Origin of the sequence: Stenotrophomonas sp. CASM110 (genome assembly GCF_049384345.1) — a bacterium.
Lineage (GTDB): Bacteria > Pseudomonadota > Gammaproteobacteria > Xanthomonadales > Xanthomonadaceae > Stenotrophomonas > Stenotrophomonas muris.
In genome coordinates this window covers 1-55,326 of sequence record NZ_JBMRGI010000019.1, presented here as the reverse complement: position 1 = coordinate 55,326, position 55,326 = coordinate 1, and the positions used below count along the sequence as shown (strand labels likewise).

General features: G+C 68.1%; 55 protein-coding genes (1 of these 55 only partly in view). 23 read left to right on the top strand and 32 right to left on the bottom strand.

The features are described 5' to 3' along the window. The 3 genes from metG to rnfB all read left to right on the top strand — a co-directional run. Positions 1-1,189, top strand: partial view of a methionine--tRNA ligase gene (gene metG / locus VG561_RS16180; protein ID WP_142235312.1) — the 3' portion only. It extends 893 nt beyond the left edge of the window; 1,189 of the gene's 2,082 nt are visible here — the last part of the coding sequence; its start codon lies beyond the left edge, outside the window; its stop codon occupies positions 1,187-1,189. 78 nt (positions 1,190-1,267) lie between these two features. After that, positions 1,268-1,858, top strand: a complete 591-nt coding sequence (locus tag VG561_RS16175) for an HAD family hydrolase (RefSeq protein ID WP_032958670.1) — start codon at positions 1,268-1,270, stop codon at positions 1,856-1,858. A gap of 31 nt (positions 1,859-1,889) precedes the next feature. Further along, on the top strand, positions 1,890-2,303 hold the full coding sequence (rnfB, locus tag VG561_RS16170; protein ID WP_142235311.1) for an Rnf electron transport complex subunit RnfB: 414 nt from the start codon (positions 1,890-1,892) through the stop codon (positions 2,301-2,303). A gap of 48 nt (positions 2,304-2,351) precedes the next feature. Here the strand turns inward: rnfB and VG561_RS16165 are convergent, their stop codons facing one another. Beyond that, positions 2,352-2,699: a RidA family protein gene (locus VG561_RS16165; protein ID WP_005418155.1), complete on the bottom strand. Its 348-nt coding sequence runs from the start codon at positions 2,697-2,699 to the stop codon at positions 2,352-2,354. Positions 2,700-2,891: 192 nt separating this feature from the next. Here VG561_RS16165 and mprF point away from each other — a divergent pair, with 192 nt between their 5' ends. Then, a complete protein-coding gene (mprF, locus tag VG561_RS16160) occupies positions 2,892-5,456 on the top strand; it encodes a bifunctional lysylphosphatidylglycerol flippase/synthetase MprF (protein WP_142235310.1) in 2,565 nt (854 codons plus the stop codon). A 124-nt stretch (positions 5,457-5,580) separates the two neighbouring features. Here mprF and VG561_RS16155 read toward each other — a convergent pair whose 3' ends face one another. The 4 genes from VG561_RS16155 to VG561_RS16140 form a co-directional block, all read right to left on the bottom strand. Beyond that, on the bottom strand, positions 5,581-6,927 hold the full coding sequence (locus VG561_RS16155; RefSeq protein ID WP_032958666.1) for a virulence factor family protein: 1,347 nt from the start codon (positions 6,925-6,927) through the stop codon (positions 5,581-5,583). Between the two features lie 78 nt (positions 6,928-7,005). After that, the gene (locus VG561_RS16150; protein WP_014647965.1) at positions 7,006-7,623 is read right to left on the bottom strand and encodes a DUF998 domain-containing protein; all 618 of its coding nucleotides are present in this window, start codon (positions 7,621-7,623) and stop codon (positions 7,006-7,008) included. Further along, positions 7,620-7,793, bottom strand: a complete 174-nt coding sequence (locus tag VG561_RS16145) for an oxidoreductase-like domain-containing protein (RefSeq protein ID WP_032958663.1) — start codon at positions 7,791-7,793, stop codon at positions 7,620-7,622. Before VG561_RS16145 ends, VG561_RS16150 begins: the two co-directional genes overlap by 4 nt. A gap of 49 nt (positions 7,794-7,842) precedes the next feature. Beyond that, positions 7,843-8,445: a hypothetical protein gene (locus VG561_RS16140; RefSeq protein WP_423179796.1), complete on the bottom strand. Its 603-nt coding sequence runs from the start codon at positions 8,443-8,445 to the stop codon at positions 7,843-7,845. Positions 8,446-8,674: 229 nt separating this feature from the next. On the opposite strand from VG561_RS16140, the gene VG561_RS16135 reads away from it, so the two are divergent. Beyond that, positions 8,675-9,826, top strand: a complete 1,152-nt coding sequence (locus VG561_RS16135; RefSeq protein ID WP_423179795.1) for a tetratricopeptide repeat protein — start codon at positions 8,675-8,677, stop codon at positions 9,824-9,826. A gap of 7 nt (positions 9,827-9,833) precedes the next feature. Here VG561_RS16135 and VG561_RS16130 read toward each other — a convergent pair whose 3' ends face one another. Continuing rightward, positions 9,834-10,169 carry a zinc ribbon domain-containing protein YjdM gene (locus VG561_RS16130; protein ID WP_010482882.1) on the bottom strand — a complete coding sequence of 112 codons (336 nt, stop codon included), beginning with the start codon at positions 10,167-10,169 and terminating at the stop codon, positions 9,834-9,836. A gap of 192 nt (positions 10,170-10,361) precedes the next feature. On the opposite strand from VG561_RS16130, the gene VG561_RS16125 reads away from it, so the two are divergent. The 3 genes from VG561_RS16125 to VG561_RS16115 all read left to right on the top strand — a co-directional run bounded on the left by VG561_RS16125 (position 10,362) and on the right by VG561_RS16115 (position 12,440). Beyond that, the gene (locus VG561_RS16125) at positions 10,362-11,723 is read left to right on the top strand and encodes an Hsp70 family protein (RefSeq protein WP_423179794.1); all 1,362 of its coding nucleotides are present in this window, start codon (positions 10,362-10,364) and stop codon (positions 11,721-11,723) included. A 229-nt stretch (positions 11,724-11,952) separates the two neighbouring features. Beyond that, complete coding sequence (locus VG561_RS16120; RefSeq protein ID WP_053462562.1) at positions 11,953-12,246, top strand: YkgJ family cysteine cluster protein; 294 nt, start codon at positions 11,953-11,955, stop codon at positions 12,244-12,246. An 11-nt stretch (positions 12,247-12,257) separates the two neighbouring features. Continuing rightward, a complete protein-coding gene (locus tag VG561_RS16115) occupies positions 12,258-12,440 on the top strand; it encodes a hypothetical protein (protein WP_005410566.1) in 183 nt (60 codons plus the stop codon). A gap of 49 nt (positions 12,441-12,489) precedes the next feature. Here VG561_RS16115 and VG561_RS16110 read toward each other — a convergent pair whose 3' ends face one another. The 3 genes from VG561_RS16110 to VG561_RS16100 are packed head-to-tail and all read right to left on the bottom strand — an operon-like array spanning position 12,490 to position 14,491. Continuing rightward, on the bottom strand, positions 12,490-13,371 hold the full coding sequence (locus VG561_RS16110) for a DUF4097 family beta strand repeat-containing protein (protein WP_032958651.1): 882 nt from the start codon (positions 13,369-13,371) through the stop codon (positions 12,490-12,492). A gap of 11 nt (positions 13,372-13,382) precedes the next feature. Further along, positions 13,383-13,916, bottom strand: a complete 534-nt coding sequence (locus VG561_RS16105; RefSeq protein WP_046431913.1) for a hypothetical protein — start codon at positions 13,914-13,916, stop codon at positions 13,383-13,385. Continuing rightward, positions 13,913-14,491, bottom strand: coding sequence for an RNA polymerase sigma factor (locus VG561_RS16100; RefSeq protein WP_032958649.1), 579 nt, complete (start codon positions 14,489-14,491; stop codon positions 13,913-13,915). Before VG561_RS16100 ends, VG561_RS16105 begins: the two co-directional genes overlap by 4 nt. Positions 14,492-14,617: 126 nt before the next feature. Between VG561_RS16100 and VG561_RS16095 the strand changes: the two genes are divergently transcribed. Then, a complete protein-coding gene (locus VG561_RS16095) occupies positions 14,618-14,797 on the top strand; it encodes a hypothetical protein (RefSeq protein ID WP_014647972.1) in 180 nt (59 codons plus the stop codon). A 35-nt stretch (positions 14,798-14,832) separates the two neighbouring features. Further along, entirely contained in the window at positions 14,833-15,426 is a 594-nt protein-coding gene (locus VG561_RS16090; protein WP_014647973.1) for a mechanosensitive ion channel family protein, read from the top strand. Between the two features lie 539 nt (positions 15,427-15,965). Here VG561_RS16090 and VG561_RS16085 read toward each other — a convergent pair. Both VG561_RS16085 and VG561_RS16080 read right to left on the bottom strand, forming a co-directional pair. Then, entirely contained in the window at positions 15,966-16,232 is a 267-nt protein-coding gene (locus tag VG561_RS16085) for a DksA/TraR family C4-type zinc finger protein (protein WP_014647974.1), read from the bottom strand. Positions 16,233-16,402: 170 nt separating this feature from the next. Beyond that, positions 16,403-16,960 (bottom strand): DUF2058 domain-containing protein, encoded by a 558-nt coding sequence (locus VG561_RS16080; protein WP_014647975.1) that lies wholly within the window; start codon positions 16,958-16,960, stop codon positions 16,403-16,405. A 62-nt stretch (positions 16,961-17,022) separates the two neighbouring features. On the opposite strand from VG561_RS16080, the gene VG561_RS16075 reads away from it, so the two are divergent. From VG561_RS16075 to VG561_RS16065, 3 genes are all read left to right on the top strand, one after another. Further along, entirely contained in the window at positions 17,023-17,523 is a 501-nt protein-coding gene (locus tag VG561_RS16075) for a M48 family metallopeptidase (RefSeq protein WP_014647976.1), read from the top strand. A 47-nt stretch (positions 17,524-17,570) separates the two neighbouring features. Beyond that, positions 17,571-18,269 carry an RNA pseudouridine synthase gene (locus VG561_RS16070; RefSeq protein WP_414612095.1) on the top strand — a complete coding sequence of 233 codons (699 nt, stop codon included), beginning with the start codon at positions 17,571-17,573 and terminating at the stop codon, positions 18,267-18,269. Between the two features lie 108 nt (positions 18,270-18,377). Next, the gene (locus tag VG561_RS16065; RefSeq protein WP_262093027.1) at positions 18,378-19,970 is read left to right on the top strand and encodes a phospholipase D family protein; all 1,593 of its coding nucleotides are present in this window, start codon (positions 18,378-18,380) and stop codon (positions 19,968-19,970) included. 3 nt (positions 19,971-19,973) lie between these two features. Here the strand turns inward: VG561_RS16065 and VG561_RS16060 are convergent, their stop codons facing one another. Next, positions 19,974-21,050 carry an HDOD domain-containing protein gene (locus tag VG561_RS16060; protein ID WP_046431919.1) on the bottom strand — a complete coding sequence of 359 codons (1,077 nt, stop codon included), beginning with the start codon at positions 21,048-21,050 and terminating at the stop codon, positions 19,974-19,976. Between the two features lie 278 nt (positions 21,051-21,328). Here VG561_RS16060 and VG561_RS16055 point away from each other — a divergent pair, with 278 nt between their 5' ends. Next, on the top strand, positions 21,329-22,426 hold the full coding sequence (locus tag VG561_RS16055) for a Glu/Leu/Phe/Val dehydrogenase dimerization domain-containing protein (RefSeq protein ID WP_008264553.1): 1,098 nt from the start codon (positions 21,329-21,331) through the stop codon (positions 22,424-22,426). Between the two features lie 47 nt (positions 22,427-22,473). Here VG561_RS16055 and VG561_RS16050 read toward each other — a convergent pair whose 3' ends face one another. After that, positions 22,474-25,317, bottom strand: coding sequence for an autotransporter serine protease (locus tag VG561_RS16050; protein ID WP_069116196.1), 2,844 nt, complete (start codon positions 25,315-25,317; stop codon positions 22,474-22,476). A gap of 182 nt (positions 25,318-25,499) precedes the next feature. Between VG561_RS16050 and VG561_RS16045 the strand changes: the two genes are divergently transcribed. The 3 genes from VG561_RS16045 to VG561_RS16035 all read left to right on the top strand — a co-directional run bounded on the left by VG561_RS16045 (position 25,500) and on the right by VG561_RS16035 (position 27,708). Continuing rightward, positions 25,500-26,675, top strand: a complete 1,176-nt coding sequence (locus VG561_RS16045) for a thiolase family protein (RefSeq protein WP_014647981.1) — start codon at positions 25,500-25,502, stop codon at positions 26,673-26,675. 124 nt (positions 26,676-26,799) lie between these two features. Then, positions 26,800-27,141 carry a hypothetical protein gene (locus tag VG561_RS16040; RefSeq protein WP_005418203.1) on the top strand — a complete coding sequence of 114 codons (342 nt, stop codon included), beginning with the start codon at positions 26,800-26,802 and terminating at the stop codon, positions 27,139-27,141. Between the two features lie 156 nt (positions 27,142-27,297). Beyond that, the gene (locus VG561_RS16035; RefSeq protein WP_014647982.1) at positions 27,298-27,708 is read left to right on the top strand and encodes a hypothetical protein; all 411 of its coding nucleotides are present in this window, start codon (positions 27,298-27,300) and stop codon (positions 27,706-27,708) included. 112 nt (positions 27,709-27,820) lie between these two features. On the opposite strand, the gene VG561_RS16030 is transcribed toward VG561_RS16035, so the two are convergent. Further along, positions 27,821-29,458 (bottom strand): acyl-CoA dehydrogenase family protein, encoded by a 1,638-nt coding sequence (locus VG561_RS16030; RefSeq protein ID WP_046431928.1) that lies wholly within the window; start codon positions 29,456-29,458, stop codon positions 27,821-27,823. A gap of 113 nt (positions 29,459-29,571) precedes the next feature. Here VG561_RS16030 and VG561_RS16025 point away from each other — a divergent pair, with 113 nt between their 5' ends. From VG561_RS16025 to pdeM, 4 genes are read left to right on the top strand one after another with little or no spacing between them, the layout of a single operon-like run. After that, on the top strand, positions 29,572-30,570 hold the full coding sequence (locus tag VG561_RS16025) for a ligase-associated DNA damage response exonuclease (protein WP_046431930.1): 999 nt from the start codon (positions 29,572-29,574) through the stop codon (positions 30,568-30,570). After that, positions 30,567-32,174, top strand: coding sequence for an ATP-dependent DNA ligase (locus tag VG561_RS16020; RefSeq protein WP_142235304.1), 1,608 nt, complete (start codon positions 30,567-30,569; stop codon positions 32,172-32,174). Before VG561_RS16025 ends, VG561_RS16020 begins: the two co-directional genes overlap by 4 nt. After that, positions 32,171-34,630, top strand: coding sequence for a ligase-associated DNA damage response DEXH box helicase (locus tag VG561_RS16015; RefSeq protein WP_075077045.1), 2,460 nt, complete (start codon positions 32,171-32,173; stop codon positions 34,628-34,630). The genes VG561_RS16020 and VG561_RS16015 overlap by 4 nt, the downstream gene beginning before the upstream one ends. After that, complete coding sequence (gene pdeM, locus VG561_RS16010) at positions 34,620-35,261, top strand: ligase-associated DNA damage response endonuclease PdeM (protein WP_069116204.1); 642 nt, start codon at positions 34,620-34,622, stop codon at positions 35,259-35,261. Before VG561_RS16015 ends, pdeM begins: the two co-directional genes overlap by 11 nt. Before the next feature lies 1 nt (position 35,262). Here the strand turns inward: pdeM and VG561_RS16005 are convergent, their stop codons facing one another. The 9 genes from VG561_RS16005 to rlmD form a co-directional block, all read right to left on the bottom strand. Further along, the gene (locus VG561_RS16005; RefSeq protein ID WP_014647988.1) at positions 35,263-35,532 is read right to left on the bottom strand and encodes a hypothetical protein; all 270 of its coding nucleotides are present in this window, start codon (positions 35,530-35,532) and stop codon (positions 35,263-35,265) included. Positions 35,533-35,712: 180 nt separating this feature from the next. Further along, positions 35,713-36,981, bottom strand: coding sequence for an FAD-dependent oxidoreductase (locus tag VG561_RS16000; protein WP_014647989.1), 1,269 nt, complete (start codon positions 36,979-36,981; stop codon positions 35,713-35,715). Between the two features lie 125 nt (positions 36,982-37,106). Next, positions 37,107-37,313 (bottom strand): cold-shock protein, encoded by a 207-nt coding sequence (locus VG561_RS15995; RefSeq protein WP_005410590.1) that lies wholly within the window; start codon positions 37,311-37,313, stop codon positions 37,107-37,109. Between the two features lie 88 nt (positions 37,314-37,401). Further along, a complete protein-coding gene (locus VG561_RS15990; protein WP_006461208.1) occupies positions 37,402-38,148 on the bottom strand; it encodes an S-methyl-5'-thioinosine phosphorylase in 747 nt (248 codons plus the stop codon). A gap of 82 nt (positions 38,149-38,230) precedes the next feature. After that, positions 38,231-38,785, bottom strand: a complete 555-nt coding sequence (locus tag VG561_RS15985) for a hypoxanthine-guanine phosphoribosyltransferase (protein ID WP_014038078.1) — start codon at positions 38,783-38,785, stop codon at positions 38,231-38,233. Further along, positions 38,785-39,792, bottom strand: coding sequence for a beta-N-acetylhexosaminidase (nagZ, locus tag VG561_RS15980; protein ID WP_075077049.1), 1,008 nt, complete (start codon positions 39,790-39,792; stop codon positions 38,785-38,787). Before nagZ ends, VG561_RS15985 begins: the two co-directional genes overlap by 1 nt. 95 nt (positions 39,793-39,887) lie before the next feature. Further along, complete coding sequence (locus VG561_RS15975) at positions 39,888-40,583, bottom strand: DsbA family oxidoreductase (protein WP_014647991.1); 696 nt, start codon at positions 40,581-40,583, stop codon at positions 39,888-39,890. A gap of 114 nt (positions 40,584-40,697) precedes the next feature. Beyond that, entirely contained in the window at positions 40,698-41,183 is a 486-nt protein-coding gene (locus tag VG561_RS15970; protein ID WP_042359274.1) for a CYTH domain-containing protein, read from the bottom strand. 34 nt (positions 41,184-41,217) lie between these two features. Then, positions 41,218-42,552, bottom strand: coding sequence for a 23S rRNA (uracil(1939)-C(5))-methyltransferase RlmD (gene rlmD, locus VG561_RS15965; RefSeq protein WP_032959001.1), 1,335 nt, complete (start codon positions 42,550-42,552; stop codon positions 41,218-41,220). Between the two features lie 127 nt (positions 42,553-42,679). Here rlmD and VG561_RS15960 point away from each other — a divergent pair, with 127 nt between their 5' ends. Next, on the top strand, positions 42,680-43,408 hold the full coding sequence (locus VG561_RS15960) for a response regulator (RefSeq protein WP_014647994.1): 729 nt from the start codon (positions 42,680-42,682) through the stop codon (positions 43,406-43,408). 529 nt (positions 43,409-43,937) lie between these two features. Here VG561_RS15960 and recO read toward each other — a convergent pair. The 9 genes from recO to rpoE all read right to left on the bottom strand — a co-directional run bounded on the left by recO (position 43,938) and on the right by rpoE (position 52,598). Continuing rightward, on the bottom strand, positions 43,938-44,657 hold the full coding sequence (recO, locus tag VG561_RS15955; protein ID WP_197575409.1) for a DNA repair protein RecO: 720 nt from the start codon (positions 44,655-44,657) through the stop codon (positions 43,938-43,940). 18 nt (positions 44,658-44,675) lie between these two features. Next, positions 44,676-45,572 (bottom strand): GTPase Era, encoded by an 897-nt coding sequence (gene era, locus VG561_RS15950; protein ID WP_005410599.1) that lies wholly within the window; start codon positions 45,570-45,572, stop codon positions 44,676-44,678. Continuing rightward, positions 45,569-46,249 (bottom strand): ribonuclease III, encoded by a 681-nt coding sequence (gene rnc, locus VG561_RS15945; RefSeq protein ID WP_046431951.1) that lies wholly within the window; start codon positions 46,247-46,249, stop codon positions 45,569-45,571. The genes era and rnc overlap by 4 nt, the downstream gene beginning before the upstream one ends. After that, entirely contained in the window at positions 46,239-46,622 is a 384-nt protein-coding gene (locus tag VG561_RS15940; RefSeq protein WP_014647998.1) for a DUF4845 domain-containing protein, read from the bottom strand. The genes rnc and VG561_RS15940 overlap by 11 nt, the downstream gene beginning before the upstream one ends. A gap of 52 nt (positions 46,623-46,674) precedes the next feature. Further along, a complete protein-coding gene (gene lepB, locus VG561_RS15935; protein ID WP_014038087.1) occupies positions 46,675-47,469 on the bottom strand; it encodes a signal peptidase I in 795 nt (264 codons plus the stop codon). Between the two features lie 55 nt (positions 47,470-47,524). Further along, positions 47,525-49,318, bottom strand: a complete 1,794-nt coding sequence (gene lepA / locus VG561_RS15930) for a translation elongation factor 4 (protein WP_032958997.1) — start codon at positions 49,316-49,318, stop codon at positions 47,525-47,527. A gap of 180 nt (positions 49,319-49,498) precedes the next feature. Further along, entirely contained in the window at positions 49,499-51,031 is a 1,533-nt protein-coding gene (locus VG561_RS15925; protein WP_414612207.1) for a DegQ family serine endoprotease, read from the bottom strand. 74 nt (positions 51,032-51,105) lie between these two features. Next, positions 51,106-51,981 carry a sigma-E factor negative regulatory protein gene (locus VG561_RS15920; RefSeq protein ID WP_423179793.1) on the bottom strand — a complete coding sequence of 292 codons (876 nt, stop codon included), beginning with the start codon at positions 51,979-51,981 and terminating at the stop codon, positions 51,106-51,108. Further along, positions 51,978-52,598 carry an RNA polymerase sigma factor RpoE gene (gene rpoE / locus VG561_RS15915; protein ID WP_014038091.1) on the bottom strand — a complete coding sequence of 207 codons (621 nt, stop codon included), beginning with the start codon at positions 52,596-52,598 and terminating at the stop codon, positions 51,978-51,980. The genes VG561_RS15920 and rpoE overlap by 4 nt, the downstream gene beginning before the upstream one ends. Before the next feature lie 235 nt (positions 52,599-52,833). Here rpoE and VG561_RS15910 point away from each other — a divergent pair, with 235 nt between their 5' ends. Next, positions 52,834-54,897: a 3-hydroxyacyl-CoA dehydrogenase NAD-binding domain-containing protein gene (locus VG561_RS15910; protein WP_423179792.1), complete on the top strand. Its 2,064-nt coding sequence runs from the start codon at positions 52,834-52,836 to the stop codon at positions 54,895-54,897. Positions 54,898-55,326 lie beyond the last annotated feature (429 nt).

Here is a 55,326-nt window from a genome sequence, read left to right as displayed (position 1 = left end):
CCACGGCCTGTTCTGGCCGGCGGTGCTGCACGGTACCGGCCACCGCGCGCCGACCCGCCTGCACGTCAACGGCTACCTGACCGTGGACGGTGCCAAGATGAGCAAGTCGCGCGGCACCTTCGTAATGGCGCGTACCTTCCTCGATGCCGGCCTGGAGCCGGAAGCGCTGCGCTACTACTACGCCGCCAAGTCCGGCGGTGGCGTCGACGATCTTGACCTGAACCTGGGTGATTTCATCGCCCGCGTCAACGCCGACCTGGTCGGCAAGTTCGTCAACCTGGCCAGCCGCTGCGCCGGCTTCATCAGCAAGCGCTTCGACGGCCAGCTGGCCGCGCAGCTGCCCGACGCGGCGCAGTACCAGCGCTTCGTCGACGGCCTGGCGCCGATCCGTGAAGCCTACGAGCGCAACGACCCGGCTGCGGCGATCCGCCTGACCATGACCCTGGCCGACGAAGCCAACCGCTACATCGACGACGTCAAGCCGTGGGTCATCGCCAAGCAGGAAGGCGCCGACGTGCAGCTGCAGGCCGTGTGCAGCCAGGGCCTGAACCTGTTCCGCGTGCTGGTCACCGCACTGAAGCCGGTGCTGCCGGCCACCGCCGCGCAGGCCGAGGCCTTCCTGGCCGCGCCGGTCAATGACTGGACCGAACTGGCACAGCCGCTGCTGGGCCACCGCATCACCGACTACACCCCGCTGTTCACCCGTATCGACCCGAAGAAGATTGACGCCATGATCGACGCCTCCAAGGACACCCTGCAGCCGGCCGCCACTGCCGCCCCCGCCGCCAGGACCGACGCCGCCAAGCCGGCCACACCGGCCCCGGCCAAGGACGGCGTGAAGAGCGCCGATGCTCCGGCCTATATCGGCATCGACGATTTCGCCAAGCTCGACCTGCGCATCGGCAAGGTGCTGGTGTGCGAGTTCGTGGAAGGTTCGGACAAGCTGCTGCGCTTCGAACTGGATGCCGGCGAACTGGGCAAGCGCCAGATCTTCTCCGGCATCCGTGGCAGCTACGGCGAGCCGGAAGCCCTGGTCGGTCGCAGCGTGGTGTTCATCGCCAACCTGGCCCCGCGCAAGATGCGCTTCGGCCTGAGCGAAGGCATGATCCTGTCGGCCGGTTTCGACGGCGGCGCGCTGGCGCTGCTGGACGCCGACAGCGGCGCGCAGCCGGGCATGCCGGTCCGCTGATGCCTGCAGCGGGCGCGGCCATCGCCGCGCCTGCTGGCAGCATCGGCCAGCGGAGGCAACGCGATGGGAAGCAATGGAATGGAACTGGCGCTGTTCGACTTCGACCACACCGTGACCACCTGCGATACCTATGGCCGTTTCCTGCGCCGCGTGGCCACCGCCGAACAGCTGGCGCAGGCGTGGTGGAAGGTCGGACCGTGGCTGGCCGCATACAAGCTGAAACTGATCTCGGCCGAACGCATCCGTGCACGCGTCACCCGCCTGACCTTCAGCAACCGCCACAGCGATGACATCGCCACGCTGGCCGCAGGCTTCTCGCGTGAGTTCCTGCCCGAGGTGGTGCGCCCGGAAATGCTGGAGCAGATCCGCTGGCACAGGGAACAGCAGCATACCGTGGTGATTGTGTCCGGCTCGCTGGACCTGTACCTGCGGCCATGGTGCGAGCAGCTGGGCCTTCAGCTGATCTGCAACCGGCTGGAAAGCCAGGACGGCCGCCTGACCGGTCGCTATGCCGGTGGCGACTGCGGCCCGCGCAAGGTCGAGCACATCCGTCGCCAGTTCGATCTGTCCCGCTACGTGCGTATCCATGCCTACGGTGACAGTTCCGAAGACAAGCCGATGCTGGCGCTGGCCCACGAGCGCTGGTTCCGTGGCAAACCCCTGAAGTAACCCCGACGCGCAGCCTTCGCCACGCATGAGCATGAGCCTGATCCCGCCCCTGACCGAACGCCTCGACCGCCTGCTGCCGCAGACCCAATGCGGGCAGTGCGGCTACGACGGCTGCCGCCCGTATGCGCAGGCGATGGCGCGCGGCGAGGTGGGCGTGGACCGCTGCCCGCCGGGCGGCGATGCCGGCGCGCGCGCGCTGGCGCAGGTACTGGGCGTGCCTGTCATTCCGTTTGATCGTTCGCGTGGCGAACACAAGGTGCCGCAGGTGGCGCTGATCGTGGAAGCCGACTGCATCGGCTGCACCAAGTGCATCCAGGCCTGCCCGGTGGACGCCATCGTCGGCGGCGCCAAGTACATGCACACGGTCATTGCCGATCTGTGCACCGGTTGCGAACTGTGCATTCCGCCGTGCCCGGTGGACTGCATCGAGTTGCTGCCCCTGTAACAGGGCGGATCCCTTTCCGCGGGAAAGGGATCCGGCCCCATCCCGCAGTTACGGCACGGCCGCCGTCACCACGATCTCGACCTTCCACTCGGCGTGGGCCAGCTTGGCTTCGAAGGTTGCGCGGGCCGGGGTCGCGCCCTCGACCACCCACTCGTCCCACGCCTTGTTCATGCCGTCGAAGTCGGCGATATCGGCCAGGAACACTTCCGCGCGCAGCACGTGCTGGCGATCACTGGCGACCAGTGCCAGCAGCTTGTCGATCTCCGCCAGCACCTGCCGGGTCTGTCCGGTGATGTCCTGGCTGGTGTCTTCCGGAATCTGGCCGGAGAGGTAGGCGACCTTGTTGTACACGGTCATTTCGGACATGCGCGGTCCGACGTCGTAACGCTCCATCATGGGCGTGGCTCCTGCGGGTGATCAGGCCTGCATTGTCCTCCAATCCGGTCGACGGTGGGTGCACGGGCACCTTCCGCGACACGTCACTACCGGGCTCCGACGGTCCCACTGGTCAAATGACGATGACAGGCGCACGATGCGCCACGCCCGCGTTGACACCGCCCTCGCCCCTCCTGCCGCACCCTTGCGCCGATGACCGTCCCCATCGATTCCACCACTGCCCCTTCCACGCCAGCCTGGAAGCGGGTTGCCACCATCGTCATCCCGCTGCTGATCCTCGCCCTGGCCCTGCACGGCCTGGCCAATGAGTTCGACGAGCACGGCTACCGGGCCATCCGCCAGGCGTTCCGCCAGCTCAGTGGCATGCAGATCGCGCTCACCGTGGTACTCGGCCTGGCCAGTTACGCCTGCCTGATCGGCTTCGATGCCATCGGCCTGCGTCGCAGCGGCATCCGCGTGCACCCTGCGCGAGTCGGCATCACTGCGTTCCTTGCGCACACGCTGGGCCAGACCGTGGGCTTTGCCGCGTTGACCGGCGGCGCGGTGCGCCTGCGTGGCTACCGCAGCGCCGGCCTGGACCTGGCGCAGATCGGCCAGGTGGTGCTGATGAGCACGCTCGGCTTCGTGTTCGGGGCGTGGCTGCTGATCAGCGTGGCACTGTGCATGGAACCTGCAGCGGCAGCGTTGGCATTGCCATTGAATCCCGATGCCGTGCGCATCGTCGGCATCGTCGCCCTGCTCGCATATCTCTGCACCGTACTGCTGGTCGGCCGCGATGGACGGCAGTTCAGCGTGTTCGGCCATGCGTTGTGGCTGCCCGACCGCCGCACCATGATCGGCGTCACCGTGCTGAGCGTGATCGAACTGGTGCTGGCCAGTGCCGCGTTCTACGTGCTGCTGCCGGACTCCACGCCGACCGGACTGCCCGGCTTCGTCGGCCTGTACCTGGTGGCCGTGCTGGCCGGCCTGGTCTCGACCGTGCCCGCCGGCCTTGGCGTGTTCGAGTGGAGCCTGCTGAAGCTGTTGCCGCAGGTGGCACCGGCGGCGGTGCTGGCAGCGGCGCTGATCTACCGCGTCACCTACTACGTGCTGCCGCTGGTGCTGGCCACCCTGCTCGCGCTCGCGCCCGCCCTGCGCCAACCGCTGCAGGCCAGCGCCGGGGCAACCCGTGCGGGCTGGAACGCGCTGCGCCCGTGGCTGCCGCAGATCATCGCGCTGGCGGTGTTCAGCATCGGCGCCGCACTGGTCATCGACGGCACGCTGCCGACGCCACGCCGTCACCTGGTCAATGCCTCGCTGCCGATCCTGGAGACCTCGCACCTGATCGGCAGCCTCAGCGGCGTCGCACTGCTGCTGATCGGCCAGGGCCTGGCCCGGCGCAGCCACGCCGCGTGGGTGCTGGCGATGGCGGTGTGCGTGATCACCCCGCTGCCGCTGTGGCTGCGGGGTGGCCAACTGTTGATCGCCGTCTCGGCAGTGCTGGTGGCGATGGCACTGTGGGCCGCACGTCGCGAGTTCTACCGCCAGGGCGCGCTGCTGGACGAAGCCTGGTCATGGCCGTGGCTGCGCAACCTCGGCCTGGTGCTGGTCGCGGTCACCTGGCTGCTGTTCTTCACCTACAGCCATGTCGAGTACCAGAACGAGCTGTGGTGGCAGTTTGCGATATCGGGCAACGCACCACGCGCGCTGCGCGCGTTGCTGGTCGTGGCGATCGCGCTGGTGATGTTCGGCCTGGCGCGGCTGCTGCACAGCACGCGCAGCCCGCTGCCAGCCGCCGACGAGGCCACGCTGCAATCACTGGCGCCGGTACTGGCCGGTGCCACCGATACCCAGGCCTGCCTGGTACTGACCGCCGACAAGGCGGTGCTGCGCGACGAGGCGAAACAGGGCTTCGTGATGATGCAACGCTACGGCGGTTCGCTGATCGCGATGGGCGATCCCGTCGGCCCGCCGGAGGTCGCCCGCGCATTGATCTGGCGCTTCCGCGAGGAAGCCGACCGGCTCGGCCTGCGCCCGGTGTTCTACCAGGTCGGCGAGTCCTACTGGCAGACCTACCTCGACCTGGGCCTGGGCCTGGTCAAGCTGGGCGAAGAAGCGATGGTGCCGCTGCACGATTTCGGCCTGGAAGGCCGCGAACGTGCGGACCTGCGCCAGGCCTGGAACCGCGGCAAGCGCGGCGGCCTGTCCTTCCGTGTGGCACCGGTGGAGGAAATTCCCAGCCTGCTGCCACGCCTGCACGCGATCTCCAACGCGTGGCTGGAAGACAAGGCCGGCGACGAAAAGGGCTTTTCGCTGGGCAGCTACGACCCGGATTACCTGGTGCGGTTCCCGGTGGCACTGGTCGAGGCCGAAGGCCAGATCGTGGCGTTCGCCAACCTGTGGCAGGCGCCGGCCGGTGCCGAGCTGTCGGTGGACCTGATGCGCCACGTCAACGAGGCGCCGAAGGGGACGATGGACTTCCTCTTCATCGAACTGTTCCTGTGGGGCCGCGCGCAGGGCTATGCACGCTTCTCGCTGGGCATGGCGCCACTGTCCGGGCTGGCACAGCATCGCCTGGCCGGCCGCTGGAACCGCCTGGCCGGCCTGCTGGCGCGGCATGGCGAACGCTTCTACGGCTTCAGTGGCCTGCGCCGCTTCAAGTCGAAGTTCGACCCGCAGTGGCGGCCACGCTATCTCGCTGCGCCGGGCGGCATGCACCTGCCGGCCGCACTGCTGGATGCCACGCGCCTGATCTCGCTGGACCCGCGGCGCAACTGAAGCCCCGCACCACCAGGCATACCCGGCGCCACCTGTCGCCCGGTAGGTGTCGACCTTGGTCGACACGCTCATCCCCAAGGCGCCCTCAGCCCCAGCGCCGACCAAGGTCGGCGTCTACCAAGCGCTACATACCGCCCTTGAGGATCACCTCGGCCAGCCGATCATAGTCACCACCGAAATGGTGGTCACCCGGCAGCTTCACCTTCTTCACACCGTCATTGGCCGGCAGGTCCGGGCACAGTGCGTCCTCATCCTTGTCGCCGTACACGCACAGCGTTTTCTCCGCCGGCAGTCTGGCCACTTCCGGCGCGATCGGCAGTCCGTCGCCGCCGCCGCCCAGCCAGTTGCTGACGTGGAACTCGAAGTCGGCCTTCTTGCCTACCGACAGCAGCACGATGCGGTCCAGCGCTGCACGGGTATCGGCATCGAGCTGGTTGATGGTCGCCGGCAGCACGTCGGCCCCCTGCGAGAAACCGATCAGCATCACCTTGTCGCGGTGCCACTGCTGGCGGTAGTGATCGATGATCTTCTGCAGGTCAGCAGCGAAACCCTTCGGCGTGCGCTCGCTCCAGAAGTAGCGCAGCGAGTCGATGCCGACCACGGCCACGCCGTGCTCGTTGAGCGACGACGCCACATCCTTGTCCAGGCCGGCCCAGCCACCATCACCGGAGACGAACACGGCCAGCGTGTCGCCGTTGCCGGTCGACGGTACTTCCACCACCGGCAGGCCCTTCAGCGCGGCCGGCGGCGGTGCCAGGCTGACGCCTGCCTGCGCACCCATCACCCGCGCTGCAGCCACCAGGCCCGGTGAGGCATCACCACGCGCCGTGCGCTTGAACTCGCGCGCCATCGCCACCTGCTGCACGAAACCGCTGGCCTCGCCCGCCTTGCAGCCGTGATCACCGGCTGCACTCAACCACGGGAAGTTCAGTTCGGCGGGTTGCAGCGTGTTGCGCTTCACGCCATCGCCGCAGACCATGCGCTCGTGGTTGTGGTCCGGGCAGAAACCAGTGGTGAGCAGGCCGGCGAACACCTGCGTATCGGCCTGCGCAGCCAGCGCATAGGCCATTTCAGCGCCTTCGCCATCGCCGCCGACCAGCGGCAGGTGGTACCCGGGCAGATGCAGCGAGGCCTGCAGCCAGCGCGAGAAATTCTCGACATCGCCGGAACCGAACGAACAGGTCGGGTTGCCTTCGCGCTTGAGCACGCCGCGCAGGTGCGCGATGTCCACGGCGGCGACCATCGCACCGTCGGCACGCAGGGCCTCGATCGGCAGACGGCTGGTATCGCCACCGGGAGTCGGTTCGTGGAACCAGATCACCACCCGCTGCGGGGTACCGGCCGGCATATGCACCGGAATCTGTTCGAACCGCCCGTGGCTGAACTGCTGCACGGTCGCTGCCGCGGTTGCCGGCAGTGCGGCCAGCGCCAGCACCACGCCCATTACCCTGCCCAGCCCTGCACGCTTCATATCGCAGCCCCGATGGAATGCGCACACGATACGCTGCCTCCACGTGCACGGCACGTACCGGTGCAGGCCGTTGGGGTTTCAGCAGGCTGCGGCGCGACGACTGCGCCGGTACAGCGCCAGCGCCAGATACAGCAGCCAGCCCACGATCACCACGATCACCACTTTCTGCCCCAGCCCGCGCGGCGGCCCGCCACGCCACAGCACGTGCAGCCACAGCAGCACGAAGGCCAGCCAGGCCCAGCCCCAGAGCAGGCCGGCGGCAGACTGCCAGCCCGGTTCGCGGCGCAGGTACCAGGCCTGCAGCAGCATGCCGACGCTGGCACACAGGAACGCAGTGTTGGCCGCCAACCCGTGGATGAACGGTGCCAGCAGCGGGGTTGCTTCGGGCAGCCAGCTGTCACCGATGGCGACCGTGGCCAGGCCCAGCGCCGAGACCGTGAACAGCAGCGGCGCCGCCGCGCTGCGCCGCGGGCCGATGCTGCCGCGATAAAGGGCGATGCCGAGCAGGGTGATCGCCAGTGCCAGCAGGCAGTACGCCGCACGCAACGCCAGCCCCCACGGCCCGTGCAGGTAGAGGCTGAGCGTGGCCCGCACCCAGTCCAGGTCGGTGCGTGCGAACTGGGTCCACAGCGCGGTAACCAGGAACAGAACCAGGGCTGCCAGCGCCAGCAGCGCCGCCGGACGCGCGCGGCTCATGCGGAGGCTTCCGGGTGCCGCGCCTGCCATTCGGCCAACGCCTTGCGATAGCGCTGCAGCTCGTCGGCATACAGGTCCAGCACGCACAGCGGGCAACCGCTGCCACAGCATTCGTTGGGACCGGGCTCTTCCGGCGGCAGCGGACGGGGATCGGGATCAGGGACGGACACGGTTGGAAGCGGCAATCGGTGGAAACGGGCCCCAGTGTAGCGGGCTGGCTCAGCGACCCAGCTGCCGCCGCAGGTTGTCGCGCGCGGCCGCGTCGAGGCGCTGGTGGAAGAACTCGCTGAGGAAGATGCGCGGTGCGCGCAGCAGGCCCTGCAGGAAACGGCGGCGGCCAGCGCGATACAGGAAGCCCGGCACCACGCCCTTGTACTCTTCGGCCACGCCCCGGTCATAGGCGGTGAACACCGGTTCCGGCGCGGCCAGGATCGCCATGTCGCAGTCCAGGAACAGCGCGGCCTCGGCATCGACATCGTCCGGGCCGAGCGCGCCATGGCGGGCGGTCAGCAGGATCAGCTGCTCGACCCGGGCGGCATCGACAGCGGCGAGTTCCGGCGCCTGCGTGATCGCCTGCAGGGCCATCTGCGCCGAACGTGCTTCGTTGTCCTTTCGCCCCGCCACGTAGATCGCATCGTGGTAGAGCACGGCCAGGTAGACCTCGGCCGGCTGCTGCCAGCCGGGGCCGTCGGCAACCTCCTGGCAGTGCTGCAGCACCGCGCGCACGTGGCCGAAGTGATGGTAGGCGCGTGGTGGCGTTGCATAGCTGTCCTGCAGCGCCTGCCACTGCGCCAGAGCGAGCGTCAGCGGGGAAAAGTCCATGCCCGGATCATCCCGCCTGCGCGGTTGACGGGCAAGCTGTCGCTTTTTTCACCACGTCCTCACAACGCCCTTCGCACTAGGCCGCAACGCGGTTGTCCACAGCTTTCCCGAGCGCTGGTCCACACCGGTTGTGGATGAACGTGCGGACCGACCAACGGTCGCTGCAGCGGTGCGCGCACAGGTCTACACTCGCCTCAGGCGGGAGCGCCCGCCGCTGCCGGGAGCCGTCATGTACCGTCCTGCCGCCCGATTCGTTCTGCTCGCACTGGCCGCATTGGCAGCACCGTCCGCGATCGCACAGGATCATCCGGGAACGGCCGCGCCGCTGGCCGTTGCCAGCACCGCCACTCCGGCGATGCCGACGCCGCAGCAGGTGTTCGCGATTCCACAGGCGATGCGCGACATGCTGCGCACGCAGGTGATCAATCACGGTTACTCCCGCGAGCAGCGCCTGCAGGCGCTGGTGGAGATGATCTTCGACCGCCACGGCCTGGACCTGCAGTACGACGCCGATGCGACCTTCACCGTCAGCGAGATCTGGCAGCAGCGGCGCGCCAACTGCCTGGCCTTTACCCTGATGTTCGTCGCGCTGGCACGCGAAGCCGGCATCCAGGCACGCGTGCAGGAAGTCGGCCAGGTCGTGTCGTGGTACCAGGACCAGGCCCAGGGCCTGGTCTACAGCGTCGGCCACGTCAATGCCGGGGTCGGCTTCGCCGGCCGCTTCGCCACCGTCGATCTGGATCGCAACGTGCTGTACGACCGCCGCGGGCCGCTGCCGATCAGCCAGGCACGGGCATTGGCACACTTCTACAACAACCGCGGCGCCGAACGCATGGCCAGCGGCGATCTGGTGGGTGCACGCACCTTCTTCAATGCCGCGCTGGCACAGGACAACAGCTTCGCCGCCACCTGGAACAACCTGGGCGTGCTGGAAAACCGTACGGGCGATACCGCCGCCGCGCGCCGGGCATTGGAAACGGCGCTGCGACTGGACGGCCGCCAGGACGCTGCACTGACCAACGCCAGCGCGCTGTACCGGAAGCTGGGCATGGTCATGCAGGCGCAGGCGCTGGAGCAGCGCCTGCAGTCGGTGCAGCGCGAGGATCCGTTCGCGCAGTACATGCTCGGCGCCGAGGCCGAACGCGCCGGCCGACTGGATCAGGCGATCCGCTATTACCGGCAGGCCGTGCGCCTGTACGACACCGCACACCAGTTCCACTTCGGGCTGGCGCGGGCCTATTTCCTGGCCGGCCAGCTCAGGCGCGCCGATCGTGAACTGCTGCGCGCGCAGGCGCTGGGCGGTGCCCCGCAGCAGGCGCGCTACCAGGCCAAGCTGGACAGCCTGGCCCGCTGGCGCGCACAGCAGCAGGCCAGGCGCTGAAGGCCGGTCAGGCCTTCTTGAGGAAGCAGGTCTTCAGGACCAGGCCCTTGATCTTGTCCGAGTTGCCTTCGATGTGCTCGGCATCGTCCTCGACCAGGCGGATGTTGCGGATCACGGTGCCCTGCTTGAGCGGGATCGAGGAACCCTTCACCTTCAGGTCCTTGATCACGGTGACGGTGTCACCGGCCTGCAGGGTATTGCCGTTGCTGTCACGCACGACCAAGGTCGAACCGGCACTTTCCTCGGCGGTCCATTCGAAGCCGCAGTCGGCGCAGATCCACAGCGCGCCATCGGCATAGGTGTTTTCCAGGGTGCACTGCGGGCAGGCGGGGGCAGAAGACATCAGCAAGTACCTCAAAGTGAATCAACAGCCGCCATTGTAACCGCCCGGCTCGCCTGCCCTTTTCCGGGCGGCGCCCGGCTCCCGGCTTGACCCGATCCGGCCTCCCGATACGGAATGGGAGGCCGCAGGAACTTGCAGTCGGCGGCGAACTGCAGCAGAGTGCGCGGCCCCTGATCGCCCCCGGAACACCCCATGCGCCTCGGCATCGACTTCGGTACCAGCAACTCCGCCGCCGCCATCGTGCATGAGGGAACACTGCTGCCGATCCGCTTCGGCGACGCCGAGCAGTTCCGCACCAGTGTGTACTTCCCCGGCGTGGTGCCCGACCCGGACGACTTCCAGCTCGACGACGGCCAAGAACACCAGCTGCAGCAGATGATCGACAGCGCCGCGCGCGCGGCGCGTGCCGCCGGCCAGGAACGCGCGCCGCAGGCGCTGCGCCGCGAAGCCCTGCGCGCGCTGCGCCGGGAATGGATGGAAGCCCGCGCCGGCAAGGAACGCAGCGCCAACGACCTGCTGCAGAACGCGGTCTACGGCGACGAAGCGCTGGAAGCCTATTTCGAGGAACACGAAGGCAACCTGGTGCAGAGCCCGAAGTCGATGCTCGGCTACAACCTGCACCCGCGCGCGAAGCAGACCATCACCGGCATCGCCGCGCACATCCTCGAACACATCCGCCTGACCGCCAGTGCCCAGCTCGGCCGGCCGCTGCGCGCCGCCCTGCTCGGGCGCCCGGTGCAGTTCCGCAGTTCGATCGGCGCAGCCGGCAACGACCAGGCGCTGGACATCCTGCGTGAAGCGGCCACCCAGGCCGGCTTCGACCAGGTTGATTTCCTCGAGGAGCCAGCCGCGGCGGCCATGCATTACCACGCCGAAAGCCGCGAGCGGCACCAGGCGGTAATCGTCGATATCGGCGGCGGCACCACCGACATCGCCCATGCCGAAGTCGGCGGCGACGACGCCCCGCGCATCCACCGCGCCTGGGGTATCGCCCGCGGCGGTACCGACATCGACCTGGCGCTGAGCCTGTCCAGCTACATGCCGCTGTTCGGCCGCGGCATCACCCGCGTGCCGGCCCACCACTACGTGGAAGCGGCCACCGTGCAGGACATGACCCGCCAGCGCGAATTCCGCCTGCACAAGTACGACCATGTCGACGCGCCCTGGGGCGAGCGCCTGCAGGCCCTGCAGGACACCGGCAACACCGCCCGCCTGTACCGTGACGTCGAACGCGCCAAGATCGCCCTCAGCGCTGCCAGCGAGCACCGCAGCACGCTGGACTACATCGCCCGCGACCTGCATGCCGACAGCAGCGCCGACGGCCTGGCCGCCGCCGCCCATGGCTACCTGGAGCAGATCCGCGAGCTGCTGGCCCAGGTCCGCAGCGACATCGGCCGCGACCCGGATGCCGTGTTCCTGACCGGGGGCATGTCCCGCGCCGGCTACCTGCGCCAGGCGGTGGCGGCCGCCTTCCCGGGCGCCCGCATGGTCCACGGCGAGCCCTCGCTGGGCGTGGTCCAGGGCCTTGCGCTGGCGGCAGCCAGCCAGGATTAACAAAACGTTACGCGGTCTAAGTTACTCTTGGTCGGCTAGAACCCTGCTGCCCCTTCCACCGGCCATGCCGGTGTGTGTCCACGGTGCAGCCTGGCCCGCCCAGCGGGCCTAGCGGCCATGCCTTCCTGGCTCGTTCATGGTCCGCGCAGCACCTGAGCCGCCATTGAGACCCGCTTTGGGCACCCGCCAGGCCCCTGAGGCCTTACAACCTGACGCAGCACCTGCACCCATCGACTGCCGCCGTTGTGACGCGGTCTGTTGCCGGTTGCCCGTGCTGCTGCAGCCCGGCGACCACGTGCCCGGCCAGTTCCTGTCACGCGACACCCACGGCCGTGCCGTGATGGCGCGCAACGAGGAAGGCTGGTGCGCGGCGATCGATCCCTATCACCTGCGCTGCACGATCTATTCGCAGCGCCCGGCGATCTGCCGCCAGTTCTCGATGGGCGGCGATGACTGCCGCCGCGAGCGGCAGGACTACCTGCGCCAGGCCGATGCCTGGGCGCTTTCCTCCCCTTCCACCTGACAGGAGCAACCATGCCCCGCAAGGCAAAGACCCCCGCGAAGGCCAGCAACAGCATCCGCAGCGAACGCAAGGGCGCGGCCGCCAGCACCGTGGTCAGCAGCGATTCGATCGCTTCGGACCTGGCAGCGTTCCGCAAGGCCGGTGGCAAGATCGAAGTCCTCGGCACTACCTGGGCGCTGAAGAAAGCCAGCTGACCCAGCTCCGACCGCGGCGGCGCTGCCGCCGCGGCCTGCCGGACCGCGCTCAGCGATCCAGGCGTACCCGCACACTGCCCGAATGCGACTGGATGCGGATGTCACCGTCGCCATTGCCGAGCCGAGTATCGAGATGGCTGCCCGGGCCGTAGCGCGGCCGTTCCACCTGGCCGGCGTCGCTGTTGATCGACCCGCTGAAGCTGTTCACCGACAGCTGCGCCGAAACCGTGCGTGGCAGGCGCAGGTTGACCGACGCGCTCACCGATTCGACATTGATACGGCCCCCCGGCGCCAGCCCGGCCGCCGACAGGTCGATGCTGCCCGACACGGTTTCCACCGCCAGCCGCTGCACCCGCCCGGCATCGACCTCGACCCGGCCGGATACCGTCTGTGCACCGATGTCACCGGACACGCCGCCGCCGGCTTCGATGCGGCCACTGACCGTGTTCACGTCCAGCTTCGGCGTCTGCAGGCGCGCGATGACACCGCCGCTGACCGTATTGAGCTTGCTGTCGCCGCTGCGACCGGAGGCGCTCAGGCTGCCGCTGACCGTGTCGGCCTGCAGGCGGCGCACATCGATGCCGCTGATGTCCTGGCTGGCACTGACCGTACTCAGCAGCAGTTCCACCGAGCGCGGCACGTTCAGCACCAGCGTCGCGCCGCCGTTGTTGTTGCGACGCGGATACTCGATCTCCCAGCGCACGCGGTTGGCACTCTTCTCCTGGCGCAGCTGCAGGCCATCGCTTAGCGTACCGGTGAGCTGCACGTCGTTGCGGTCCCAGCCACGCACGCTCACTTTGCCGGCCACGTTGCTCAGTTCGATGCGGCCGCCGGCGGCCAGGTTGTGGCGCTCGTCGATCCGGGTGTCAGCCAGGGCCACCGCGGGCAGCAGCAACAGCGCGGCGCAGCAGGTCATCAGGGTTCGTGTCATCGGGGGTCTCCTCAGGTCGTCAGGCCGGACTCGGCGGCATAGGCCGCCTGCCGGGTCAATTCCAGCCGCAGCGCATAGGTGCGCTTGAGCTGGCCAAGCAGATGCGGCGCGCGTGGATCCTGCGCCAGCGCGGCCCGGATCTGTGCCGCGCTTTCATCGAGTTCGTGCAGCGCCGGCTGCCATTCCGGCGCCCGGCCTGCGGGCAACGAGGCCACTGCCTGCTGGTACTGCTCGGTCATCGCCGCGGCCTGCAGTTGCAGGGTAGACGGCACCGGCGCGTCCGGTTGCGCATGGCGCCACGGCGCCACCGCGTAGAGCGCCAGGCTTGCGGCCAGTGCGGCCCCCACCGGCAACCACCAGCGCCGGCGCGAACGCCCCGGCAGCACCACCACGTTGCCGGTCGGCGCAGGCGCCGCCTGTGGTTCACGCGGCGGCAGCTGCGCCGACAACCGCGCCCAGCCATCGGCGGGCAGGCCGCGTTCGGAAGGCAGCGCGCGCAGTCGGGCCACCAGATCGTGGTCGGAATCGTGTTCGTGTGTACTCATGTCATGTCTCCCAGCCGTGCGCGCAACAGGCCGCGCGCACGATGCAACTGTGCCTTGGAGCTGCCGACGGCCATCTGCAGCTGCGCGGCGATCTCCTGGTGTTTCCAGCCCTCGATGTCATGCAGCACCAGTACCGCGCGCGCCCTCGGCGGCAGCGTCGCCAGCGCGCGCTCCAGGTCGCGCTCGGTACCGGCGCAGCGGTCGTGTACGGCCAGCTCCTGCAGTCCTCCGTCCACATCATCAAGACTGTCGTGGTCCTGCCCGGCGGCGCGCCCACGCAGTTCCATCAGCGCAGCGTTGACGCCCAGGCGATGCAGCCAGGTCGACAGGCTGCTCTCGAAACGGAACCCCGGCAGCGCCTTCCACGCCTGCAGGAAGGCTTCCTGCAAGGCGTCTTCGGCACGCGCCTGCTGGCCCCCGCACAGCCGCCACAGCACGGCGAACACGCGCGGTGCATGCCGCCGGTACAGCAGTTCATAGGCCGAGGTATCGCCGGCGGCGGCCGCCCGCACCAGGGCGGGTTCATCGACGGCGTCGTGGGCGGCAGGCGGCGCGGGCATGGTGGTGTCGAGCATATCGCTTGGATGCGGCGGCCCGGGAAAAGGTTTAGAGCCGGACGACGATCACTGCCGTGCAACCTTTTCGACACCTGCTGCATCCATGGAAGGTCCTTCGCGAAATTGCCGTCCAGGAGTCCTGCCATGTCCAGCCCAACCTGCGCCGCCCTGCTGGTGATCGCCGCCTGCGTCGTGCTGCAGGCACTGGGCCTGTCGCTGCAGCTGCACCCCGGTAACGGCCGTGCCTGCCTGCAACAGCACCGCCAGGCGCTGGTGTGCCTGGCCTGGGCCCCGGCGGTCGAATCCCCGGCACGCGCCGGGTAACATCGAAGGTCGTTATTGCCACCTGTTGTCGCCCCATGATGTTGTCGCTGAAGGATCACCTGCCGCCCTGGACCCACCCGTGGTTGAACTACGCCGGCGTCGCCCTGCAGATCGTAGGGGTGCTTCTGGTCGCGTGGCTCCTGCGCGTGCTCGCCCGGCGCCTGATCCGCCGCTTCGCCGAGCACTACACGTTGCCGCCCGAGATGGTGATGGGCGCGCGCCGGATCACCAGTTTCGTGGTCTATTTCAGTGCCCTGCTGTACATCCTCAGCCTGCTCGGCGCGAAGCCCTCGGTGCTGTGGACCGCGTTCACCGGCTTCGCGGCCGTGGGCGCGGTGGCCTTCTTCGCGGCCTGGAGCGTGCTGTCCAACATCTTCTGCACGCTGCTGATCTTCACCACCCGCCCGTTCCGCCTGCACGACTACATCGAGGTGCTGGAGAACGGCGAGAAGCCGGGCCTGAAGGGCCGGGTGATCGACGTGAACCTGATCTACACCACGCTGCAGGAGACCGGCGAGGGCCACGAGGGCACGGTGCTGCAGCTGCCGAACAACCTGTTCTTCCAGCGCACGGTACGGCGCTGGCGTGACCCGGCGCAGGCCCCCGGCGGCATCCAGGGCGACGGTTGAGGGTGGAGTTTTCGGCAGGGCTGCGCCCTGCACCTGCAGAGGCCGAAGCCGAAGCCGAAGCAAGATCAAGAGCGGCATTCCGTGGGATGGCGGGGCGGTGTGGGTGGTCAGGACACGCCGTAAACCCCCCTCCGGGGTCCGGCCCAGCCGCTGGCGGCTGTGCGTTCGGGCGCTTGCGAAGCAGTGCTTCGCAAGCAAAGCGCCCTCACCCCTGGGGGCTCGATGGCGCCATCCATGGCGCCAACGGTCCTGCCCACCCACACCGCCCCACCTCTGACAGATTCCGCGCGCTGTCGGTGGGTGCCGACCGTTGGTCGGCACATCTGTCAGATATCGATAGTCAAAATTGGATCCGACCCCGTGCCGACCAACGGTCGGCACCCACCATCAGCAGCAGGTTCCAACAGATCGCGGAAATCTGTCGAAGGCGGGGTGGGTCCGGTTGAGGGGGGCCAGATCAGTGAGCGCCATGGATGGCGCCTTTGATGTTGACGTTGCTTCTGCAGGTGCAGGGCGCAGCCCTGCAATAAAACACCCCTTTACCTCAGCTGGCTGTCCTTGCTGCCACGCCGGTTGTACCCGGCATGCGCCTGGTCTTCGTCGTCCCGCGCCTGCTGGCACGCAACGCACAACCGCACACCAGGCACAGCCTGGCGCCGCGCCAACGGGATCGGCGCGTCGCATTCCTCACAGTGTTCCAGACCGGGTCCCTCGCGCAGCTGGCGCCGCGCGCGGGCGATCGCGTCGTCGACGGTGGCGTCGATCTGGTCCTGGACCGCGCCGTCTCCTGCCCAACCGGTGGCCATGGCTATCCTCCGCAGGTGTGTCGCCCGATATGGGGACGATACACCCCGGCAGAAAGGAAGGCCTTCATGTAGAGCCGAGCCATGCTCGGCTGCTCTTCAGGATGCCAAACAGAATGCCGACGGATCCGATCAGGCCGATTGCGGCTTAATCCCCTCCGTCCCCTTTTTGCTTACCAGACCAGGTCGTCGGGCACCTGGAACTGCGCGTAATAGGCGTCGTCTTCTGCGTTGCCGGTGGATATCTCGGCGGTCGAGCCCGGCTGGCCGTGGTCGACGATGATTGCTTCGGGTGCGCGTTCACGCACCTTTTCGGCGGCGGCGCGGGGCAGCAACGCATAGCCCTCGCCGTGGGCGACGATGACCAGCACGCCCACCGACAGCGCCTTGCGCAGCTTGGGGTCGATCAGCAGGGTACGGATCGCCGCGCCATCGCTGAAGCGGTACTCGTCGTCGCCCTTGTGGGGTACGGCATGGGCCGTGATGATCTGCCTGGCCTGGGCCTTCTGTTCAGCCTGCCTGGCCTGGGCATTGCGTTCGGCGGCCAGTGCGCGGTCGCGCTCGACCTTCTCGGCGCGGGCACGTTCAGCCTCGCGCTGGACCTCGGCCGAGGTCGATTCGGCCTTGCCCTGGCGGGCCTTGGCCTGCTCGCGTGCGGCGGCGCTGGCCTGCGACTTCTTGGCCAGGCCGGCCTTGAGCAATTGTTCCTGCAGCGCGTTGGGCTTTGCCATGGTCGGTGCGTACCGCGTGTAATCTTGGATGCCCCATTCTACCGACGCCCCGCCGGCCCTGCATGGCAGTCCTGAAGTACCTCACCGGTTATCCCGAACCCCTGGTTGCCCAGGTCAGCGAGCTGCTGGCGCAGGGCAGGCTCGGCCCCTGGCTGCAGCAGCGCTACCCCGACCCGCACGAGGTGCGCAGCGACCGCCAGCTGTACGACTACACCCAGGAGCTGAAGGACCGTTACCTGCGCAAGTCGGTGCCGCTCAACAAGGTCTGCTACGACAATACGCTGGAAGTGATCAAGCACGCGCTGGGCACCCACACCGCCATCTCCCGCGTGCACGGCGGCCGCCTCAAGGCCAGCCGCGAGATCCGCATCGCGACCGTGTTCCGCCAGGCACCCGCGGCGTTCCTGCGCATGATCGTGGTGCATGAGCTGGCCCACCTGAAGGAAGCCGACCACAACAAGGCCTTCTACCAGCTGTGCCAGCACATGGAGCCGGACTACCTGCAGCTGGAGTTCGATACCCGCCTGTACCTGACCGAGCTGGCCAACCGCGGCCAGCGCTGACCGGCCGCAGCAGCTACACTGCGCGCCCCCTGCCCGACCTGCCTGCCATGGAACCGATCCGTCTCGACAAACGCCTGTCCGCCCTGCTCGGCATCCCGCGCGGCGAAGCGCGGCGCTACATCGAGGGCGGCTGGGTCACGGTCAACGGCGACGTGGTGGAACAGCCGCAGCGCCCGGTCGATGGCAGCGCGGTGATCGTGGTGGCCGAACAGGCCAGCGATGAAAAGGCCGAGCGGGTCAGCATTCTGCTGCACAAGCCGGCCGGTGTCGCCGCCGAAACCCTGTGTGCCCTGGTCAGCAGTGACAGCCGCAGCGAACTTGATGCCAGCGACATCCGCCCGTTGCAGCGTCACTTCCACGGCCTGCAGCTGGCCGCCTCGCTGCCGGCCAGCGACAGCGGGCTGGTGGTGGTCAGCCAGGATCCGGCCACGCTGGCCCACCTGCAGCGCAACCTGGGCCGTACCGAGCAGGAATACCTGATCGAAGTGGCCGAAGGCGGTCCCGAGCGCGGGCCGTGGCTGATGGCGCGGCTGCAGCAGGAATCGGGCGGCGCCAAGGTCAGCTGGCAGAGCGAGCAGCGCCTGCGCTTCGCCGGCAAGGGCCTGACGGCCAAGGGGCTGCGTGTGGCGGTCAGCGCCGCCGGCCTGCAGGTCACGGCCGTGCGCCGCCTGCGTATCGGACGCGTGGCGCTGGGGCCGCTGCCGCCGGGGCAGTGGCGCTACCTGGGCAGCGACGAGCGGTTCTGAGGTGTGCGGGTCAGGGCCCTTTCCCGTGGAGAGGGATCCGGGGGTCGGATCCCGTGCCGAAGGCAGGGGCTCTGACCCCCTGTCGATCCTGCAGGCATTCCTTCACGCATGGCGTGGCTCTACCATCGGGGCATGAGCCTGCCCAAGCCGCTGTGGCGACGCCTGCTGCGTGTTGCCGCGATCATCCTCGCCGTGCTGGTGCTGCTGGTCCTGTCCGGGCTGCTGCTGGCCGACCATCTCACGCCGCAGGCGCATGGCGCGCCTTCGCACGTGCTGCCGCTGCAGCCGGCACAGACCCGCATCGACCAGCAGATCGTGCCGCTGCAGGCGGCCCATCCCGGCCAGTCGGGCGTGGCCTTCCTCAGCGATGGCATGGATGCCTTCGCCGCCCGCGCGATGATCACCACCCAGGCCGGCCGCAGCCTGGACCTGCAGTACTACATCTGGCAAGACGACCTGATCGGCCACCTGATGGCCAAGGCGCTGTACGACGCCGCCGAGCGCGGCGTGCGCGTGCGCATCCTGCTCGATGACATGAATGCCAAGGACAAGGACGCGCTGATGATGGCGCTCGATGCCCATCCGAACATCGAGATCCGCCTGTACAACCCGTTCCGCAACCGGACCGGCATCCTGCGCATGGTGGAGATGGTGCAGCGCTTCTTCAGCGTGAACCACCGCATGCACAACAAGAGCTGGATCGCCGATGGCCGCGTCGCAATCGTCGGTGGCCGCAACATCGGCGAGGAGTACTTCAGCGCGCGCACCGACGTGAACTTCCAGGATCTGGACCTGCTGGTCGCCGGCCCCGCCGTGGAGCAGGCCAACCGGATCTTCGACGACTACTGGAACAGCGAAACCGCCATCCCGGTATCCGCGCTTGCCTTCCATACCGACGCACAACTGCGCCTGCTGGTGCGCGAATCGGACCACGAGGCGCAGCGGGACGTGGCCCGCCCCTACCTTGCGCGCGTGGCCGAATCACGCCAGCGGCAGCGCCCGAGCCCCGAGCCGTTGCACTGGAGCGGTGCCGTGCGCATCGTGTCGGACCCGCCGATGAAGCACCGCAGGGATGATCGCGCCACCTGGCTGGTGTCGACCCTGATCAGCGAGCTGCAGGCCGCCCGGCACAAGGCCCTGTTGATCTCGCCCTACTTCGTGCCCGGCAACGAGGGCCTCGATGGCTTTTCGGCAATGGCCGGGCGGGGCGTGCAGGTGGGCGTGGTCACCAACTCGCTGGCCGCCAACGACGTCGCCGCCGTGCACGGGGGCTACATGGGCTACCGCGTGCCACTGCTGGAAGCCGGCGTCCACCTGTACGAGCTGAAGGCACAGGGTCAGTCGGGCGATGCCGGCGTGTTCGGCAGCAGCGGCGCGAGCCTGCACACCAAGGCATTCCTGATCGATGACCGCCGCGGTTTCGTCGGCTCCTTCAACCTGGACCCGCGCTCGGCCTACCTGAACACTGAAATGGGTGTGCTGTTCGACGATCCGGTGCTGGGTACACAGCTGCGGGACGAATACCTGCGCCTGGCTGACCCCAGGCACAGCTGGTGGCTGGCACTGGACGACCGCCGCCGGTTGCGCTGGCTGGAGCGCGAACCGCCACCGCACTGGGTGGAGGCCGAGCCAGGGGCAACGGCGCGCAAGCGCTGGTTGTCGCGGGTGATCAGCTGGCTGCCGGTGGAATCGCAGCTGTAGCGCTCAGGACGCCGGAGTGGCCTCATCCTGTCCGGCCTCGTCCAGCGTTTCCACGTTGCGCCCATGCAGGCGCCGCCAGATCCAGCGCAATGCATGCGGCGGTGCCGAGGGCAGCTGCTCCAGCAGGGCCAGCATGCGGCTCTGGCTGGCATGCCCATGGCGGCACAACAGGCTGGCCGCTGCGGCCGCGCTCGCCAGGCGCAGGCTGTCGGCCAACGATCCTTCCGCATCCACCGCCAAGGCCTGGTGAACCGGCTCAGGCAACTCCCATGCGGCAGCGACCCGCTGCGCCAGCGGCAACGACCACTGCTGCAACAGCTGCAGGGCCAACGCCGGCTCCACGGGCTCGCCACGGGCCTGTGCCTCCTGCAGCAGCTGGCGCATCACCAGCGCCGCACCCAGCCCCTGCACCAGGCCCAGCCACTGCGCGGCGAAGGCATCGCCGAAGGTGACCGTGCGTGCGTGGTCGGCCGCTGCACGCGATGCCAGCAGTGCGTGCTCCCAGATGATCGCGCTGAACTGCGGGAACACCTCGCATTGCACCTGCATCACCGGCTGCACCAGTACCGCACTGATGATCTGGCGCACGCCCTCGGTGCCGACCAGGGTCACCGCCCGCTGCAGGCTCTCTACCGGGCGCTCGTGGACCTTGTAGGCCGGGCTGTTGGCGATGCGCAGCAGGTTGCCGGTCAGCACCGGGTCCTGGCCGATGATCGCGGCCATCACCCGGGCCGAGGCGGCATCGTCGTTGACGGTCTGGATCAGCTGCGGCAGCAGCTGCGGCCGGCGGGGCAGCTGCCTGGCCGCCCAGTCGCGGTCCTGCAGCGCGCGCGCCACCGCCTCGCCCAGGCCTGGGTCCTGCACCGGCGTTGGCTCGCCGGCCAGCCGTGGGTACAACGCAAGCGCATGCAGCCCGCGTTGCAGGTGAGCGGCGATCTCCGGCGACGGCAGCGCCTCGCCCTGCAGGCTTGCGGCTGCGGCGGCCACCGCCTGGCGGGATGCGGCAACCAGCCGCGCCGGTGCCGTCCCGGTCGAACGTGTCAGCCAGCCGCGCAGCGATCGCCACCATGCCGCTGTCATCGCCGCCCGCCCTGTCGTTGTGATGCCCTTGCCGTCACTGACCGCCCTGCCTCTTCACGCCCATCCGGCCACCCGCCGTCGTCGCAGCATCGGCCGCACTTTCATCTTCTTTAACCTGACGGCCGCCGACGTCGACGGCAACGGCCGGGCGAATGGACTAGAATGGCGCCGCGCGACCCGTCCCCCAGCCATGACGACGTCGCTTTTTTTGTTTTGGGACCCTACCGTTCACTGGCCGTTCGCTGCAGTTCGCGGCTGTTCGCGCCATCGGAGACGCCATGCTATTCGAAACCCTCGCCACCACCGGCCACGAACAAGTGGTGTTCTGCCACAACCACGATGCCGGCCTGAAGGCGATCATCGCCATTCACAACACCACCCTGGGCCCGGCCCTGGGCGGCGTGCGCATGCGCCCCTACGCCAGCACCGACGAGGCACTGGCCGACGTGCTGCGGCTGAGCCGGACGATGACCTACAAGAATGCGCTGGCCGGCCTCAACGTCGGTGGCGGCAAGGCGGTGATCATCGGCGACCCGAAGGTGGACAAGACCGAGGTGCTGTTCCGCGCCTTCGGCCGTTACGTCGACTCGCTGGGCGGCCGCTACATCACCGCCGAAGACGTCGGCACCGACGTCAACGACATGGAGAACATCTACCTGGAGAGCCAGTTCGTGACCGGCGTGCACCAGGTCCATGGCGGCTCCGGCGATCCGGCCCCGTTCACCGCCTACGGTGCGCTGCAGGCGCTGATGGCGGCGATGCGCTTCAAGTTCGGCCACGAGGAAGTGGGCAAGACCAGCATCGCGGTGCAGGGCCTGGGCCACATCGGCATGGAGCTGGTGAAACTGCTGCGCGACCGCGGTGCCAAGCTGTATGTCACCGACTTGGACAGCGCACTGGTTGATCGCGCGGTCAGCGATTTCGGCGCCGAAGCGGTCAAGCCCGACGAGATCCACGAAGTGAACGCCGACGTGTTCGCACCGTGCGCGCTGGAAGGCGCCATCAACGCCGACACCCTGCCGCGGATCAAGGCCAAGATCATCTGCGGTACCGCCAACAACCAGCTGTCGAGCCTGGAAATCGGCGATGAACTGCACGCGCGCGGCATCCTGTATGCGCCGGACTATGCGGTCAACGCTGGCGGCGTGATGAACGTGTCGCTGGAGATCGATGGCTACAACCGCGAACGCGCGATGCGCCTGATCCGCAGCATCTATCACAACCTCACCCGCATCTTCGAACTGTCGCAGCGCGAGAACATCGCGCCGCAGCGTGCGGCCGACCGCATCGCCGAAAGCCGCATCCTGTCGATCGGCAAGCTGAAGATGCCGCTGGGCCGCAGCACCCCGCGCCTGGGCAACCTGCGCGGCGGCTGAGCCTGCCGATGTCGCGCCGGAGCTGACGTCCCGGCGCGACCTCCCGCTCAGAACCCGGTGCTGTAGCGCAGCGCCGCCTGGCGCGCGCCCTCGCCACCGACGCGCTGGTCGAAGCCCAGGCTCAGGCGGCCATTGCGGCCCCACCACGACTCCAGCGCCACGCCGAACAGCGCACTGCCACGCGGTGCGTCCCATCCCGCCAGGGGTGCCCAGGCATCGACACCAACGAAGCTGGCCTGCCAGTCCGCATCGGCACCGTCGAGCCGTTGCTGCCACTCGGCGTGCCCGCGCAGCGTCCAGCGCCCCCAGCCGCGCTCGCCGCGGATACCGGCCAGCATCTGGCTGCGCTGCACGCGGTTGGCGTCGCCACGCAGGCCGAAGCCGAAACCACCCAGCTCATTGAAGGCATCGGTATCCACGCGCGTGGTGCTGGCACCCAGATACGGTGTCAACGACGCGCCCGCGCGGCCAAAACGATAGCCGCCTTCGACGCTGGCACTGCTGAAGCGTCCGCCGTAACGTGCGGAAACACCATAGGCACCGGCGCCCAGCAGCAACTGGCGATCCAGCGCACGGGTGAACTGGCCGCTGCCGACCTGCGCCAGCGCATAGCCCCGGCCCAGGTTCCAACCGGCGTACAACTGTGCCTGCGCCTGGCGATCACGCCCACGATCGCCGCCGAAGCTGCTGCCACCATTGCTGCGGGTCTCGCCAAAGGCCACGCCCATCAGCCCATTGCTGCCCAGCGGCAGGTCCTGGCCGGCCATCCAGCCACGGCTGTCGGCGGCATTGCCGGCAAAACTGCCCTGCCCGGCCTCACCGAGCGCGCTCTGCCAGGCCCCGCGCAGGCGCGGCGCCGCCTGCACGCGATCGAAGCGCTCGGCGATCGCACGGCGCGACATGTCGATGCTGTCGAAGGTGGCCGACTCGGCCCGCGCATGCGCCTGCCCGGACAGGCTCTGCAGGCTGGCTGCCAGGCCCTCGCTGCCACCGCCGGTCCACTGCAGCGCACCGGCCGCCGTGCCGAAGGCCGAGCCCTGCAGCGCAGGACTGCCATCGAGTGCGCTGAACGCACCTTCCAGTCGTTGCGCCGCGGACTGCGCCGAGGCCGCGAGCCCGGTCGCCGCCGCCGTCACGCTCACCTGGGTCAGGTTCAACCAGGCAGTGTTGCTGTCATAGCCATAGCTGCTCTGCAGCAGCGACAGGCCCTGCAGGCCGCTGGAGGAGGCCGGGCTGCTGAAGGTGCCGCTCAGGCCACCGGCCGCATGGACCAGGTCCTGGCGGCTGCCGTTCTGCGGCACGTAGCCGGAGACGAAGCCATGCACGCGCACGCCACCATTGATCGAGGCCGTGCCGGTCACCTGCAGCGCATTGGCACCGAGCGCGATCATCAACTGGCCACCCGCCTGCTGCGTGTAGTTGCCCTCGATGGTGCCGGTGGTGCTGCCGGTGGTCAGGAACACGCTGCTGCCGTTGACCACGTTGCCGATCACGCGCGGCGTGCCGCCATTGAACTGCAGGCCGGTCGAATCCGGGTCGGGCTGGCCGAGGATGGTCACGTTGGAACGGATGACACCGCCGTTCTGCAGCGACAGGATGCCGCGTTCGATGCGGGTGGCGCCGCTGTAGCTGTTGTTGCCTGCGAGCACCAGGGTGCCCCCGCCCTGCTTGACCAGGCCGCCGCTGCCGACGATGTCGTTGCTCCACAGCGAGCCGCTCGATGGCGCATCGACATTGGCCACCACATCACCCCAGTCGAAGCGGCCCGGGCCCTTGATCGCCCGCGAGATGTCGAGCAGGCCGTAGCCGAACACCGCATCCACGCCGGGCGCGCCGATGTCCTTGGCCGTGCCCAGCAGGGTCTGCCGCACCAGGTTGTTGTCGAAGTACGGGTAGCGCTGCCAGACCAGCGCGGCGGCGCCGGAGATCAACGGGGCGGCGAAGGACGTCCCGTAGTTCCAGTAGTAGGTGCTGCCATTGGCATCGGGATAGACCGCGCTGCCCGGCGCCGCCAGGCAATAGCGCGCCGCCTGCCCGCAGGCATTGGCGTAGCTGGCCAGCGTGCCCGGTGCATAGGGATCCACTGCGGTCGCCACCAGCCAACCGCGCTCCAGGTCGGCCGCCGGCAGCGAGCCGGCAACGCCCAGCTGGCTGGGCAGGGCGGCCAGGCTGCTCGGTTCGGTGCGCGCATCGTTGCCGGCCGCGAACACCACCAGGCCGCCATGGTTGATGACGAACGGACGGTACTCGGCCGCCACCTGCGCGGTGGTCGGCAGGTCGGTCCAGTACAGGCCGCCCCACGAGTTGTTCATCACCTTCACGTTGTAGCTGATCAGGTCCTGGTGGACCTGCGCCACGCCCAGCGGACCGCTGAAGGAATTGCCCTTGCCGCTGCCGTCATCGACCGGCGGCTTGTCGGCGATGATCCGCGCCGAAACGATCTGCGCACCGGGGGCGATGCCGCCCGGCCAGGTTCCCACCGGCGCGCCGGCGGCCAGGCTGGCTACCGCCGTGCCGTGGCCCACCACGTCGTCCACCAGCAGGTTGTTGCGCGCCGGATCGATGTAGTTGAGGTTGCCCACCACCCGCCCGTTCAATGCCGCTGCGTTGCGCTGCACGCCCGAGTCGACGATGCCGATGCGCACGCCCTGCCCGGTCAGGCCGGCGGCCTGTGCGGCACGCGCATTGGTCACTGACAGGTGCGCGTCGAAGGCCGGTTCCTGCGGCTTGGCCGGAGGCGGTGCCGTCGGAGGGGGCGTCGTTGGGGGTGTGGGGGTGGTCGGAGGGGGATCGATGCGGACATTGCCGCCGCCTCCGCCGCCGCCACATGCCGTCATTGCCATCGCCAGCGCCGTTGCCAGCGCGGACCTAACCATCGTCGTGCGTTCCATCGATTCCTTCCCATGAACGTTGACCTGCCTACATCCCGGCAGGCGTGCGGTGCCGCCCAGCGGCGGCCCTCCCCGACCCTCTATACTTGGGCCGACCCCCACGCAGTCTGCCGGGAAACCGGGGCGCTTCCAACGTCCGCGGTCTCCTTTCCGAACATTGCTTACGCATCAACGAGATTGCCATGTCCAACATCGTCATCGCCGCCGCCAAGCGCACCGCCATCGGCTCCTTCCTCGGCCAGTTCAACGGCGTGCCGACCCCCACCCTCGGCGCGGCCGCCATCGCTGCCGCCCTGGAACAGTCGGGCGTACCGGCCAGCGACGTCTCCGAGGTCCTCATGGGCTGCGTGCTGCCGGCCAACCTCGGCCAGGCGCCCGCCCGCCAGGCGGCGATCGCCGCCGGCATTCCGCTGTCGACCGGCGCCACCACCCTCAACAAGGTGTGCGGCTCGGGCATGAAGACCATCATGCTCGGCCATGACCTGATCAAGGCCGGTTCGGCCAGCATCGTGGTCGCCGGTGGCATGGAATCGATGTCCAACGCCCCGCACCTGCTGCCGAACTCCCGTACCGGCAACCGCTTCGGCAACTTCCAGGCGGTCGACCACATGGCCCACGACGGCCTGGTCAACGCCTATGACGGCAAGGCCATGGGCGAATTCGCCGAATGCGCCGTGGACAAGTACCAGTTCAGCCGCGAGGAGCAGGACGCCTACGCGATCGAATCGGTCAAGCGCGCGCAGGCCGCACAGGCCAACGGTGCGTTCGCCGACGAGATCGTCGCGGTGAAGGTAGCCACCCGCAAGGGTGACGTCGAGGTCGCCACCGACGAGCAGCCGGGGCGCTCGGATATCGCCAAGATCCCGACCCTGCGTCCGGCCTTCAAGAAGGACGGCAGCGTCACCGCCGCCAGTTCCTCCAGCATCTCCGACGGCGCCGCCGCGGTGGTCCTGCTGACCGAGGAAGACGCGGCCGCCCGTGGCATCACTCCGCTGGCCCGCATCGTCGGCCACGCCACCCATTCGCAGGAACCGGAGTGGTTCACCACCGCCCCGATCGGCGCGATCCACACGCTGCTGGCCAAGACCGGCTGGTCGCTGGACCAGATCGACCTGTTCGAGATCAACGAGGCCTTTGCCGTGGTGGCAATGGCGCCGATGCGTGAGCTGGGCATCCCGCACGACAAGCTGAACGTGAATGGCGGTGCCTGCGCGCTGGGTCATCCCATCGGTGCCTCCGGTGCACGCCTGGTGGTGACCCTGGTCAACGCCCTGCGCACGCGCGGTGGCAAGCGCGGCATTGCCACCCTGTGCATCGGTGGCGGCGAAGCAACGGCAATCGCCATCGAATTGATTTAAAAAGATTTAACGATGATTTCGCAAAAATGAATGCGGGATCGCTTGACACCCAATCTTGGCTTGTCATCATGTTGTCGGCGCGCAGCATGCGCGTTGCCTAATTCTAACGACGAGGATTTACACAATGAGCATCAACAAGCTGCTGGTCGCGATGTCCCTGGCTCTGGCCCTGGCCGCCTGCTCGAAGCAGGAAGCTGCCCAGGACGCCGCTGCTTCGGCCAACGAAGCCGCCACCGAAGCCCAGGCTGCTGCCGACCAGGCCGCCGCTGCCGGCGCCCAGACCGCCGACGCTGCCCAGCAGGCTGCCAACACCGCCGCCACCGCTGCTGACGCTGCGACCGACGCTGCTGCCAACACCGCTGCTGCCGCGACCGACGCTGCTGCTGGCGAAGCCAAGGACGCTGCCAAGGCTGCCGAAGCTACCGCTGAGCAGGCCAAGGACGCTGCTGAAGAAGCCAAGAAGTAATAACTTCTTTCTTCACGCTGTTCCGGAAAAGCCGCTGGTTCGCCAGCGGCTTTTTCTTTGCGCCACTGCAACCTCGCGGCGCGGGCATCGCGACCCCGCCTTCACAACGGCATGAATAGGCTGGCGTCCCCATCCATTGCAGTACCGGAGACCGCCATGAAGATTCGCCCGATCACCACCACCCTGCTGGCCGCCTCCCTGCTGCTGGCCCTGGCCGCCTGCAAGGGCCCGGAAGCCGAACAGGCCAAGCAGGACGCGCAGCAGGCCGCTGACAGCGCCGGCGCGGCTGCCCGCGATGCCGTCGACAAGGCGGCAGAAGCTACCCGTGACGCCGCCGACAAGACCGCTGCAGCCTCCGAGCAGGCCGCCGCCGATACCCAGCAGGCGCTGGACAAGGCTGCAGACGCCACCGCCAACGCTGCCGACAAGGCCAAGGACGCCGCAACCGACGCCGCCGCACACGCCAGCGATGCGACCGCCAACGCCGCACAGAAGGTGGCCGACAAGGCCCGCGATGTCGCCAATGACGCGAAGGCGAACGCCGCCAAGGAAGAAGCCAAGCACTGAGGCGTACCGGCAGCCAGGCATGGGCCCGGCGCTACAGGAAAAGCCGCGGCACTGCCGCGGCTTTTCTGCTTTTCGCTTTGCGTTTTTTCCGTTGATTCCGTGGTGGGCGCTCCTACGGCAGCGCGCGCACCAGCATCGCCGACAGATCCACGCCCGTCGGCAGGGTCCCGAACACCAGCCCATGCTCCGCTTGCAGCCGGCTGCGCACGAACGCCTCTGCCATCGGACTTTGCGCACGCAACAGCAGCGCGGCCTGCAACAACAGCACTGTGCGCTCGCAGAACAGCCGCGCCTGCGACTCATCCGGTGGCGGTGCTGCTGCCCACCGCTGCAAAGCCGCTGCGTAGCGCGCATCACGATCGGCCACCGCCGCCAGTTCAGCGCGCAGCGCCGCCAGCGCCTCCGGTTCGCGCGCCAGCGCGCGCAGCACGTCCAGACACTGGATGTTGCCGCTTCCTTCCCAGATCGAATTCAACGGTGCCTGCCTGTACAGCCGCGGCAGCATCGATTCCTCCACATAGCCCGCGCCGCCCAGGCATTCCTGTGCTTCATTGACGAAGGCCGGCGCGCGCTTGCACAACCAGTACTTGCCCAGCGCCGTCCCCACACGCGCCAACGCGGCTTCGTTGGCATCCACGCCGGCCCGGTCCACCGCACGCGCGATGCGCATCGACAGCACTGTGGCCGCTTCCGACTCCAGTGCCAGGTCGGCCAGCACATTGGTCATCAACGGGTGCTCGACCAGCAGCTTGCCGAACGTGCGGCGATGACGTGCGTGATGCAGCGCCTGCGCCAGCGCCATGCGCATTTCCGCCGCCGCGCCCAGCATGCAGTCCAGGCGGGTCATCATCACCATGCCGATGATGGTGGCCACGCCCCGCCCCTCCTCGCCCACGCGCCACGCCTGTGCCCCGCAGAACTCGACTTCGCTGGAGGCATTGGCCCAATCGCCAAGCTTGTCCTTCAAGCGCATCAACCGGAATGCGTTGCGGTCGCCGTCGGCCAGCCGGCGCGGCATCAGCAGGCAGGTCAGTCCTCCCGGCGCCTGCGCCAGCACCAGGAAGCCATCGCACATCGGTGCGGAAAAGAACCACTTGTGACCGACCAGGCGATAGCGCTCGCCATCGATCGGTTCAGCGCGCGTGCTGTTGGCACGCACATCCGAGCCTCCCTGCTTCTCGGTCATGCCCATGCCCAGCGTGATGCCGGCCTTGTCCGCCACCGGTACATCGCGCGGGTCATAGACCGGCGCTGCGGCCTTGCGCGCCCACTCGGCCAGGTGCGGCTGCGTGTGCAGCACCGCAACTGCCGCATGGGTCATCGTCAACGGGCAACTGGTGCCAGCCTCGGCCTGGTGGTGCAGGTAGCTCAACACCGCGCGCGCGACATGCCCGCCCGGTTGCGGCTCGTGCCAGGACAACCCGGCGACCCCGTGCGATTTCGCTGTGCCCATCAACTGGTGATAGGCCGGATGGAACTCCACCGTATCGATGCGATGGCCCTGCGCATCATGCGTGCGCAGGCGCGGCCGATCGCGGTTGGCATCGAAGCCGAGCCGGTACAGTTCGTCACCCGCCAGCGCGCCATAGACCGCCAGCCGCGGCGCAAAGCCGCCAGCGCCTTCGCGCTGCACCGCCTCCATCAGCGCCACGTCATCGGTCCACAACTGGCGCCCCGCGAACGACGGCGGCTGGTTCAGCACCACATGGGTTTCGTAGGGCGCATTGCTGCTGAAGCTGGGTCCACTCATCCGGTCCGTCCTGGCGGCAAGAGATCTGCGGTTCGATTGTGCCGCATCGCCTGCCAAGCCCGTGTTCAGGCCGATTCTCACCCTGTGCACGAGCGGCCGGCCACAGTGACCGCATGGCAGTCAATGACGATCTGGTGGTCCTGCGCCCCGAAGGGCTGTACTGCGCCGCCGGTGATTTCCACATCGATCCCTGGCGACCGGTCCCGCGCGCGGTCATCACCCATGGCCACGGCGATCACGCACGCCCGGGCATGGGCGAATACCACTGCAGCGACGGCAGCCTGCCGATCCTGCGCTGGCGCCTGGGCGATGTGCCGGTGCAGGCGCATGCCGAGGGCGTGCCGTTCCGCCTGGGCCGGGTGCAGGTATCGCTGCATCCCGCCGGCCATGTACTGGGGTCTTCGCAGGTGCGCATCGACGACGGGCAGCAGGTCTGGGTGGCGTCCGGCGACTACAAGCGCCAGCCTGATCCAACCTGTGCGCCGTTCGAAGTGGTGCCCTGCGATACCTTCATCACCGAGGCCACCTTTGCCCTGCCGATCTATCGTTGGCCGGACACGCCCACCGTCGCTGCGGAGATCGTGGCGTGGCGCCGCGAATGCGAACAGCGCGGCGAAGCTGCCATCCTGCTGTGCTATGCACTGGGCAAGGCGCAGCGGGTACTGGCCGAACTGCTGCCGCTGGACGATCGCCCGGCCTGGCTGCACGGTGCCATCGCCAATGGTGTGGAGGTGTATCGGCAGGCCAACGTGCCAATGCTGGAGACGCTGGCGGTGGCCGAGCAGGGTCGCCAGCCGGATGCCGCCGGCCAGTTGATCCTCGCCCCGCCCTCGGCCGCCGGCACGCCGTGGATGCGCCGCTTCGGCCGCTACCAGCTGGGCTTCGCCTCGGGCTGGATGCAGCTGCGCGGCAACCGGCGTCGCCGCAACGTCGATCGTGGCTTCGTCATTTCCGATCACGCCGATTGGCCCGCACTGCTGCAGACCATCGAACAGACCGGCGCGCAGCGGGTGATCGCCACCCATGGCAATACCGATGCGTTGATTCCCTTCCTGCGCGAGCGCGGCGTAGCGGCTGAAGCCTTCCGTACCGATTTCGGGAGCGAGGAATGAAGGCCTTCGCGGCGCTCTACCAGCGCCTGGACCGCAGCACCGCCACGCTGGACAAGCGTGCGGCATTGATCGATTACTTCCGCCAGGCAGGCGCGCACGATGCGGCGTGGGCGCTGTACCTGCTCAGCGGTGGCAAGGTGGGCGGCGCACGCCGCAAGATCGCCGCCAGTGGCGAACTGCGCGCCTGGATTGCCGAAGAATCCGGCTTGCCGCCATGGCTGGTGGAAGATAGCTATGCGCAGGTCGGTGACCTGGCCGAAACGTTGACCCTGCTGCTGGATGATCCATCCCAGCCGGCCGCTGACCGTGCGTTGGCGGATTGGATCGAACAGCATCTGCTGGCGGTGGCCAACCAGCCCGAAGCGGTACGCCGTGCGGCGGTCGTCGCGGGCTGGCAGCAGCTGTGCAGCAGCGAACGCCTGGTGTTCAACAAGCTGCTGACCGGCGCCCTGCGCGTTGGCGTCTCGCAGCGGCTGGTGCAGCAGGCACTGGCGGAGTGGTCCGGCCTGGACATCGCGCGCATCGCCCAGCGCATGCTGGGCGAGTGGGTGCCCTCGCCCGCACTGCTGGGCCAGCTGCTGTCGCCGGATGAGCTGCCACTGGACCGGCAGCAACCCTACCCGTTCTTCCTCGCCTCGCCACTGGAAGGCGATCCTGCCGAACGCCTCGGCCCCATCGAAGATTGGCTGCTGGAATGGAAGTGGGATGGCATCCGCCTGCAGCTGCTGCGCCGGCGCGGCGAGGTCGCATTGTGGTCACGCGGCGAAGAGCGGCTGGATGGTCGCTTCCCCGAAATCGAACAGGCGGCGATGGCGCTTCCCGATGGCTGCGTGCTGGACGGAGAGCTGCTGGCCTGGGACGAAGCCACGGACCTGCCGCGTGCATTCACCGCGCTGCAGACCCGCATCCAGCGCCGCAAGCCCGGTGCGGCTACCCTGCGCAACACGCCGGTGCGCGTGCTCGCCTATGACCTGCTGGAACACGATGGCGCGGACCTGCGTGAGTTGCCGTTGCGGGAACGGCGTGCACGGCTTGCCGACGTCGTCGGTGCCCTGGGTGATGCACGGATCCAGCTCTCACCCGACGTTGCCGCCGAAGACTGGCTGCAGGCGGCGGCGATGCGCGATGTGGCACGCGAACGTGGCGTGGAAGGGCTGATGCTGAAACGTCGTGCCTCGCCCTACCAGGCCGGGCGACGCCGCGGTGACTGGTGGAAATGGAAGGTCGATCCGCTCACCATCGATGCAGTGCTCCTGTACGCGCAGGCTGGCCATGGGCGGCGCAGCACGTTGTACACCGACTACACCTTCGGCGTCTGGGACGGCGACACGCTGGTACCGGTGGCCAAGGCCTATTCGGGCCTGGATGACAAGGAGATCCTCGCGCTTGATCGCTGGATCCGCGCCAATACCCGCGAGCGCTTTGGCCCGGTGCGCAGCGTACGCCCCGAACACGTCTTCGAACTGGGCTTCGAGGCGGTCAACCGCAGCAGCCGGCACAAGTCCGGTATCGCCGTACGCTTTCCACGCATCCTGCGCTGGCGCCACGACAAGCCAGCCAGCGAGGCCGATCAGCTGGCTACCCTGCAGGCGCTGGCGCGATGAACCGCAGCCAGGCACTACGCCGGCTGGAAGACTGGTTCGCGTCGAAAGGCTGGCGCTCGTTGCCGTTCCAGCGCGCGATGTGGCGGCACTATCTCGCCGGCGGATCCGGGTTGCTGCACACGCCCACAGGCAGCGGCAAGACACTGGCGATGTTCGGGGGACCGCTGCTGCAGGCCATGATCGACCCACCGCCTTCGCCCCGCCGCGCCAGTGCGGTACGCCCGCTGCAGGTGCTGTGGGTGACGCCCTTGCGCGCGTTGGCCAGCGACACCGCGCGTGCGCTGCAGGCCGTGGTCGATGGGTTGCAGCTTGGATGGCGTGTCGGCCTGCGCAGCGGTGACGCCAGCAACCGCGAACGACGACAGGCACGCGAGGGCCGCATCGACGTACTGGTCACGACGCCGGAATCGCTGGCGCTGCTGTTGAGCTATCCGGATACGCTGCCGCGCATGCGCCAGCTGCGCTGCGTGGTGGTGGACGAATGGCACGAACTGCTGGGCAACAAGCGCGGTGTCCTGCTGCAGTTGAATCTGGCCGTGCTGCGCGATGCCGCGCCTGCATTGCAGCTGTGGGGGCTGTCGGCCACGCTGGGCAATCTGGATGAGGCGCGCGACGTGCTGCTGCCCGGACAGCCCGACGCGCCGATCGTGCAGGGCGTGCGCCCGCGTGCGACCACGGTGCGCAGCCTGCTGCCCGAACCCGGTGAACGCTTTCCCTGGGCCGGGCACCTGGGCCTGGCCCAACTGCCGCGGGTGCTGGACGCATTGATGCAGGCACGCAGCAGCCTGCTCTTCACCAACACCCGTGCACAGGCAGAACTGTGGCATCAGGCGCTGGCGTCGGTTTGGCCCGAGGAACACGACACGCTTGCGCTGCACCACGGTTCGCTGGATCCGGCGCTGCGCCAGCAGGTGGAGGACGGGCTGCGTGCAGGAACGCTGCGCTGCGTGGTCGCCACCTCCAGCCTCGACCTCGGCGTGGACTTTCCCGAGGTCGAACAGGTACTGCAGCTGGGCAGCCCGAAGGGCGTCGCCCGCCTGCGCCAGCGCGCCGGACGTGCGCGCCATCGTCCCGGTGCCAGTGGCGCGATCCTCTGCGTGCCGAGCCATGCGCTGGAACTGGCCGAGTACGCAGCCGTGCGTCGCGCACTGGCCGAAGGCGTGGTCGAAGCACGCAGGCCGCCGATGCTGTCGCTGGACGTTCTGGCCCAGCATGCGGTCAGCCGTGCCCTGGCCGGTGGCTTCCACGGTGATGCGCTGCTGGCGCAGGTCCGGCGCACCCATGCGTTCGCATCCCTGGCCGAGGACCAGTGGCAGGCCGTGCTGACTTTCATCGTGCAGGGGGGCCAGGCCCTGGCCCAGTACCCTGACTTCCACAAGGTCGTGCAGGACGCCGATGGCCGCTACCGGATGCACGACCGGCGCCAGGCACTACGCCACCGGCTGTCGATCGGCACCATCAGCAGCGATGGCAGCGTGCGCGTGCAGTTCCTGCGCGGGGCCGGCCTCGGCGCCGTGGAGGAACAGTTCGCCAGCCGCCTGCGCCGCGGAGACCGCTTCCAGTTCGCCGGGCGCCTGCTGGAGCTGGTGCAGCTGCGCGACATGACCGCCTTCGTGCGGCTGGCACGAGGGCGCGGTGAAGGTGTCGTGCCCCGCTGGCAGGGAGGCCAGCTGCCGCTGTCGATGGCACTCGGCGGCGAACTGGAGTCGGTGCTGTCAGGCGCCGACGACAGTGCGGAAGCGCGCTGGCTGGCACCGCTGCTGGCACTTCAGCAGCAGGTGTCGGCGCTTCCCGGCCCGGACCACGTGCTGCTGGAGGACGTACGCCGCCGCGAAGGCCAGTTCCTCTTCGTCTATCCCTTCGCCGGACGCCACGTGCACGAGGCGCTGGCCGCCCTGTTGGCACTGCGCTGCACCCGCCAGCAACGCAACAGCATCGGCTATGCCGTGAATGATCACGGCCTGGTGCTGGCACCGGCGCAGGCGATCGACCTGGACGCGGCGCAATGGCATGCGTTGTTCACCACCGATCAACTGCTGGACGATCTGCGTGCGGCGGTGAACCTGGGCGAGCTTGCGCGGCGCCAGTTCCGTGGCATCGCGCGCGTCGCAGGCCTGCTGGTACCCAGCCTGCCGGGGGGTATGCCGCGATCGCTGCGCCAGCTGCAGGCCTCGGCGGGCCTGCTGTATGACGTATTGCGCGAGCATGACCCCGAGCACCTGCTGCTGGCGCTGGCCGAACGCGAAGTGCTGCATGACAGCCTTGACCTGCCGGGGCTACGCCAGGTGCTGGTCCGGATCGGCGCGCGACGCATGTCGATGCAGCGCCCTGCATCGCTGACGCCCCTGGGCTTTCCACTGTGGGCCGAACGCCTGCGCGGACAGTTCAGCAACGAGGACTGGCGTACCCGCGTGCAACGCGCGGCCCAGCAGCTGGAACGTCGCCATGGCCGATGAAATACCGCTGCTGCTTGCCGGCGAACCGGTGACCCTGGCGGGGGCACGCGCACTCTACTGGCCGGCGCGGCAGGCGCTGCTGATCGCGGACCTGCACCTGGGCAAGGCCGATGTGTTCCGCCGCGCCGGCATCGCGCTGCCCAGCGGCGGAACCGGCGAAGACCTGCAACGCCTGCAGGGTCTGCTGGACAGGCACGCCTGCCGCGAACTGTGGATCCTGGGCGACATCCTGCATGGGCCGGCGCATCGCGCCGCCTGGTACCAGCAATGGCTCGGCTGGCGCGAACGCAACACCGCACTGGACGTGCATGTCCTGCGCGGAAATCATGACCGGCAGCTACCGCATGCCCAGCTGCAGGTGCATATCCACGAGGAGGTGCGGCTGGCGCCCTTCCTGCTGCGCCATGAACCGTGCGCAGACCCGGCGTGGCACGTGGTCGCAGGCCACCTGCATCCGCAGGTCGCACTGCCCGCATTGCGCCGGCGCTTCCCGGCCTTCTGGCTGCGCGAGCGGATGACGGTCCTGCCGGCCTTTTCCGCGTTCACCGCCGGAATCGTGCCTGCTCCCGCCAGCGGCGAACAGATGATCGCCTGCGTGGAAAACGGCCTGGTGGAACTGCCAGTGGCTTGAATCAGGCCGGACGAATGTCCAGCTGCGGCATCAACTGGAACTCAGGCGTGTCAACTTCACGTCGCCGCGGCAAGGCCTGGATTGCCGCCAGCATCTCCTGTGCGCAGGCGCGGATGCGTCCGTGGTGCTCCGGCGATGCATGACTGATCAAGCTGCCCACATGGAATTCGAACACGTCCTCCAGTACGTCGGGCTGGTCCTCGTGCAGCATCTGCAACAGTCCGCGCAGCTTGCAGATTTCCGATTCCAGCTCCTCGACCGCGAACCACATGGCGTCCTCCTCTTCAACAACAGGCGGCACGTCCGGGCCGCGACAGGCCGCAACGGCAACGCCGCCCGGGCCACGCGCGATGTCAATCACGGAAAGGAAAACGGGCGACGCGCAATCGCGTGCAACCTACTTCTCGCATATACACGGTGAGGCAACCGTTAATTCGCGTGACAGCGCGCTTCACGCGTTCGCAGTGATCGCGCTGATGCCAGGCATCTGCGCCCCTGCAGCCAACGCGTCGACAAATGCCGGATCCAGCGCAAGCGAACCGAACCAGCCATGCTGCGTACCGCTGAGCACGCGTAGCATGTGGCCACGCCCACCCGGCAGGCGCCCCATCGGCCCGAGCAGCACGTCGCGCGCCTTTGCCCAGGCATCGCGATCAGACTGGAACAGCGGCGTCAGCCAACGGCTCCAGCGCTGGTAGACCGCAACGTGCGCCCTGCGCTGCGCCTGGTAGGCCTGCAATGCAGCGCCTCCCCCGCCATGTGCGCGCACGGCATCGCGCAATGCCAGCGCATCGAGCAGCGCCATGTTCACGCCCTGCCCCAGCTGCGGGCTCATCGCATGTGCGGCATCGCCGGCCAGCACCATGCGGCCGCAATGCCAGCGCGTCATCACGGCGTCACGGTAGACCGCGCGCGCCAGCTGGCCTGCATCATGCAGATGCGCAAAGCGCGCGCTGGCCTGCGGCCACAGCGCGTGCAGCTCGTCCAGCCAGGGCGTCATGCCATCGGCCTGCCATCGTTCGAAGTCGGCGCGTGGCAGGCTCCAGAAGAAGCTCAGGCGCGGCGTGTCATCACCGGGCCGCGTACCGACCGGCAGCAGCCCGATCATCTTGCGCGCGGCCACGTAGCGCTGCCGCAGCTCCTGCAGGTGCGGCCAGTCCTCGGCCGGCAGCAGGCACCACAGTGCGCCCCAGGGATACACGCGGTCCAGCCCGGTGCCGCCTTCGATCGAGCCGCGCAGCGTCGAAGCCGCACCATCGGCGGCCACCACCAGGTCGAACGGCCCATGCATGCGGCCCTCACTGTCATGCAGGCGGCCCTGTGCGGCATCCACTGCGGCGATGGTGACGCCGGCATGCAGCTGGCCCGCACCCGCACGCGCCCCGTCCAGCAGCGAGAACAGCGCCCCACGCTGCATGCCGAGGCCGTGCAGGCGCGCGTCCAGGCCGTCATAGCGCATGTCCATCACCGTGCGCTCGCACGGTGTATCGCCATAAAGACGGTGCACCGGCGCCGCATGCGCGCGCACGGCATCAAGCAGGCCCATCTGCCACAGCACCTGCAGGCCGCTGGGCTGCAGCAGGAAGCCGGCGCCAACCGGCCCCGGCGAGGGCACGCGTTCGAAGATCTCCACCTCGTGGCCATCACGAGAGAGCAGGATGGACAATGCCTGTCCAGCGGTGCCGTAGCCGATCACGGCGATGCGCAGTCGTTCCTTCATCGGCGCATTGTGCCCGAGCGCAAATCCGGATGGCCACCTGGAACCCTGTCCACAGCGCCGCAATGCCCGTCGCGACGCAAAAAAAACCCCGCCGAAGCGGGGTTTTCAACGCACTGTCGAGTGGATCACTCGGCCGGCGTGATGTTCGAAGCCTGGGCACCCTTCGGGCCCTGGGTCACGTCGTAGGTGACACGCTGGCCTTCCTGCAGGCTGCGGAAGCCCTTGGAGTTGATGGCGGAGAAGTGCGCGAACACGTCGGCGCTGCCATCCTCCGGCGAGATGAAGCCAAATCCCTTGGCGTCGTTGAACCACTTGACGGTACCGTTCGGCATGGTGATGCGAGACCTTATGCAATGAATGGGTGGTGTACGCTGAACCCGCGCACAAGCTGAGTATGCAAAGCTTGCTCGGGGAAGACAATCACCCCCGCGCCAATTCGCCCACCAGTTCCGGAAGTCCGTTGCTGGCCGCCTGCACGTTCGCCAGTACTTCGGCCATCGTAATCTCCTCGCCATCACCGCAGCCGGCGGCCCAGTTGGCGATGATTGCCAGGCAGGCGTAATCCAGCCCCAGCTCGCGTGCCAGCGCGGCCTCCGGCATGCCGGTCATGCCTACCAGGTCGCAGCCGTCACGGCGCATGCGGGCGATCTCGGCGATGGTCTCCAGGCGCGGGCCCTGCGTCGCGCCGTAGCAGCCACCGTCATGGACCGTGACGCCGGTCACTTTCGCTGCCGCCAGGATCTTGCTGCGCAGCATCGGCGTATAGGGGTGGCCGAAATCGACATGGACCACGTCCGTGCCTTCTTCTTCACAGATCGTGCTGATGCGGCCCCAGGTGTAGTCGATGATCTGGTCCGGGCAGGCCAGCACGCGCGGGCCGAAGTCTTCGGTGATGCCACCCACCGTGTTCAATGCCAGCACGCGCTGCGCGCCCAGCTGCTGCAGTGCGGCCAGGTTGGCGCGGTAGTTGATCTTGTGCGGCGGCAGTGAGTGCCCCTCGCCATGCCGCGCCAGGAACGCCACGCGATGACCGAGCAGCGTGCCCACGCGCACCGGGCCGGACGGGCGGCCAAAGCGGGTGTCGACCTCGTGGGTCTGCACGTCGTCGAGCTTGGCCAGGTTGTAGACACCGGTACCGCCGATCACGGCCAGGGCGATCTGTTGCATTCAAAGCACTCCATGGAAAGACGAACGCCGGCACCCGAGGATGCCGGCGGTGGAAGAAGACGCGCCGCAGGCAGCTGCGCCGTTACTCCTTCATTGCGTAGATCGCCGGCACGCAGCGCAGGGTCTCGTTGACGTCCATGCCGAAGCCGAACACGTAGCGGTCCGGCAGCTCGATGCCGGCGTAGTCGGCGGTCACGTCCGGCAGTGCGCGGTCGTGCTTCTTCACGGTCATCGCGGCGATGCGCACGTCGGTCGCGCCCTGCTCCAGGCACCAGGTGCGGACGCCCTGCAGGGTGTAGCCCTCGTCGAGGATGTCGTCGATCAGCAGCACGCGGCGGCCGAACAGCGAGGTGGCCGGCTTGTGCTTCCAGACCAGGTCTCCGCCGGTGGTTTCACCGCGGTAGCGGGTCGCGTGCAGGTAATCGAACTGCACGTCCTGGCCGCGCGCGCCCAGTTCCAGCGCCAGCTGGCCGGCGAACGGCAGCGCACCATGCATGATGGACAGGAACAGCGGCACCTCGCCCTTGTAATCGCGCGCGATGGCGTCGGCGATACCAGCGATGGCCTTGTCGATGGTGGGGCGGTCGACCAGCAGGTCAGCCTGGGCCAGGGCCTGGGAAATGGTGAGGTTGGGCATCAGACGGTTCTTCCAAGGGTTTCAAGCAGACGGGATTGGGTGTCGCCATGGCGGGCGTCGGCCAGCAGGCCGTCCCAGCCGAGCGCGCCGCGGCCAAGCAGGCCCAGCAGCGCAGCAGTATTGAGGGAGCGTCCCTGCACCGCGTGCAGGGCTTCATCGACCAGTTCCGGGTGGCAGACCAGCACCACGTCGCAGCCGGCATCCAGGTGCGCGTGCACGCGTGCCGGCACGCCACCGGCACTGTGCGAGGCGGCCATGCCGATGTCATCGGAGAACACCACGCCACGGAAGCCGAGCTCGCCACGCAGGATGTCCTGGATCCAGCGCGGGGAATAGCCGGCCGGCTCCGGCGCCACCTGCGGATAGATCACGTGCGCCATCATCACCGCATCGGCACCGGCGGCGATGCCGGCCTGGAACGGCACCAGGTCCTGGGCGCGCAGTTCGTCCAGCGCGCGCGGGTCGATCGCGGTATCGACGTGGGTGTCTTCCAGCACGGTGCCGTGGCCGGGGAAATGCTTGAGCGTGGCGGCCATGCCGACCGCATGCATGCCGCGCACATAGGCGTCGGTGAACGCGGCCACCACCTGCGGGTCTTCACTGAAGGCACGGTTGCCGATGGCGCGGTTGCCGCGGCCAAGGTCGACCACCGGCGCGAAACTCAGGTCGAGGCCGCTGGCACGTACTTCGCTGGCCATCAGCCAGGCATGCTGTTCGGCCAGGGCCAGCGCCTGCTGCGGGTCGGCGGCGTACAGCGCGCCGATGTCCTGCAGCGGCGGCAGCGCGCTGTAGCCCTCGCGGAAACGCTGCACACGGCCGCCTTCCTGGTCCACGCAGATCAGCTGCGGGCGCGGGGCGGCGGCACGGATCGCCGCACTCAGATCGGTCACCTGCTGGCGCGAGGCGAAGTTGCGCTTGAACAGCACCACCCCGGCCACGGCGTCGTGCTGCAGCCAGTCACGTTCCTGGGCGGTCAGTTCGGTGCCGGCAACGCCGATCAGCAGCATGGTCGATCTCCACAACGCGCGCCCGCATGGCGCAGTGCCGCATTGTCGCAGAACCGGCCGACAGGCGCAGGGGTCAGACGAAGGGGAGTGTGGGGTCAGACCTTGCAGCCGTCCGGGCCGCAGGCCTCGTCGCCGTCAGCCGAAGCTGCCGGGGCGCCCTGTTCGGCTGCGATCTGCCGAAGGGCGTTGGCGAAGGCCTCTGGCGGCTGGGCCCCGGAAATGGCCCACTTCCCATCGATGACGAAAGTCGGCACCGAGGAAATGCCCAGTGCATGGGCCTGCGCCAGCCTGGCTTCGACCTCGGCCAGGCCGCGGTCGGAGCCCAGCATCTGCGCGATTTCAGCACCGTCCAGGCCGCCAGCCACGCCGGCCTTCACCAGCACTGCAGTATCGGCCAGATTCTGGCCATGCTCGAAGTGGGCACGGAAAAGTGCTTCGCCGACCGCATCCTGCACGCCGTGCTGGCCGGCCAGCCACAACACCCGATGGGCCGGCAGCGTGGTCACCCGCACCTGGCCCTGGCTGAAATCCATCGGCAGGCCCTCGGCCCGCGCGGTGGTCTGGGTCTGGCCGAGGATCTGCTCGGTGCGCTCGACGCCACCGAACTTGCGCACATAGGCCTCGCGCAGCGGCACCGGGGTGGCGTCCGCGTCCGGGTCCAGCTGGAACGGCTGCCAGTGGATATCGAGTTCAGGCGCATTGGCGCCGAGCAACTGCACACCCTGCTGGAAGCGATGCTTGCCGATCCAGCACCAGGGGCAGACCACGTCGGAGTAGATGTCGATTCTCATCCCCACCACATGGGGCCCGCCTCCCTCGAAAAAAGGGGACGGAGGGGATTAAGTCGTTTCCAGCACAGCTGGGGTAAAGACGACTTAATCCCCTCCGTCCCCTTTTTGGGGGCTTCACCACTGTGAATAGGGGTGACTGGCCAGTGCGACGTTGTAGTAGCGCGCGTCGTCGGTGACTTCGGCACCCACCCAGTCCGGCAGGTCGATCGCCTGGTCGGCGCTGTCCAGCTCGACTTCGGCCACGACCAGGCCGGCGTTGTCGCCGAGGAACTCGTCCACCTCCCAGGTCAGGCCGGCGTGTTCGACCAGGTGGCGGCGCTTGTCGATCAGGCCACCGACGCACAGCGCCAACAGGGCGCGCGCATCCTCCACCGGGATCGGGTAGTCGAACTCCTGGCGGGTATGGCCGATGGTGCGCGACTTCAGGTTCAGCGCGGCGTGGTCGCCTTCGATGCGCACGCGCACCGAGGCGTTCTGGGTGCCGCGGTCGAGCGCGCCCATGTCGTTGATGTAGCCCTGCGCCATCGGGATCACCCGATGCGCGGCGGTGCGCCAGCCATCACTGCTGACGAGGAATTTGCGTTCGATTTCGATGCCCATCGCGCCATTATGCGCGATGGGTGATGACAACCTGTCAGCGCTTCTCGAACACCGCGATGCTTTCCACGTGCGCGGTATGCGGGAACATGTCCATGGCACCGGCGCTGACCAGGGTGAAGCCCTGTTCGTTGACCAGATAGCCGGCATCGCGCGCCAGCGAGCCCGGGTGGCAGCTGACGTAGACAATGCGCTTGAACTGCTTCAGCGGCAGCTGCTGCAGCACTTCGATCGCACCCGAGCGCGGCGGGTCCAGCAGCAGCTTGTCAAAGCCCTGGCGCATCCACGGGGTGCTGCGCTGGTCCTGGGTCAGGTCGGCGCTGAAGAACTGCGCGTTGGCCAGGCCGTTGCGCTCGGCGTTCTCACGCGCACGCGCCACCAGGCCGGCATCGCCTTCCACGCCAACCACCTCGCGCACGCGGCGCGCCAGCGGCAGGGTGAAGTTGCCCAGGCCGCAGAACAGGTCCAGTACACGCTCGTCCTCACCCGGTTCCAGCAGGTCCAGGGCGTGGGCGATCATCTTCTCGTTGAGCTTGGCATTGACCTGGATGAAGTCCAGCGGGCGGAACGCCAGCTCGACATCCCACGGCGCCAGACGGAACGACAGCGGCACACCCTGCCCGTCCAGCGGCTGCACGGTATCCACGCCGCCGGACTGCAGGTAGATCACGAAGCCATGCTGCTGGCCGAAGGCCGCCCAGGCCGCGCGGTCGGCATCGCTGAGCGGCTGCAGATGGCGAACGGTCAGGACCACGGCCTGGTCACCGGCGATGAATTCGATCTGCGGGATGTCACGCTTGCCATCGAGTGACTCGATGAAGGTGGACAGCGCCTCGACCTTGGTACCAATCTCGGGGATCACGGTCAGGCACTGGCTGAGGTCGGCAACGAAGCGCGGATCCTGTTCACGGAAGCCGACCAGGGTCTTGTCCTTCTTTTCGACCCGGCGCACCGAGAAACGGCCCTTGCGGCGATAGCCCCAGCTCTCACCGACCAGCGGCGCCAGCACGGTGCCCGGCTTCACATGGCCGATCCGCTCCAGGTTGTCCATCAGCACGCGCTGCTTGGCCACGATCTGCTGGTCTTCGTCCAGGTGCTGCAGCACGCAGCCGGCGCAGGTGCCGAAATGCGGGCACTTGGGGGTCACCCGCTGCGGCGAGGCCTGCAGCACCTCCAGGGTGCGCGCCTCGTCGAAATGGCGGCTGCGGGCAGTCTGTTCAGCCATCACCACCTCGCCGGGCAGCGCGCCGCTGACGAAGGTGACCTTGCCGCCCTCGCCTTCACGGCGGGCGACACCGCGACCATCATGGCTGAGGTCGAGGATCTCGGTCTGGAATGGGGTACGGTCAGTGCGGGAACGGGATCGGGCCACGTGGCAACAGGCTGCGGGCAAAAATGGGGGCGTATTGTCGCAGATCCTGACCGACGGGGCCTGGACCCGCTTGCGCCCGTGGCCGTCGTGCTTGATGATTGGGCCAGCTGACATGGAGGCAGCCCTGATGCAGATGACCCCGCGGGCCGCACGGCCCCGCTTCCTGCTTGTCGAGGACGACATCATCAGCCGCGGTTTTTTCAAGGCGGCGTTGGAAACGTTACCGGCGGATGTGGATACCGCAGATTCGCTGGCCAGTGCCCTGGCCAGTGCCGAACCCGGCGCGCATGATCTGTGGCTGATCGACGTCAACCTGCCGGATGGCAATGGCGCGCAACTGCTGCGTGAGCTACGCCGCTCACATCCCGACACACCGGCGCTGGCACATACGGCCGACGGCGATACCTCCATCCACGCCCGCCTGCGCGAAGCCGGTTTCAGCGACACCCTGGTCAAGCCGCTGGGCCGCGACCAGCTGCTGAAGGCCGTGCGCCGTGCGCTGGTCAACAGCCCGGCGGGAATCTTCGTGGCACAGGCCCCGGCCGCGGTCGAGCTGGCCGTGCAGGACTGGGACGAGACTGCGGCATTGGCCGCGCTCAATGGCCAGCGCAACCACCTGATCGCACTGCGCGAGCTGTTCCTGGCCGAGTTGCCCGGTGTGCGCGACGCGGTCGAGCAGGCGGTGGACCAGCACGACGAGCGCCAGCTGCGCAGCCAGCTGCACCGGTTGCAGGCGAGCTGTGGCTTCGTGGGGGCGGCACGGTTGGGCCGGGCGGTGCGCCAGCTGCATCATGCACCCGAGTCCGGGCAGGCCCAGGACGGGTTCCGCGCCGCGGTAGCTGCCCTGCTGCATTGAGGGTTTTTCGGCAGGGCTGCGCCCTGCACCCGCAGAGGCTTCAAGCCAAGGCAACAGCAACAGCAACGGCATGCATTCCGTGGGTTGGCGGTGCGGTATCGGAGGGCGGGGACGCCGTAAACCCGTCCTTGGGGGCTTGGCAGCCGCATCCATGCGGCTGACACCCCGCCCTCCGATACCGCCCCACCTCTTACAGTTTTCCGCGATCGGGTAGATCCACGCCATGCGTGGATGAATTTCTGTCAGATATCGAAATCAATCTGGGGTCGGATCCGTTTTTCTGCGGAAAACGGATCTGACCCCAAGAGCAATCCCGACAGCTCGCGGGAAACTGTCGAAGGCGGGGTGGGTCCGGTTGCGGGAGTGTCCGCGGCATGGATGCCGCGGCCAAGCCCCCAGGGACGGGTTTACGGCGTCTCCCGCAACCGGACCCCCCCCTACCCACGGATAGCCAGCTTTTGCTGTTGACGTTGACCTTGATTCGGCTTCGGCTTCGGCAGGTGCAGGGCTGCAAGCCCTGCCGCCCCACCTACCTGCGCGGCGCAAGCTGCTCGAGCATTTCCCAGGACTTCAGCCCGCGCGCGCCCAGGTGATGGGCCAGCACCCGCCGCATCGGCAGGCGCAGGCTGGCCAGATCGGCGGCATCCGGTTCTTCGTCGGCCGCAAGGGCCAGCAGCGCCGAGCCAGTGGCCGCCGCCCGGCGCTCCCCGCCACGCTCGCTCAGCAGGCGCTGCGCCCCTTCCTGCGGGTCCAGCTCGTAGCGCGCCGCCGGGTCGATCGGCTGGCCATCACTGGCACTGTCCAGCTCGAGACCCAGGCCCAGCGCGGACAGCAGTTCGCGCTCGAAACGGCGCAGGGTCCAGGCCAGGCCGGCACCGACCGCCAGCCGCGCGCGTGCCTCACCGTAGGCAAGGTACAGCTCCGGCAGCGGGTCCTGGCGCGGGGCCAGGCGCAGGGTCAGTTCACTCAGGTAGAAGCCGGCCAACATCGCCTGGCCGACCAAGCGTGGCGCGGCATCCAGCGCCTCGGCACCCCGCAGCTGGGCCAGTTCACCCCGCTGCTGGGCACTGAAGCGGATCCACTGCAACGGCTGCAGGGCGGCGCGCAGCACCTGGCCCTTGGCGGTGGACACGCCACGCGCCAGCAGGCCGATACGGCCATGCTGCGCGCTCAACACTTCGACCAGCAGGCTGGTCTCGCGGTAGGCCCGTGCGTGCAGCACGAAGCCGGTGTCGTCCTCGATCATCATCGAAGCGACCGTCGCGGCTTATTCGTAGCCGAAGGCCTTCAGCGCGGCCTCGTCGTCGGACCAGCCTTCACGCACGCGCACCCAGGTTTCCAGGAACACCTTGGCCCCGAACAGACGCTCCATCTGCAGGCGGGACTTGGCGCCGATCTCCTTCAGGCGGGCGCCGCCCTTGCCGATCACGATGGCCTTCTGGCCCTCGCGCTCGACCCAGATCACCGCACCGATGCGCAGCAGGTTGCCATCCTCGGTGAAGCGCTCGATCTCGACGGTGGTTGCGTACGGCAGTTCCTCGCCGAGCTGGCGCATCAACTGCTCGCGCACCAGTTCACCGGCCAGGAAACGCTGGCTGCGATCGGTGATCTCGTCCTCGCCGAACATCGGCGGGGCTTCCGGCAGCAGCTTCAGCACGTCGCGCACCAGTGCTTCCAGGCCGTTGCGCTTCTGCGCCGAGATCGGGTGCACGGCGGCGAAATCACGCCCTTCGGTCACCTGCTGCAGGAACGGCAGCAGCGCGCCCTTTTCCTTCAGGCGATCGATCTTGTTGACCACCAGCACCACCGGGATGCCGGCGTCGCGCAGCACGTTGAACGCCAGGCTGTCCTCTTCATCCCAGCGACCGGCTTCGATCACCAGCAGGCCGGCATCGACGCCTTCCAGCGAGCCACGCGCGGCGCGGTTCATCACCCGGTTCATCGCCCGCTTCTGCACCTTGTGCAGGCCAGGGGTGTCGACCAGGACCAGCTGGCCTTCCGGATAGGTGGCGATGCCCAGCAGGCGATGGCGCGTGGTCTGCGGACGGTTGGAGACGATGCTGACCTTGGCGCCGACCAGGGCATTGGTCAGGGTCGACTTGCCCACGTTCGGGCGGCCGATGACGGCCACGCTGCCGCAATGATGGGGAGTTTGTTCGCTCACTTGGAATCCAGTTGTTCTAGGACGGCCGCAGCCGCCTGTTGTTCGGCAAGCCGCCGCGAGGCGCCTTCGCCCTCGGTGCTGGCGGCCGGGTCGGCTACGTTGCAGCGTACCCGGAAGTGCTTGGCGTGGTCGTCACCGGATTCTGACACCAGTTCATACTGCGGCAACGCCTTCTGTCGGGCCTGCAGCCATTCCTGCAGGCGGGTCTTGGGGTCCTTCTCGGGCCGGCCGGAGGCCGGCAGTGCCTCGATCGAAGCGCTGAACCAGGGCAGTACCACCGCCCGGCAGGCCTCGAAGCCGGCATCCAGGTAGATCGCAGCCACCACGGCTTCCACCGCGTCGGCCAGGATCGAATCACGACGGTGGCCGCCGGACTTCATTTCTCCCGGGCCCAGGATCAGTCGATCGCCCAGTTCCAGGGTGCGCCCGATCACCGCCAGCGCGCCTTCACGCACCAGCTCGGCGCGGGCACGGGTCATCGCGCCTTCGTCAGCCTTGGGCCAGCGCTGGTACAACGCCTCGGCCGCCATCATGTTGACGATGCTGTCGCCCAGGAACTCCAGGCGCTCGTTGTGTGGCGCACCGGCACTGCGATGCGTCAGCGCCTGCTTCAGCAGCGCCGGGTCGCGGAAGGGATGACCGATCAGGTCACCACGTTGGAAAGGTTTATTCGGCACCGCTTCGGGTCAGGTCCTGGGATGAATCGAATTTGCCAACCACGTCCAGGTTGCCGACCAGCGGACGGCGCACTTCGTAGTTGACCTTGAGGGTCCAGCCATTGTCGCGGCGGTCGAACTTCACGTTGGCCGGCTTCACGTTTTCCGAGTAGTTGATGTACAGCCGCTTGAAGAACAGATCCTGGATCCGGGCCGGTTCCATGCTGCCCACACCCGGCTCGTTGGCCAGGCTCTTCATCGCCGAGCGCACCGCGTAATACTCCTGGTACATCGGGAACAGCTTCATGCCGATGTAAAGGAAGAAACCGACCACGATCAGGACCGCCAGGAACGAGGTCAGGGTCATGCCACGCTGCGTGTTCATCGTCTTCATTGCGTTCTCCCCAGATACGCGTTGGATGTGAAAATACTCGGTTGATGCCCGATCAGTTGATGCTCGAGCCGATCCGCGACGGCTCGAAGCCATCCTTGCAGAACCAGCCCTGGCAGTTCAGCCAGATCAGGAAGGCCTTGCCGCGCAGGTTTTCTTCCGGCAGCAGGCCCCAGAAACGGCCATCGTCGCTGTTGTCACGGTTGTCGCCCATCACAAGGTACTTGCCGGCCGGCACGGTCCACTGGCCCTGGCCACGCGGATAGTCGGTCTCCAGCACGGTGTGGGTTCGACCCGGCAGGTGTTCGACCAGCAGGTTGGCACCCTCGCCCTGGCCCTTGTGGCCTGCATAGATGCCCTTGTTGTCGTACTTCAGCGGTTCGCCGTTGAGGATCACGCCGTCGCCTTCGAAGACCACGGTGTCGCCCGGCACGCCGATGACGCGCTTGATGAAGTTCTCACCCTTGGCCGGATCGTTGTCGCTGTGGCCGGGGAAGTGGAACACCACCACGTCGCCGCGCGACGGCTCGCCAAACGGCACGATCTTGGTGTTGCTGATCGGCAGGCGCAGGCCGTAGGAGAACTTGTTGACCAGGATGAAGTCGCCGATCAGCAGGTTCGGCATCATCGAGCTGGACGGGATCTTGTACGGCTCGGCGATGAAACTGCGCACGATCAGCACGATCGCCAGCACCGGGAAGAACGCACGCGAGTAATCCACCAGCACCGGCTCGGAGTCGAGCAGGCCCGCGCGCTGGGCGCGACGCTTGGCGAGGTACAGCTTGTCCGCGAGCAGGATCAGGCCCGAGGCCAGGGTCAGCACGACCAGGAGGATCTCAAACAGTTTCATTCAGGGTCCTTTGCAACGTCACCAGACGACCGGCCCCGCAGGGCCGGTGCGGGCCTTACTTGTTGTCCATCTGCAGGACGGCCAGGAACGCTTCCTGCGGAATCTCCACGCGTCCGACCTGCTTCATGCGCTTCTTGCCTTCCTTCTGCTTTTCCAGAAGCTTCTTCTTGCGCGAAACGTCGCCACCATAGCACTTGGCCAGCACGTTCTTGCGCATGGCCTTGACCGTGGTGCGGGCGATGATCTGCGAGCCGACGGCGGCCTGGATGGCCACGTCGAACATCTGGCGCGGGATCAGGTCCTTCATCTTCTCGCACAGCTCGCGGCCACGTCGGTCAGCGTGGCTGCGGTGCACGATCAACGACAGCGCATCGACCTTGTCACCATTGATCAGCACGTCCACGCGCACGAACGGGCCTGCGTCGAAGCGCACGAAGTGGTAATCGAGCGAGGCGTAGCCGCGGCTGACCGACTTCAGCTTGTCGAAGAAGTCCAGCACCACCTCGGCCATCGGCAGCTCGTAGCTGATCTGCACCTGGCTGCCCAGGTAGTTGATGCCGATCTGGCTGCCGCGCTTTTCTTCGCACAGCTTGATGATGTTGCCGATGTACTCCTCGGGGGTGAGCACGTTGGCGCGGATGATCGGTTCGCGGATTTCCTCGACCTGGTTCACCGCCGGCAGCTTGGCCGGGTTGTCCATGTTGATGATCGAGCCATCGGTCTTCAGGACCTCATACACCACCGTCGGCGCGGTGCTGATCAGGTCCAGGTTGTATTCGCGCTCCAGGCGCTCCTGCACGATTTCCATGTGCAGCATGCCCAGGAAGCCGCAGCGGAAGCCGAAGCCCATCGCCTCGGAGCTTTCCGGCTCGAAACGCAGCGCGGCATCGTTCAGGCGCAGCTTGTCCAGCGCTTCGCGCAGGTCCGGGTAGTCTTCGGCATCGACCGGGAACAGGCCGGCGAACACGCGCGGCTGCATTTCCTGGAAGCCCGGCAGCGGCTTCGGCGCCGGGTCGCCGGCCAGGGTGAGGGTGTCGCCGACCGGCGCGCCATGCACGTCCTTGATGCTGGCGGTGACCCAGCCCACTTCACCGGCACGCAGCGCCGGCAGCACCTTGCGCTTCGGCGTGAACACGCCGACGTTGTCGACCTGGTGGTTGCGGCCGGTCGACATCACCTGCAGCTTGTCACCGGCCTTGATCTCGCCCTGCATCACGCGCACCAGCGACACCACGCCGAGGTAGTTGTCGAACCACGAGTCGATGATCAGCGCCTGCAGCTTGTCGGTGTCGCGCGGCGCCGGCGGCGGAATGCGGTGCACGATCGCTTCCAGCACGTCCTGCACGTTGAGGCCGGTCTTGGCACTGACCGGCACGGCGTCGGAGGCATCGATGCCGATCACGGCCTCGATCTCGGCCTTGGCGCGCTCGATGTCGGCGGTGGGCAGGTCGATCTTGTTGATCACCGGCACCACTTCCAGGCCCTGCTCCACGGCGGTGTAGCAGTTGGCCACCGACTGGGCTTCCACGCCCTGCGCCGCATCGACCACCAGCAGCGCGCCTTCGCAGGCGGCCAGCGAGCGGCTGACTTCATAGGAGAAGTCGACGTGGCCGGGGGTGTCGATGAAGTTCAGGTGGTAGGTCTGCCCGTCCTTGGCCAGGTACGGCAGTGACACCGACTGCGCCTTGATCGTGATGCCACGCTCGCGCTCGATCGGATTGGAATCGAGCACCTGCGCTTCCATCTCGCGGGCCTGCAGGCCACCGCAGAGCTGGATGATGCGGTCGGCCAGCGTGGACTTGCCGTGGTCGACATGGGCGATGATGGAGAAGTTGCGGATGTTCCGCATCGAATCAGAAGACATAGGTGGCGGCGGCGCGCGGCGTCGTCAGGGTAACGGTCGATTATCGCACGCCCAGCGCCCGGCCGCTAAAACCGGCTGCCGGGCACCGGCCCGGAACGACCGAAGCCCCGCCGGGGCGGGGCTTCGGGGGAGGCCCAGGGGCCGCCGGAGCGGCCCCGGCAGGCCCTACTGGCCGGCCTTGACCGCCACGAAGGCGCTGTTGCCGTTGGCCGTGCGGACCAGCAGCATGACCACGTCGTCCTTCTTGAAGCTGGACAGCGCCCGGTTCAGGGCATCCACACTGCCGACCGCGACGCGGCCGACCTGCAGGATCACCATGCCCGGCGACAGGCCGGCATCACGCGCCGCCTGGCCCTTGACCCCGGTGATGCGCACGCCTTCGTTGCCGTTGAGCCCGAACTGCTTGCGCTGAGCCGCGCTCAGGTCGCTCACGTCCAGCCCCAGCAGGGCATTGGCCCCGGTCTGCGGCGCCGCCTCGGCACCGCCGGCCGACGGCCCGCGGGCACTGGCCTGCCCGTCTTCACTCAGCGCGGTCAACGTGGCACTGAGGTCATGCGGCTTGCCGTCGCGGTACACCACCAGGTTCACCTTGCTGCCCGGCGCCATCGCACCGATCAGCGGCGGCAGGTCGGACCAGCTGTTGACCGGGCTGCCGTTGACCGAGCGGATGACGTCGCCCACCTGCACGCCGGCCTTGGCGGCCGCACTGCCGGCCACGATCTGGTTGACCAGGGCGCCACGGCTGTCCGGCAGGCCCAGGCCCTGCGCCTTCAGCGAATCGATCGGCTCCACGACCGCGCCGAGCTGGCCGCGGGTGACCTTGCCGCTCTTCTTGATCTGCTCGACCGCGCTCATCGCCAGGTCGATCGGGATCGCGAAGCTGATGCCCATGTAGCCGCCGGACGCGGAGAAGATCTGCGAGTTGATGCCGACCACTTCGCCGCGGGTGTTCAGAAGAGGGCCACCGGAATTGCCCTGGTTGATCGCCACGTCGGTCTGGATGAACGGCACATAGCGCTGGTCGGGGCCGCCCGTACTGCGGCCGACGGCGCTGACCACGCCGGCGGTGACAGAATGGTCGAGGCCGAACGGCGAGCCGATCGCGACAACCCACTGCCCCGGCTTCAGGCTGTTGGAGTCACCCACGCGCACGGTTGGCAGGTTCTTCCCGTCGATCTTCAGCAGGGCGACGTCGTACTGCTGGTCGCTGCCCACCACCTTGGCGGTGAACTCACGGCTGTCGCCCAGCTTGACCTTCACGTCACTGGCGTCGGCCACCACGTGGTAGTTGGTCAGCACATAGCCATCGGGCGAGATGATGAAGCCCGAACCCATGCCACGGCCCTTGATGCTGGGGCCACCGTCTGGCCCACCCGGCCCCTGCCCCGGCATCGGGAAGTCGGGACCAAAGAAGCGGCGGAAGAACTCCGGCATGTCATCGTCGCCCATCGGGCCGCGCGCGGCCTGGCGGTTGTTGCGGACGATGGTGGTATCGACGTTGACCACGCCCGGGCCGACCTGTTCGACCAGGTTGGTGAAGTCGGGCAGGCCACTGACCAGCGGCTGCGCCGGTGCCCGCGCGGCCGCGGCTGGCATGGGCTGGGTCTGCGCGACGGGCGCCGGCGCCTGTGCGCAGGCCACCAGGGGAAGGGTCAGGGCCAGCAGGCCAATGGCCTGCGTGCGGAGTCGGGGAGTCATCGGACGGCAACCTCCGGGTCGGGTGGAAAGAGGAATACGGGCCCCGCCGACGGCGGGGCGTGAAGGCGCCCGGCTCAGTCGCGCGGGCGCGGCGGCACCGACAGGTCATCCTGCAGGCGCGGCTCGAACGGATAGAACGCGGCACTACCGGCGTGGGCCGGGAAGCTGGCATTGAGCGCGCCGCCAGCGGCGGGCGCCAGGCTGGAGCGCGGCCATGGCCGGGCCTGCAGCCCGCTGACCTCGCCGAACGGCAGGTTGCGGTTGGCGTTGGCCGGCACGGTCGGGGTCAACGGTGCCTGCACGGCCGCGATGGCGCGCTGCGAAGTGTCGTCGCGCTGGGCGGCACGCGCGGCCTGCTGGCTGCGCGTAGCGCTGGCACGGCGGGCGTCCTGGCGGCGGCCCGCCGCGGCCATCGCTACGGCCGGCGCAGCAGCCACGGCCACCGCGGCCGTGTCCACCGAAGCCTCGGTGACTGGGGTCGGCGCGGCCGGTGCCAGTTCCGCCTGGCTGGCGATCACCTGCGGCGCCAGCGGTTCACCCGGCGTCGCCTCCTTCAATTTCTCGCCGCCGATGAACAGGGCGACCGCGGCGACCGATGCGGCCAGCGCAGCACCGCCGCCCCAGGCGCGCCAGCCACTGCGACGCACTTGGCGACGCGGCTCGGCCTGCGGCGTCGGCTCTGCCGCAATGGCGGCCGCAACGGCGGCACTGAAGCCGGCCGGTGCCAACGCCGGGGCCTGCCCGCGCATCACGTCGCCCAGCAGCTGCCAGCGCTCCTGGCAGCCGGCCAGTTCGGGGTCGTGTTCCATCCGGCGCAGCAGGAAGCGCGCTTCATCGGCACCCAGCTCGCCATCGACCAGGGCCGACAGCTGCTCGCGATGGCGCTGGTCCAGGCGCTGCCCGGCGGGCGATTGATGGTTCTGCGATTCGTTGAACGGGTTACTGGTCATACGCGGCTCTTCTCACGGGTGGCGCTGCCGATGTCCAACAGCGGCCGGAGTTCGGTGTCGATCGCCTCGCGCGCCCGGAAGATCCGGGAACGCACGGTGCCGATCGGGCACCCCATCTTCTGCGCGATATCCTCGTAGCTCAGGCCTTCCACCTCGCGCAGGGTGATCGCCGACCGGAGTTCCTCCGGCAGCGCGTTGACGGCCTTCATGACCGTCTGTTCCAGCTCCTGGCGCATCAACTCGCGCTCGGGCGTGTCGGTGTCCCGCAGGCGGGTACCGCTGTCGAACTGCTCGGCGTCACCGATGTCGATGTCATCGGTCGGCGGACGACGATTGTGTGAAGCCAGGTAGTTTTTGGCGGTATTCACGGCGATTCGATGCAACCAGGTTGAGAACTGGGCATCGCCACGGAAACTCCCGATCGCGCGGTAGGCACGGATGAAAGTGTCCTGGGCGACGTCCTGACATTCGCTCCAGTCGGCGATGTAGCGACCGACCAGGGCCACGACCCGATGCTGGTACTTGCGCACCAGGACATCGAACGCGGCACTCTCGCCGTGCTGCACGCGCCGGACCAGCTCCAGATCCAGCTCCTGAGGTGTATCAACATCGGCCATGAGGGGCCGCACTCCTGTCAGCCCAACCGACGTCGGGCAATGAGACTGCCAATCCCGGGAAAAGTTCAGTCGCCGATCACCTGGCGCCGCACCAGCTTTTAACCACCATTCGGTTAGCGTCCCGATCCACGGCCATGGATCCGGGGGCGCCACTCCCCTGCTATTGGGATTTGACGCGGGGGAAACAACCTCTGGATCATAGCCGCTTCTCCATACACAACCGGATGGAACGTCCATGCTCTCAGGCTTCGATGGTCTCCGCTTCAGCCACTGGCACCCCGAGATCCGCGACGACGGCGTGGTGGTTCTCTCCCTGGATCGCCAGGACAGCAGCGTCAATGCGATGTCGCAGGACGTGCTGCTGGAACTGGGCGACCTGCTTGAGCGCATTGCCCTGGACCCGCCCAAGGGCGTAGTCATCCAGTCGCTGAAGAAGGCCGGCTTCATTGCCGGTGCCGACCTGAAGGAGTTCCAGGAATTCGACCGTCGCGGCACCGTCAACGACGCGATCCGGCGTGGCCAGGCCACCTACCAGAAGCTGGCCGAGCTGCCCTGCCCGACCGTGGCGGCCATCCACGGCCACTGCCTCGGCGGTGGCACCGAGCTTGCCCTGGCCTGCCGCTATCGCGTGGCCTCCAATGACAGCAGCACCCGCATCGGCCTGCCGGAGACCCAGCTGGGCATCTTCCCGGGGTGGGGTGGCAGCGCCCGCCTGCCGCACCTGGTGGGCGCCCCGGCAGCGATGGACATGATGCTGACCGGCCGCACCCTGTCGGCCTCGGCCGCGCGTGGCATCGGCCTGGTCGACAAGGTGGTGGCACCGGCGGTGGTGCTCGACACGGCCGTTGCACTGGCGCTGTCCGGCACCACCCGCCCGTTCAAGCAGCGCGCCACGGCCTGGGCCACCAACACCTGGCTGGCACGCACGCTGCTGGCACCACAGATGGTCAAGCAGGTCGCCCGCAAGGCGAAGAAGGACCAGTACCCGGCGCCGTACGCGCTGATCAGCACCTGGCAGCGCAGTGGCGGCAAGCCGATCCAGGCCCGCCTGGACGCCGAGCGGCGTGCCGTGGTGAAGCTGGCCAGTACTCCGACCGCGCGCAACCTGATCCGTATCTTCTTCCTGACCGAACGCCTGAAGGGCCTCGGTGGCGGTGATTCCGGCATCCGCCACGTGCACGTGGTCGGCGCCGGCGTGATGGGCGGCGACATCGCCGCGTGGGCCGGCTACAAGGGCTTCGAGGTGACCCTGCAGGACCGCGAGCAGCGCTTCATCGACCCGGCCATGGAACGCGCGCAGGCGCTGTTCGCCAAGAAGGTGCGCGACGAGAGCAAGCGCCCGGCCGTGGCCGCGCGCCTGCGTGCCGACCTGGAAGGCAACGGCGTGGCCGAGGCCGACCTGGTGATCGAGGCAATCATCGAGAACCCCGAAGCCAAGCGTGCGCTGTACCAGACGCTTGAGCCGAAGATGAAGCAGGACGCCCTGCTGACCACCAACACCTCGTCGATTCCGCTGGTGGAACTGCGCGACCACATCCAGCGCCCGGCGCAGTTCGCGGGCCTGCACTACTTCAACCCGGTAGCGCAGATGCCGTTGGTGGAGATCATCCATCACGACGGCATGGCGCCGGAGACCGAGCGTCGCCTGGCCGCGTTCTGCAAGGCGCTGGGCAAGTTCCCGGTGCCGGTGGCCGGCAGCCCGGGCTTCCTGGTCAACCGCGTGCTGTTCCCGTACATGCTGGAAGCGGCCACCGCGTATGCCGAGGGCATTCCGGGCCCGGTGATCGACAAGGCCGCGGTGAAGTTCGGCATGCCGATGGGCCCGATCGAACTGATCGATACCGTGGGCCTGGACGTGGCCGCCGGCGTCGGCCGCGAACTGGCGCCGTTCCTGGGCCTGCAGATCCCGGCCGCACTGCAGACGGTGGAACCGGACAAGCGCGGCAAGAAGGATGGCCAGGGCATCTACACCTGGGAGAACGGCAAGCCGAAGAAGCCGGACGTGGCCAGCGACTACCAGGCCCCGGCCGATCTGGAGGACCGCCTGATCCTGCCGCTGTTGAACGAGGCGGTGGCCTGCCTTCACGAGGGCGTGGTGGCCGACGCGGACCTGCTGGATGCCGGCGTGATCTTCGGCACCGGTTTCGCACCGTTCCGCGGCGGTCCGATCCAGCACATCCGTGCGGTCGGTGCCGATGCGATCGTCGAGCGGTTGAAGGCGCTGCAGCAGCGCCATGGCGACCGTTTCGCGCCGCGCCCCGGCTGGGACAACCCCGTCCTGCGCGAACCGGTGGTCTGAGTTCATCGGCCGGGCCTGCGGCCCGGCACCCGCAGAGGCAACCGCCGAAGCCAGAGCCGGAGCAACAGCCGGCTCTGGCTTTTCTGTTAGGCGGGCGGGGCGGTGTGGGCTTGCAGGACACGCCGTAAACCCATCCATGGGGGCTCGATGGCGCCATCCATGGCGCCAACGGTCCTGCAAGCCCACACCGCCCCACCCAGACAGTTTCCCGGTGACGGTTGCTGAACTGCGATGGCTGGTAGGTGTCGACCTTGGTCGACACCAGGAGCGAAGCGACCGGCGTTTGATTTTGATTTTCTTTTTTCTTCTCCGTGGCTGGACGCACACGGAAACTGTCAGAGGCCGGGCGGGGTGGGTCCGCGGGGGTGTCCGCGGCATGGATGCCGCGGCCAAGCCTCCAGGGACGGATTCACGGCGTCCCCCGCGAAC

Excerpts from the sequence above, each read along its gene's own strand:
- VG561_RS16175 (WP_032958670.1), top strand. The coding sequence starts at position 1,268 with ATGGAACTGGCGCTGTTCGACTTCGACCACACCGTGACCACCTGCGAT.
- rnfB (WP_142235311.1), top strand. The coding sequence starts at position 1,890 with ATGAGCCTGATCCCGCCCCTGACCGAACGCCTCGACCGCCTGCTGCCG.
- VG561_RS16165 (WP_005418155.1), bottom strand. The coding sequence starts at position 2,699 with ATGATGGAGCGTTACGACGTCGGACCGCGCATGTCCGAAATGACCGTG.
- mprF (WP_142235310.1), top strand. The coding sequence starts at position 2,892 with ATGACCGTCCCCATCGATTCCACCACTGCCCCTTCCACGCCAGCCTGG.
- VG561_RS16155 (WP_032958666.1), bottom strand. The coding sequence starts at position 6,927 with ATGAAGCGTGCAGGGCTGGGCAGGGTAATGGGCGTGGTGCTGGCGCTG.
- VG561_RS16150 (WP_014647965.1), bottom strand. The coding sequence starts at position 7,623 with ATGAGCCGCGCGCGTCCGGCGGCGCTGCTGGCGCTGGCAGCCCTGGTT.
- VG561_RS16140 (WP_423179796.1), bottom strand. The coding sequence starts at position 8,445 with ATGGACTTTTCCCCGCTGACGCTCGCTCTGGCGCAGTGGCAGGCGCTG.
- VG561_RS16135 (WP_423179795.1), top strand. The coding sequence starts at position 8,675 with ATGTACCGTCCTGCCGCCCGATTCGTTCTGCTCGCACTGGCCGCATTG.
- VG561_RS16130 (WP_010482882.1), bottom strand. The coding sequence starts at position 10,169 with ATGTCTTCTGCCCCCGCCTGCCCGCAGTGCACCCTGGAAAACACCTAT.
- VG561_RS16125 (WP_423179794.1), top strand. The coding sequence starts at position 10,362 with ATGCGCCTCGGCATCGACTTCGGTACCAGCAACTCCGCCGCCGCCATC.
- VG561_RS16115 (WP_005410566.1), top strand. The coding sequence starts at position 12,258 with ATGCCCCGCAAGGCAAAGACCCCCGCGAAGGCCAGCAACAGCATCCGC.
- VG561_RS16110 (WP_032958651.1), bottom strand. The coding sequence starts at position 13,371 with ATGACACGAACCCTGATGACCTGCTGCGCCGCGCTGTTGCTGCTGCCC.
- VG561_RS16105 (WP_046431913.1), bottom strand. The coding sequence starts at position 13,916 with ATGAGTACACACGAACACGATTCCGACCACGATCTGGTGGCCCGACTG.
- VG561_RS16100 (WP_032958649.1), bottom strand. The coding sequence starts at position 14,491 with ATGCTCGACACCACCATGCCCGCGCCGCCTGCCGCCCACGACGCCGTC.
- VG561_RS16095 (WP_014647972.1), top strand. The coding sequence starts at position 14,618 with ATGTCCAGCCCAACCTGCGCCGCCCTGCTGGTGATCGCCGCCTGCGTC.
- VG561_RS16090 (WP_014647973.1), top strand. The coding sequence starts at position 14,833 with ATGATGTTGTCGCTGAAGGATCACCTGCCGCCCTGGACCCACCCGTGG.
- VG561_RS16085 (WP_014647974.1), bottom strand. The coding sequence starts at position 16,232 with ATGGCCACCGGTTGGGCAGGAGACGGCGCGGTCCAGGACCAGATCGAC.
- VG561_RS16080 (WP_014647975.1), bottom strand. The coding sequence starts at position 16,960 with ATGGCAAAGCCCAACGCGCTGCAGGAACAATTGCTCAAGGCCGGCCTG.
- VG561_RS16075 (WP_014647976.1), top strand. The coding sequence starts at position 17,023 with ATGGCAGTCCTGAAGTACCTCACCGGTTATCCCGAACCCCTGGTTGCC.
- VG561_RS16070 (WP_414612095.1), top strand. The coding sequence starts at position 17,571 with ATGGAACCGATCCGTCTCGACAAACGCCTGTCCGCCCTGCTCGGCATC.
- VG561_RS16065 (WP_262093027.1), top strand. The coding sequence starts at position 18,378 with ATGGCGTGGCTCTACCATCGGGGCATGAGCCTGCCCAAGCCGCTGTGG.
- VG561_RS16060 (WP_046431919.1), bottom strand. The coding sequence starts at position 21,050 with ATGACAGCGGCATGGTGGCGATCGCTGCGCGGCTGGCTGACACGTTCG.
- VG561_RS16055 (WP_008264553.1), top strand. The coding sequence starts at position 21,329 with ATGCTATTCGAAACCCTCGCCACCACCGGCCACGAACAAGTGGTGTTC.
- VG561_RS16050 (WP_069116196.1), bottom strand. The coding sequence starts at position 25,317 with ATGGAACGCACGACGATGGTTAGGTCCGCGCTGGCAACGGCGCTGGCG.
- VG561_RS16045 (WP_014647981.1), top strand. The coding sequence starts at position 25,500 with ATGTCCAACATCGTCATCGCCGCCGCCAAGCGCACCGCCATCGGCTCC.
- VG561_RS16040 (WP_005418203.1), top strand. The coding sequence starts at position 26,800 with ATGAGCATCAACAAGCTGCTGGTCGCGATGTCCCTGGCTCTGGCCCTG.
- VG561_RS16035 (WP_014647982.1), top strand. The coding sequence starts at position 27,298 with ATGAAGATTCGCCCGATCACCACCACCCTGCTGGCCGCCTCCCTGCTG.
- VG561_RS16030 (WP_046431928.1), bottom strand. The coding sequence starts at position 29,458 with ATGAGTGGACCCAGCTTCAGCAGCAATGCGCCCTACGAAACCCATGTG.
- VG561_RS16025 (WP_046431930.1), top strand. The coding sequence starts at position 29,572 with ATGGCAGTCAATGACGATCTGGTGGTCCTGCGCCCCGAAGGGCTGTAC.
- VG561_RS16020 (WP_142235304.1), top strand. The coding sequence starts at position 30,567 with ATGAAGGCCTTCGCGGCGCTCTACCAGCGCCTGGACCGCAGCACCGCC.
- VG561_RS16015 (WP_075077045.1), top strand. The coding sequence starts at position 32,171 with ATGAACCGCAGCCAGGCACTACGCCGGCTGGAAGACTGGTTCGCGTCG.
- pdeM (WP_069116204.1), top strand. The coding sequence starts at position 34,620 with ATGGCCGATGAAATACCGCTGCTGCTTGCCGGCGAACCGGTGACCCTG.
- VG561_RS16005 (WP_014647988.1), bottom strand. The coding sequence starts at position 35,532 with ATGTGGTTCGCGGTCGAGGAGCTGGAATCGGAAATCTGCAAGCTGCGC.
- VG561_RS16000 (WP_014647989.1), bottom strand. The coding sequence starts at position 36,981 with ATGAAGGAACGACTGCGCATCGCCGTGATCGGCTACGGCACCGCTGGA.
- VG561_RS15995 (WP_005410590.1), bottom strand. The coding sequence starts at position 37,313 with ATGCCGAACGGTACCGTCAAGTGGTTCAACGACGCCAAGGGATTTGGC.
- VG561_RS15990 (WP_006461208.1), bottom strand. The coding sequence starts at position 38,148 with ATGCAACAGATCGCCCTGGCCGTGATCGGCGGTACCGGTGTCTACAAC.
- VG561_RS15985 (WP_014038078.1), bottom strand. The coding sequence starts at position 38,785 with ATGCCCAACCTCACCATTTCCCAGGCCCTGGCCCAGGCTGACCTGCTG.
- nagZ (WP_075077049.1), bottom strand. The coding sequence starts at position 39,792 with ATGCTGCTGATCGGCGTTGCCGGCACCGAACTGACCGCCCAGGAACGT.
- VG561_RS15975 (WP_014647991.1), bottom strand. The coding sequence starts at position 40,583 with ATGAGAATCGACATCTACTCCGACGTGGTCTGCCCCTGGTGCTGGATC.
- VG561_RS15970 (WP_042359274.1), bottom strand. The coding sequence starts at position 41,183 with ATGGGCATCGAAATCGAACGCAAATTCCTCGTCAGCAGTGATGGCTGG.
- VG561_RS15960 (WP_014647994.1), top strand. The coding sequence starts at position 42,680 with ATGCAGATGACCCCGCGGGCCGCACGGCCCCGCTTCCTGCTTGTCGAG.
- recO (WP_197575409.1), bottom strand. The coding sequence starts at position 44,657 with ATGATGATCGAGGACGACACCGGCTTCGTGCTGCACGCACGGGCCTAC.
- VG561_RS15940 (WP_014647998.1), bottom strand. The coding sequence starts at position 46,622 with ATGAAGACGATGAACACGCAGCGTGGCATGACCCTGACCTCGTTCCTG.
- lepB (WP_014038087.1), bottom strand. The coding sequence starts at position 47,469 with ATGAAACTGTTTGAGATCCTCCTGGTCGTGCTGACCCTGGCCTCGGGC.
- lepA (WP_032958997.1), bottom strand. The coding sequence starts at position 49,318 with ATGCGGAACATCCGCAACTTCTCCATCATCGCCCATGTCGACCACGGC.
- VG561_RS15925 (WP_414612207.1), bottom strand. The coding sequence starts at position 51,031 with ATGACTCCCCGACTCCGCACGCAGGCCATTGGCCTGCTGGCCCTGACC.
- VG561_RS15920 (WP_423179793.1), bottom strand. The coding sequence starts at position 51,981 with ATGACCAGTAACCCGTTCAACGAATCGCAGAACCATCAATCGCCCGCC.
- rpoE (WP_014038091.1), bottom strand. The coding sequence starts at position 52,598 with ATGGCCGATGTTGATACACCTCAGGAGCTGGATCTGGAGCTGGTCCGG.
- VG561_RS15910 (WP_423179792.1), top strand. The coding sequence starts at position 52,834 with ATGCTCTCAGGCTTCGATGGTCTCCGCTTCAGCCACTGGCACCCCGAG.